A 57296-nucleotide genomic window follows, 5' to 3' on the forward strand; every position below is an offset into this window, starting at 1 on the left:
GCGACCCGACCTGAAGACCGATCCCCGGCCAACATACAAATTAGTGTCGTCAGAGATAACTCCACCAATATCTCGGAAGTTTAGAATATCTGGCAAAACATTATTCGGATTTTTCTGGAAATCTATTTGACGCATCATCCTGATCCGACGATATGGTCTGCATGAGACAGGATATATCCCTGATATGGTCGCAGGACATTCGCCGCCTGGTTGATCCCGTGCCGACGGCGCCGCTTGCCGCGCGCGGCGAAGGGCTGGATGGGCCCGCCGGGCGCATCTTCGGCGGGCAGGCGATCGCGCAGGCGCTGATGGCCGCGGCTCAAGCCGAAGGGCAAGGGCGGCTCGCCCATAGCCTCCACGCGTCCTTCCTGCGCGCGGGCGATGTCGGCAAGGCGGTGGACTATCAAGTGACCGAGCATTTTCTGGGGCGCAGCTTCGCCAATCGTCAGGTGATCGCCACGCAGGACGGCCAGCCCATTCTGGTCGTCCAGGTCAGCTTCCATGGCGCCGAGGACGGGCATGTTCATCAGGTCGACATGCGCACGCATCTGACGCCGCAGCAGTCCGCCGACCGCCTGCGCCAGTGGCGCACCCGCACTGACGAGCGCGGCCGCCATTTCGCCGATCGTCTGGACGGCCGGCCGATCGAGATCGTGCCGCTTGATCCCGACGCGCTGTTCGGCGCCGAACCGCAATCGCCGCGATCGGCCTGGTGGATGCGCCTGCGCCATCCGGCGGGCGCGGATCCGGCGGTGCAGCGCGCCCTGCTGGCCTACGCATCCGACATGATGCTGCTGCGCACCGCCATGTTGCCGCACGGCATTCGCCCGTTCAGCCGGGGCGTCCAGACCGCCAGCCTCGATCATGCCATCTGGTTCCACGACACGCCCGACATGGACGATTGGCTGCTGTTCGAAACCGACAGTCCCTGGGCCGGCCATGCGCGGGGCCTTAGCCATGGGCATTTTTTCACCGCGCAGGGCCGGCTGGTCGCCAGCGTCGCGCAGGAAAGCCTGATGCGGATGCGCCGGCCACCGACGCCGGACTAACGCCGGCGCGCGCGTCACGTCGTCGCCTCGCGGGGCAAGACCATCAGGCTTAGCCAGCGCGCGACCAGCGCCGGCCGCTCCTGCGCCTCCAGCAGCAAGGTCACGTCCAGTTCCTGCTGCCATTCGCCGGGACGTTTTTCGGTGAGCGACGCGACGGAAAAGCGCGCGCGCACCGCGCTGCCCACGCGAACGGGCGTGACGAAGCGAACCCGGTCGAACCCGTAATTGACCGCCATCGCCAGCGTCGGCAGCGCCGGTCGGTCGGACTGCGCATGCAATTGCGGCAGCAGCGACAGGAGCAGGAAGCCATGCGCGATGGTGCCGCCGAAGGGCGTCAGCGCCGCGCGTTCAGGATCGACATGAATATATTGATGGTCGCCTGTCAGTTGCGCGAAGGCATCCACCAGTTGCTGGTCGACGCGCAGGGCAGGCGAGCCATAGCTGCACCCGACCAGTCGCTGCAACGCGTCCGCTTGGCTCATATCGCATCGCGCTCCTCTCTCCCCCTGTCATGGAGCGGCGCGACGCAAGTTTCAACCACATATAGGAATTTAGACAGTTCTATATTTCTATCAAATAGTTACGACATACCTCAGGCGCTAAGTTCCTGCCGGTCGAGCGGCACGGCGGCCCATTGCATCGCCAGATCCGAATCGAACAGCCCGCCCAGCACCGTGGATGCATACAGGCCGATCGCCTCCGAACGGTTCAGCCGCGACGCCCAGCGTCGCAGGTCGAAGGCGGAATTGAGCGTCGCGATGATCATCTGGCTGGCGATCATCGGATCGACCAGCCGGATGCTGCCTTCGGCCGCTCCCTCGATCAGATTGCCGGCAAAGCGCACGGCGCTGCGATCCGAACGCTCCACCGCCTCGCCGCGCAGGTTGAGCGGCAACGCCTGCAGCGCGGATGTGCGCGTCAGCGGCCATTGCGCGTCGAACTGGATATCGAGCAGCGAGGCGATGACGCTGGAAAGCCGTTGCCATTCATTGCCGCCCAGCTGCCGCGCCTGCGCCTGCACCTGGGCGATGCGGCCGTAGCTGCGCCGAAAACATTCCAGCACCAGATCATCCTTGGCGTCGAGATGATGATAGAAGCTGCCCTTGGTGACCTTCAGCTCCTCGACGATGCGCAGCACCGAAGCCCCGCGATAGCCCATCTCGTTGATCAGGCGCGTGGCGACGCGCAGGAAATTTTCGGCGCTGCCCTCCTGCGCCGCGACCGCGTCATCCTCCGGGCCGGTGAGCAGCACGGGCGCCCAGACGGCGTCGGACCGGGCGATGCCATGGTCCAATATGTCGAACAGGCGGCGCGATACGCGATCGAACTCGTCCAGCGGATAATGGCTGATCCACACCGGTAGCCAGAAAATGGTTTCCAGCAGCATGTGTGCGCGCCCCGTCATCACCGTCTTGGACGCGGGCTCGGCCGGCGCCTCGAAAAAGGCTCTGACGTCGCGGAAAATCTCCTGGAAGCGGCGCTCCAGCGGCAGACGGATATTATCCTCCAGCGTGCGCAGGTCCGACAGGCTGGCCAGCGCCTTGCCGCGGCCGCGGATGACATCGGCGCGCAGGGCGACATGCTGGTCGACGAAGTGGCGCACCCGCGACCGCGGGTCGGGCTGCGCCCCCGACGCGCGCACCATGTCGTGCAGCCGCTCCATGCTCCGTTCGAACACGGCGGCGGCCAGAAACTCCTTGCGCTTGAAATAATAGGTGATGCTGGTGGTGTTGAGGTCCACCATCTTTGCCACCTCGCCCAGCGTCGTGCCCTTCACGCCCTGAGCATTGATGAAGTCGGTCGCCGCGGCGAGGATTTCCTCGCGCTTCATTTCAAACTTCTGCCGGCTGCGCGGCTTGCGCTTGGCTTGGACGGCCAATTCTGTTTCTTCTGCCATCCACCCCTTATGCCGGAGCGCCACGCGCCGGCCAACATCCTTGTTGCCCGCACCAGTTGAAATATTGGTATGGCTTTAGGCGTTGCTTTCCATTGTTTTTTGAAGATATGGTATCCGCAATCACATCGGGAGAGGATTGCGCAAGCCGTGACAGACAGTGAAAGCGCGCGCCAGCAGACGGATGACGCCGCGTCCCGCCAGCGACTCGAAACCTGGCTGCAGCAGCATGTCGAGGGATTTGGCGTGCTGCAGGACATGCGCAAATTTCCCGGCGGCCAGTCCAACCCCACCTACCGCCTGTCTGACGGCGCGCGCGCCTATGTGCTGCGCCGCAAGCCTTTTGGCGCCATACTGCCCTCCGCTCACGCCGTCGATCGCGAATATCGCGTAATCGCCGCCCTGCATCCGACCGGCTTTCCCGTCGCGCGGCCCCATGCCCTGTGCGACACGGACGCGATCATCGGCGCGCCCTTCTACGTTATGGAGATGGTCGAGGGGCGCACCTTCTGGGACGGCATCCTGCCCGATGCGGACCCATCCGACCGCCGCGCCATCTATCATGCGACCGTCGATGTGCTGGCCGACCTGCACAATCTTTCGCCCGATCGCCTGGGCCTGGGCGACTATGGCGCGCCGGGCAGCTATTTCGAGCGGCAGGTCAAGCGCTGGACCAAGCAATATCGCGCGTCCCAGACCGATGAGATTGAGGAGGTCGAGCGGCTGATCGAATGGCTGCCGCGCACCATGCCGGCGCAGGAGCGGACATCGATCATCCATGGCGATTATCGCATCGACAATCTCATCTTCGCGCCCGATGCGCCGCAGGTGCGGGCGGTGCTCGACTGGGAATTGTCCACGCTGGGCGATCCGCTGGCGGACTTCGCCTATCTGGCGATGAATTGGGCGATCCCGCGCGGCGACCGCCAGGCGCAGCTGGGCGGGGTGGATCTGGCGGCGCTCGGCATACCGGACCTTCAGGAGATGACCGACCGCTATTGCGCCCGCACCGGGCGCAGCGGCGTGCCCGATCTCAACTGGTATTTCGCCTATGGCCTGTTCCGCCTGGTGGGCATCGTGCAAGGCATCAAGAAGCGCGTGCTGGACGGCAACGCATCCAATGCGGAAGCCGAAAAGGCGGCCACACGCGTGCGCCCGCTGGCCGAGCAGGCGTGGCATTTCGCCCGGCAGGCGGGCGCCTGACATCTGACGAAGGGAGAGTGAAGCATGTCGCTGTTCGACGTGAGCGGCAAGGTGGCCGTGGTGACGGGCTCGTCGCGAGGCATTGGCCGCGCCATAGCCGAGGAACTGGCCGCGCAGGGCGCCAGGGTGGTGATTTCCAGCCGCAATCAGGATGCGTGCGATGACGTCGCCGCCGGCATCAATGCGCGCCATGGCGAGGGGCGTGCCATCGCGATCGCCGCCAGCATATCGTCCAAACAGGCGCTGGAGGAGATGTTCGCCGCCGCCCGCGCGCAGCTGGGGCCGATCGACATTCTGGTCTGCAATGCCGCCAGCAATCCCTATTACGGATCGATGGACGGGATCAGCGATGATCAGTTCCGCAAGATCCTGGACAATAATATCCTCGCCAATCACTGGCTGGTCCAGCTCGCCCTGCCCGACATGCGCGCGAAACGGGACGGCGCCATCGTCGTCATTTCCTCGATCGGCGGGCTCAAGGGGTCGGACACGATCGGCGGCTATAATATCTCCAAGGCGGCCGACTTCCAGCTGGTGCGCAACTATGCCGTCGAAAATGGCCGGCATGGCATCCGCGTCAATGCGATCGCGCCCGGCGTGGTGAAGACCGATTTCGCCCGCGCGCTGTGGGAGGATGAAAAGGTCCATGACGCGACCGCTGCCCGCACGCCGATGCGCCGGCTGGGCGATCCGCGCGACATCGCCGGCGCCGCCGTGTTCCTCGCGTCGCCCGCCGCAGCCTGGATGACGGGGCAGATGGTGGTGATCGACGGAGGCATCACCATATGACGCTCCCCCTGGCCGGCAAGGTCGCGATCGTCACCGGCGCGGCGTCCGGCATTGGCCGCGCAACCGCTCGCCGCTTCGCCGCGGCCGGCGCCAGGCTGATCGCCTTCGACCGCAGCGACGCCGTGCGCGACGTGGCGGCGCAGATCGAAGATGAGGGCCATAGCGCCATCGCGGTGACCGGCGACGCCGGGTCGGAAGCGGACATCGCCGCCCTTGTCGACATGGCCGAGCGGCAGCTGGGCCGGCTCGACATCTTTCATGCCAATGCCGGCATCAGCGGCCAGGCGGCGGGCGGCTTTTTCGACGCGACGCCCGACATCTGGATGGAAACGCTGCGCATCAACCTGATCGGCCCCTTCCTGGCGGTCAAGCATGGCGCGCCGGCGATCGCGCGCGCGGGCGGCGGCGCCATCCTGTGCACCGCATCGGTCGCCGGCCTGCGCTCGGGCGCGGGGCCGGCCCATTATTCCGCGTCCAAGGCCGGCGTCATCAATCTGGTGCAGACCGCCGCGCAGCAGCTTGCCGGGTCGGGCGTGCGGATCAACGCCATCTGCCCGGGCCTGATCGAAACCGGCATGACCAAATCCGCCTATGACCGCGCGCGTGCCGCCGGCAAGCTGGACAAGATCGGACAGCTCAATCCGCTGCTGCGCGGCGGCGAGCCCGAGGAGATTGCCGAAGTCGCCCTCTTCCTCGCCTCCGACGCGGCCAGTTATATCCACGGGCAGGCGATCGCCGTCGATGGCGGGCTGTCCAGCTCGCACCCGACGGCGCGCCGCCCGGGCGACCTGCGCGCCGGCGCCGCCTGGTAGGGCGGCGCCGGCGCCTACGGCCTAGCCGTCGAAGAAGGCGCGCAGCTCGACCTTGATGATCTTGCCATTGGCGTTGCGCGGCAGGGGCGTCGGGCAGACATGAATCCGCTCGGGCACCTTGAACGGCGCCAGCCGCGCGCGCACCCATGCCTGCAACACTGCTTCGCTGGCCTCCTGGCCCGGCGCCAGATGGACGATCGCGGCGGGAATCTCTCCCAAGGTGCGGTGCGGCAGGCCGATGAGCGCCGCGTCCGTCACCGCCGGATGGGCGTAGAGGCAGTTTTCGACCTCGATACTATAGATATTCTCGCCGCCCCGGATGACGATATCCTTGGCGCGATCGACGATGTAGCAAAATCCTTCCGCATCCACCCGCGCCAGATCGCCCGTGCGCACCCATCCATCGAAGAAGGTCGCGGCGGTCGCTTCGGGATTGCGCCAATAGCCCTTCACCACCTGGGGCCCGAACGCCCATAGTTCGCCCACTTCGCCGACCGGCATCTCGCGCGCGCCGTCCAGCGCCATGATGCGGATGTCCGACACCGGCAGCGCGGGGCCGCAACTGTCGGGACGATGGACATAATCCTCCCCCGCATGGGTCGTGACGGTCGCCGACGTCTCGGTCATGCCCCAGCCGCTGCTGGGCGAGACACGCATGTCGCTCTCGATCAGCCGCACCAGTTCGGGAGCGGCCGGCGCGCCGCCATAGGCGACCGATTCGAGAGAGGAGAGGTCATATTTGGAGCGATCGGGATGCTCGATCAGCTGCCAGGCGATGGTGGGCACGCCGCCCGTCACCGTGACTTTCTCCCGCTCGATCAGCGCCATCGCCTCGACCGCGTCCCATTTGCGCATCATCACCAGCTTGCTGCCGGTCATCATCGTGCTCATCAGCGAAGCGTTGCAGGCGGTGACGTGGAAGAGCGGGATCACCGTCAGCGCGATGCGCGGGCGCGACGGCGGCGGCTCTTCGCCCCGGCGCAGGCAGGTTCGGTGCGCGCTGAACGCGTTGGCGAGGCTGCCTGTCAGCGCGCTGCGATGGGTGCCGAGCGCGCCCTTGGGCGCGCCCGTGGTGCCGCTGGTGTAGAAGAGCGTCGCCTCGTCATCGGGCTCGATCTCCATTGCCGGCAGGTCCTGGTCCGGCAGGTCGGCATAGCCGCCGGGCGCCCCGATCAGCGCCTCCAGCGCTTCGGCCCCCACGAGCGGCGCCTTCGCTCGCGCCACCCAGATGGCGGCAAGATCGGGCAGCGCATCGCGCAGCGGCGCGATACGTTGATAGCGCTCGCCATCGCAGATCAGCAGCCGCGCGCCCGCATTGTCGAGCCCGTAGCGCAGCTCCTCCGCCTGCCACCAGGCGTTGAGCGGCACGGCGATCGCGCCGATGCTGGTGACGGCGAAGAAGGCGACCGGCCATTCGGGCAGGTTGCGCATCGCGATGGCGACGCGATCGCCCTTTCCCACGCCCTGCTGCTGCAACCGACGCGCCAGCGCGGCCACGGCGCGGAACCAGCCTTCATAGCTGACCCGGTCGCCTTCATAGACGATGAACTCATTGTCGGCGAAGGAGGCGCGCGCATGGCGCGCCAACGCAGCCAGGCTGGGCGGCTGGTTCTTCCACGTGCGCATTCGCACGCCCCGCACCGTCACCTCCTCCAGCTCGAACAGCGATCCCGGCGCGCACAAACGCTCCACCGCGTCGGCCAGGGACAGAGCGGGCCATGTCTGCACCCCGGGTTCAGCCAGCGTCGCGCTGGTCGGACTATCAGCATCCATCTCGCATATTCCTACTTAAGGTTTGTTTTCCCGTAGGCAGTTCCAGCGGAGGCTATGCGCAATTTCTGCGTTCTTCAACTCGGAAAATAAGAAATATCTTGATCTGCCACCTTATTTCCGAAGATATGGTATGCACATTCAGAGTCGGGCGGCCTGCCGCCGCGACGGGCAAAACGATCGATGCATATGGGGAGAGGTGATGAGCGTGATCAGCACGAAGCGCGACGGCGACATTCTGGTCGTCACGGCGGACAATCCGCCCGTGAACGCCCTGTCGGCGCAGGTGCGCGCCGGCCTGGCCGATGCGATGGCGCAGGCTTCGGCCGATGACGACATTCGCGCCGTCGTCATCCGCGCGGCCGGGCGCACCTTCTTCGCCGGAGCGGACATCACCGAATTCGGCAAGCCTCCTATGGAGCCCAGCCTTCCCGCCGTCATCGACGCCATCGAACAATGCGGCAAGCCAGTGGTCGCCGCGATCCATGGCACCGCGCTCGGCGGTGGGCTGGAGGTTGCGCTTGGCTGCCATTATCGCATCGCGGCGGCTTCGGCCAAGCTGGGCCTGCCCGAAGTAAAGCTTGGCCTGCTCCCCGGTGCGGGCGGCACGCAGCGTCTGCCGCGCGTCGTCGGCGTCGCCGAAGCGCTGCCGATGATCGTGACCGGCGCCCCCATCTCCGCCGCGAAAGCGCAGCAGATCGGCCTTGTCGACCGACTGGTGGATGACGCCGCGCTCGACCAGGATGCCATCGCCTTTGCGCGCTCCGTCATCGGCGACGACCATCCCGTGTCGAGCGCGCGGACCGACAAGCTGGCGGGGACGCCGGACGGCTTCTTCGACGCCTATCGCACCGCCAATGCGCGGCGGATCAAGGGGCAGGATGCGCCGCAGGCGTGCATCGCCGCGGTGGAGGCTGCCACCACCCTGCCCTTTGCCGAGGGTGTCGCAAAGGAGCGCAGCCTCTTCACATCGCTGGTCCAAGGCGACCAGTCGAAGGCGCTGCGCCATGTCTTCTTCGCCGAGCGCGCCGCCGCCCGGATCGACGGACTTCCCGAAGGCACGCAGCCCCTGCCGGTCGCCAAGGTCGGCATCATCGGCGCGGGCACGATGGGCGGCGGCATCGCCATGAATTTCCTGTCTGCCGGCATTCCCGTCGTCATGGTCGAGCGCGAGCAGGCGGCGCTTGACCGCGGCGTGGGCATCATTCGCAAAAATTACGACGCCACCGCGGCCAAGGGACGGATCAAGCCGGAGCAGGTGGATCGGGCCATGGGCTTGCTGTCGACCTCGCTCGACTATGGCGAATTTGCCGATTGCGACCTGGTGATCGAGGCAGTGTTCGAACTCATGGACATCAAGAAGGACGTGTTCGGCAAGCTTGACGCCATCTGCAAGCCGGGCGCGATCCTCGCCACCAATACCAGCTATCTCGATGTGGACGAGATTGCGGCGGCGACCTCTCGCCCCGAATGGGTCGTGGGCCTGCATTTCTTCTCGCCCGCCAATGTCATGCGGCTGCTGGAGGTCGTTCGCGGCGCCAGGACATCGCCGCAGGTCATGGCTACCGCCATGGCGCTCGCCCGGCGCATCGGCAAGGTCGCCGTGGTGTCGGGGGTCTGCCACGGCTTCATCGGCAACCGCATCCTGGCCGCCCGCACGCGCGAGGCCAATGCGCTGCTGATGGAAGGCGCACGGCCGGCGCAGGTGGATCAGGTCGTGCTCGACTTCGGTTTTCCCATGGGGCCCTTCCAGATGGGCGATCTCGCCGGGCTTGATCTGGGCTGGGACCCGGAAAAATCCTCCAGCGCGACGATCCGCGAAGTCTTGTGCGAGCGCGGGCGGCGCGGCCAGAAAACCGGCAAGGGCTTCTACGACTATGACGAGAAGCGCAATCGCACGCCATCGCCCGAAGTGGATGCGATCATCGCCGATTTCGCCGCAAAGTCGGGCAAGGAACAGCGCATGATCAGCGATCAGGAGATACGCGAGCGGCTCTTCTACCCCATGGTCAATGAAGCCGCGCTGATCCTGGAGGAAGGCATCGCCCAGCGCCCCTCGGACATCGATATCGTCTGGCTGAACGGCTATGGCTGGCCAGCCTGGACGGGCGGTCCGACCTTCTGGGCGGACCAGGTCGGCCTGGACGTGATCGTCGCTGGTCTCCAGGCCCATGCCGATCAGCTGACCGATGTCCGCCTGTCGACCCTGCTCCAGGACAAGGCCGCGCAGGGAGGCCGCTTCAATGGCTGAGGCGGCCACCCGCGCGCGCGACACGCTCGCCTTCTTCAAGATCGTCACTGCCGATGTCGAGCGGGCCGAGGCTTTCTTCACCGGCGCCTTCGCCATGGAGCGCACCAATCAGGTCGAAGGACCAACCTTTCGCGAGATCATGCTGACCGCGCCGGGCGGCGGCTTCACGCTGGTCCTGTTTCAGTGGCGCGACGGCCGCGCCTTGCAGAGCGGGTCGCTCCATGGCCCGATCGGCTTCATCACGCGCGATTTCGACACGTCGCTGGCGCAGGCGATTGCTCATGGCGCAACGCTGGACCAGGGGCCGTTCGACTATGGTGGCGGCCGGGTCGCCTTCTTGCTCGGCCCGGAGGGTCATGAGATCGAGCTGATGGCGCGCGCCGGAAAGGCGGCGGCATGAGCGAGGATCAGGCCGCGTTCCGCGCCGAAACCCGCGCCTGGCTGGAAGCCAATTGCCCGCCCGAAATGCGCGAGCCGGTGCGGTCCGACAAGGATGTCTGCTGGGGCGGGCGCAAGGCCCGGTTCAGCAGCGCCGCGCAAAAGCATTGGCTCGACATCATGGGCGCGCGGGGCTGGACCGTGCCCGACTGGCCGGCACGCTATGGCGGGGGCGGACTGTCGCCCGGCCAGGCCAAGATCGTGCGCCAGGAAATGGCCGATCTTGGCTGCCGCACGCCGCTGCACAGCTTCGGCATCTCGATGCTGGGCCCCGCGCTGCTGCGCTATGGCACGGAAGAACAGAAGCTGGAGCATCTGCCGCGGATCGCGCGTGGCGAGATACGCTGGTGCCAGGGCTATTCCGAACCCAATGCGGGATCGGACCTTGCCAGCCTTGCCACTCGCGCGGAGGACATGGGCGATCATTTCCTGGTCAACGGGCAGAAGGTGTGGACCAGCTATGCCGATCAGGCCGACTGGATCTTCTGCCTCGTCCGGACCGATCCGACGAACAAGCATCGCGGCATATCCTTCCTGCTGTTCGACATGGAGTCGCCAGGCGTATCGACCCGGCCGATCCTGCTGATCTCGGGCTATTCGCCCTTTTGCGAAACCTTCTTCGACAATGTGAAGGTGCCCAAGGACCAGCTGGTGGGCGAGATCAACCGTGGCTGGGACGTCGCCAAATATCTGCTCGGCCATGAGCGCGAGATGATTTCGGGCATGGGCACGCAGGGCGGCGCCATTTCCCTGTCCAGAATCGCGCTCGCCAATCTGGGCGCGGAGGCCGACGGCCGGCTGGCCGACCCGATCCTGCGCGCACGCATCGCCCAGTTCGACCTGCGGGCCGAAGCGTTCCGCGCGATGTCGGAGCGGTTCCTCGACGAGCTCAAGGCCGGCAAGGCGCATCCCGCCCAGCCCTCGATGATGAAATATACCGGCACGGAGCTGAACAAGCAGCGCTATGAACTCGCCATGGCGGCGGGGGGATCGACGGCGCTCGAGTGGGACAGCGAAGAATCGCGTCAGGGCGCCGCCGCGCGCGCCTGGCTGCGCACCAAGGCCAATTCGATCGAGGGCGGCACGTCCGAAATCCAGCTCAACATTATCGCCAAGCGCATTCTCACGCTGCCCGGAGCCTGACCCATGCCCATGTTCCTCACCGACGAGCAGGTGATGCTCGCCGACACCGCGCGCCCGTTCCTCGCCGACACCGCCCCGGTGGCGCACCGGCGGGCGCTGCGCGACGCGGATGACGAAAGGGGCTATGTCCCCGATCTGTGGCGGCGTTTCGCCGAAATGGGCTTTACCGGCATCGTCGCCGATGAGGCCGATGGCGGCCTGGGCCTGGGCCATGTCGAAGCCGGGATCGTGCTTGAGGAAATCGGCCGCAACCTCACGCCCTCGCCCTTCCTTTCGACCGCCGTGGGCGCGGTGACCGCGCTCAAGGGCGCGAGCGAGCCGCTGCGGCGCCGCCATCTGCCCGCGATCCTGGCGGGGGAGAGCATCGCCGCCATCGCGATCGACGAAGCCGCGCGCCATCGGCCCCGCCATATCGGCCTGCGGGCGGAGCGATCCGGCAACGGCTTCCGCCTCAGCGGCACGAAGCGCTTCGTGCCCTTCGGCCATGTCGCCGATCTGCTGATCGTCGCTGCGCGCACGAGCGGCGCGCCCGACGATGCGGACGGCATCACCCTCTTCGCCGTGCCGGGCGACGCCGCAACCGCGTCGCCGCGCCGCTTGGCCGACGCCAGCCTCGCCGCCCAGCTCGACTTTGCCGATGTTGCGATCGATGGCGACGCGGTGATCGGAGAGGTCGATGGCGGCCGCTGCCCGCTAGACGCGCTGCTCACCGTGCTGCGGACCGGCGCGGCGTCGGAAATGCTGGGGCTCGCCAATGGCGCCACCGACATGACGATGGCCTATCTGCGCGACCGCAAGCAGTTCGGCCAGGCGATCGGCAGCTTCCAGGCGCTGCAGCACCGCGCCGCCCATCTCTATTGCGAGCTGGAGGTCGCCCGCGCGGCGGTGCTCAAGGCGCAGCAGCTGCTCGACCAGGGCGCAGACGCGGCGGATCGCGCCGCGACGGTCGCCAAGGGCATGGTCGGCTTCGCCAGCCTGCTCGCGGTGCAGGAGGGGGTGCAGATGCATGGCGGCATCGGCATGACCGACGAATATGATATCGGCTTCTACATGAAGCGGCAGCGCGTGCTGGCCGAACTTTATGGCGACAGCGATTTCCACGCCGACCGTCTCGCCCGCCTGTCGGGCTATTGACCCGCCGCGCCCCTGCCGCCTCTCTGAACCGCCGGCAATACGAAGCGCCCCCCTCCCGCAAGCGAGAGGGGGGCGTCTTGCTTCATCCCTGCCGCATCGGCAGCGTCAGGACGCCGTTGCCAATGCGTCCTGGCCCAGCGCGATGAACCGTTCGAGATGCATGTCCTCGTCGCCCAGCTGATGGCCGATCATCACCAGCCGCTTGGCATAATGGGACAGCGGCAATTCCCAGGTCATGCCGATGCCGCCATGCATCTGGATCGCCTCTTCGGCGGCCAGGGAACCGACGCGGCCGACGGTGAACTTGGCGGCCGACACCGCCTTCTCCCGTTCCAGCCGCCCCTTGGCGAAGCGGTCGGCCGCGTTGATCGCGGACGATCGCGCCTGTTCGATTTCCAGCGCCAGCGTCGCCATGCGATGCTGCAGCGCCTGGAACTTGCCGATGGCGATGCCGAACTGCTTGCGGGTGCGCAGATATTCCAGCGTCTGGACCTTGAGCGCATCCATGATCGCCACCGCTTCCCAGCAGAGCGCGACCAGACCCGCGGCGACCGCTTCCTCGATGATGGCGCTCGCTTCGCCCGCTTGCCCCAGCAGCGTCGCGGCCGCGCCATCCAGCATCAGCTCGCCGGCCGCGCCGCCGTCGATCAGCGGATAATCGCGTATCTCGATCCCCGGCGCACCCTTCTCGATCAGAAACAGGGAAGGCCCCTCCCCTGTCCGCGCGGCGACGACGATGCGGTCGGCGCTCGCTGCGAAGGGCACGACGGGCTGCGTTCCCGTCAGTGCCCAGCCTTCCCCGTCCGCGACGCCCTGCGCGGCGTCGCTGTCCAGCGCGGCGGACAGGATCACTTCCCCGGCGATCGCCTGCTCCAGCAGCGCCGTCTCGCCCGTCGCGGCGAGCGCGCGGCCGGCCAGCAGCGTGCCCAGGAACGGCCCCACCGCCAGCGCCTTGCCGACCTCGGCAAACACGACGCCGATGTCGAAGGCCGATCCGCCGAAACCGCCGCTCGCCTCGTCGAACAGTGCGCCGATCACGCCCAGCTCGGCCAGCTGGGCCCAGACCGGCCGCGACCAGCCCTCGGCCGTTTCGATCACCGTCTCGCGAGTCTTCCAGTCAAAATTGCCGGCCAGGAACCGGCCCAAAGTATCGACCAGCATCTGCCGGTCCTCGCCCAGCGAAAAATCCATGGCTCAAAGCTCCAATATGGCCTTGCTGATGATCTCGCGCTGCACCTCGTTGGAGCCGCCGAAGATCGAAAGCTTGCGATAGTTGAAATAATGGGATGCGGCGGGCGCGGCGAAATCGGGACCGACGGCGGGGCCGTTGAACCCTTCCTCCAGCGCCTCGGTCACGAAAGGCTGGGCATGGACACCCGCGGCGCGGCGCATCAGGTCGGAAATCTGCTGGCGGATCTCGGTCCCCCGGATCTTGAGCATCGAGCTTTCCGCCGTCGGCGCATGCCCGGCCCCCGCTGCGGCCAGGACGCGCAAATTGGTCGTCTTCATATTTTCCAGGTCGATTTCCAGCCGGGCGAGACGCGCCGCGAACTGCGGGTCCTGCGCCAGGGGGCGGCCGTTTCGCCGCTGTGTCGCCGCCACCTGCTTCAGCCGTTCGAACGCCGCCATGGATGCACCCACGCCGGCGATGTTGGTCCGTTCATAGGTCAGCAGATATTTGGCGTAGGTCCACCCCTTATTCTCCTCCCCGACCAGATTTTCGACCGGCACGCGCACATCGGTGAAGAAGACCTCGTTCACCTCATAATCGCCGTCGAGCAGCTTGATCGGCCGCACCTCGATGCCGGGCGTCTTCATGTCGATCAGCAGGAAGGAAATGCCTTCCTGCTTCTTGCCCTTATTGTCGGTGCGCACCAGGCAGAAGATCATGTCGGCATATTGGCCCAGCGTGGTCCAGGTCTTCTGACCGTTCACGACATAATGATCGCCCTCGCGCACCGCGCTGGTCTTGAGCGCGGCAAGATCGGACCCGGCGCCCGGCTCCGAATAGCCCTGGCACCACCAGTCGGTCCCGTCGAGGATGCGGGGCAGCCAATGTTTCTTCTGCGCTTCCGACCCATATTTGATCAGCACCGGCGCCAGCATCGACAGGCCGAACGGCACGATCCGCGGCGCATGGGCCAGCGCGACCTCGGTTTCGAAGATGAAGCGCTGCATCACGCTCCAGCCCGTGCCGCCCCATTCGACCGGCCAGTGATTGGCCAGCCAACCGCGCGCGTTGAGGATGGCGTGCCATTCCTCCATGTCCGCCTTGGTCAGGCGCTGGCCCTTGCGCACCTTGTCCGACAGGCGGGCGGGCAGCTTGTCCTGAAGGAAGGCGCGCACCTCCGCGCGAAACGCCTCATCCTCTTGCGTGAAACTCAGGTCCATGATGATTTCCCCCATTGGTGCAGGGTCAGATGATTTCGAACAGGCCGGCCGCGCCCATGCCGCCCGCGACGCACATCGACACGACGATATGGCGCACGCCCCGGCGGCGCCCCTCGATCAGGGCATGGCCGACCAGGCGGCTGCCGGTCATGCCGAAAGGATGGCCGATGGCGATCGCGCCGCCATTGACGTTCAGCTTTTCCGGGTCGATGCCCAGCGTGTCGCGGCAGTACAGCGCCTGGCTGGCAAAAGCCTCGTTGATTTCCCACAGGCCGATATCTTCGACCTTCAGCCCCGCGCGATCGAGCAGCTTGGGAATGGCGAAGACCGGGCCGATGCCCATTTCGTCGGGGCGGCATCCCGCGACCTGAAACCCGCGGAACACGCCCAGGATCGGGCGGCCTTCCGCCTCGGCGATGGCGCGGTCCATCACGATCTGCGCGGACGCGCCGTCGGACAGCTGGCTGGCGTTACCGGCGGTCACGTTGCGCCCCTCCTTGATCGTCAGCCCGTCCTTCCAGACCGGCTTCAGCGCGGACAGGCCTTCATAGCTGGTGTCGGCGCGGACCCCCTCGTCCTGCGCCAGCGTCACCGTCTCCCGCCCCGCCTCGGTCCCGTCCTTGTTCCACAGGATTTTCTCCGCGGTCAGCGGCACGATCTCCGCGTCGAACCGGCCGGCGGCGATGCCCGCGGCAGCGCGGCGCTGGCTTTCGGCGGCGAAGCGATCCTGCGCCTCGCGCGACACGCCATAGCGCTCGGCGACGATCTCGGCCGTCTCGATCATCGCCATATAGGCGTCGGGTTCATTGTCGAGCACGGCCTGCGATCGCCAGTCGGGCTTCACCAGCCCCGGCTTCATCGTCATCGAAATGGATTCGCCCCCGCCCGCCAGCGCGACATCGGTGTCGTTCGCCATGATGGATCGCGCGGCCAACGCCACGGTGGTCAGCCCGGACGCGCATTTGCGGTCCAGCGTGAAGCCGGCCAGCGACTGCGGCAGCTTGCCGGCAAAGACGGCCAGGCGGCCGATATTGAAGAATTGCTGCCCATATTGGTTGCCGGTGCCATAGAAGACATCGTCGATGCGGGCGGGATCGATCCCCGCGCGCTCCACGGCGGCGGCCATGACATGAGCGGCCAGCATGGCGGGCTCGCAATTGTTGAACGCCCCGCGATTGGCGCGGCCGATCGGCGTGCGCGCGGTTGAAACGATGACGGCTTCCCGGCTCATATCTCTTCCTCTTCCTTGTCGATCCTTGGCGGCCGCCCGTCAGGCGCGCGGCGCCGGCGCGGCATATTTGCCGAATTCGGCCCGAGCGATGGCGCGGGCATGCACCTCGTCCGGCCCATCGGCGAAGCGCAGCGTGCGCAGCCCCGCCCAGGCATGGGCCAGGAAGAAATCCTGCGACACGCCGCCGCCGCCATGCGCCTGGATGGCGTCGTCCAGTATCTGCAGCGCCATCGCCGGCGCCTGCACCTTGATCATCGCGATTTCCAGCTGCGCCGCCTTGTTGCCCGCGCGGTCCATCATGTCGGCGGCCTTCAGGCACAGCAGGCGGCTCATCTCTATGTCGATGCGCGCGCGCGCGATGCGCTGCTCCCACACGCTATGGTCGGCGATGCGCTTGCCGAAGGCGACCCGGCTGGTCAGCCTGGCGGCCATGGCGGCAAGCGCTTCCTCGGCGACGCCGATGGTCCGCATGCAATGATGGATGCGGCCCGGCCCCAGGCGCCCCTGCGCGATCTCGAAACCGCGCCCTTCCCCCAGCAGCATGTTGGCGGCGGGCACGCGCACATTGTCCAGCAGGATTTCGCCATGGCCATGGGGCGCATGGTCATAGCCATAGACGGTCAGCATCCGCTCGATCCGCACGCCCGGTGCATCCATCGGCATCAGGATCATGCTCTGGCTGCCGTGGCGCGACCCGTGCGGATCGGACTTGCCCATGACGATGGCGACCTTGCAGCGCGGATCGCCCGTGCCCGACGACCACCATTTGCGGCCGTTGATCACATAGTCGTCGCCATCGCGCAGGATCGAACATTCGATGTTGGTCGCGTCGGACGACGCCACCGCCGGCTCGGTCATCAGGAAGGCGGAGCGAATCTCCCCCTGCATCAGCGGGGCGAGCCAGCGGTCCTTCTGCTCCCGCGTGCCATAGCGCAGCAGCACTTCCATATTGCCGGTGTCGGGCGCCGAGCAGTTGAAGACCTCGCTCGCCCAGTTCACCCGCCCCATTTCTTCGGCGCACAGCGCATATTCGAGGTTGGTCAGCTGCTCGCCTTCGAAGGTGAAGCTGTCGTCCACATGGCTGCGGCCCGACCGCGGCGGCATGAACAGGTTCCACAGGCCCGCGGCCCGCGCGCGCGGCTTCAATTCCTCGATCACCGGCACCGGCCGCCAGCGATCCGCGCCATGCGCCTGATCCGCATAGTCGCCGGCGCGGGGCCGTATCTCCGATTCGATGAAATCGCGGACGCGGTCGCGAAAATGGCGCTGCCGTTCGCTCAGTTCGAAATCCACCGGGCACCTTCTCCATCATCTTCTGGGCGCGACGGATCGCGCATCGCCATTGATGCGCAGGATCGGCGGCACTTGCAAGCCAAAAACATACGCACATTTCGAATTTAATTTTCTGCGGCTTGCTTTTTGATGTTGGAAAGCGTGCCGATTTTAGTAATCTGCCGCCATAGCGATAGGAGAGAGACGTGAAGGCCGCCATCTTGCGTTCCGTGGGAAGCCCGCTGTCGATCGAGGACGTGGCCATTTCCAAACCCGGCCCGCGCGAAGTGCTGATCCGCACCGCGGCCACCGGCGTCTGCCATTCCGATCTGCATTTCTACGAAGGCAGCTATCCCACGCGCCTGCCCACCATCCTCGGCCATGAAAGCGCGGGCGTCGTCGAAGCGGTCGGCAGCGAAGTGCGCTCGGTTCAGCCGGGCGACCATGTCGTCACGTGCCTCTCCGCCTTTTGCGGCCATTGCGACCATTGCGTGTCGGGGCATATCAGCCGCTGCGTCAGCCCGGAGACGCAGCGCGCCAAGACGGACGAGCCGCGCCTGGGCGACTCGGCCGCGCCCATGACGCAGTTCCTGCATCTCTCCGCCTTCGCCGAACAGATGCTGATCCACGAAAATGCCTGCGTACGCATCCGGCCGGACATGCCGCTCGACCGCGCCGCGCTGCTGGGCTGCGCCGTCATCACTGGCTATGGCGCGATCACCTACACCGCGCAGGTCCGCCCCGGCGAAACCGTCGCGGTGATCGGCTGCGGCGGCATCGGCCTGTGCGCCATCAACGCGGCCGCGCTGGCGGGCGCCGGCCGGATCATCGCCATCGACCGGATCGCAGAGAAGGAGGATCTGGCGCGGCGCTTCGGCGCGACCGACTTCATCGACGCCTCCGATGGCCAGGCGGTCGCGCGGATCATCGAAATGACGCGCGGCGGGGTGGATCATGCGATTGAGGCGATCGGCCTGGCGAAGACCGCCGAAGACGCCTTCACCATGCTGCGGCGGGGCGGCACCGCCACCATCGTCGGCATGATCCCGGTCGGGCAGAAGGTCAGCCTCAACGGCTATGAATTTCTCGCCGAAAAATCGCTCAAGGGCTCCAACATGGGGTCGAACCGCTTCCCGGTCGACATTCCCCGCCTGGTCGACTTCTACATGGCCGGCAGGCTGCGGCTGGACGAGCTGATTTCCCGCCGCATCGGCCTTCACCAGATCGAGGAGGCGTTCGCCGAGATGAAGTGTGGAAATATCGCCCGCTCGGTCATCACCTTCGCCTGATCCTGCTACCGGAGCTTCCCATGTCTGACCCCAAATTGCTGATCAACGGCGCGCTGCGCGACGGCGTGCGCACCATGGATGTCATCAACCCCGCGACCGGCGACGCCTTCGCCGCCTGCCCGCTGGCGGACGAAGCCCTGCTGGACGAAGCGGTCGCCGCCGCCCGGGCCGCCTTCCCGGCCTGGTCCGCTCGTCCGATCGACGAACGCGCTGCCCTGGTCACCGCGCTGGCCGACGCCCTGCAGGCGCGCGCCGGCGAATTCAGCCAGCTGCTGACCCGCGAACAGGGCAAGCCGCTCGACCAGGCCGGCATGGAAGTGATGGGCGCGGCCTTCACCCTGCGCGCCTTTGCCGCGATGCGCCTGGAGCCCGTGCTGCTCAAGGACGATGAAAAGGGCAAGATTGTCGAACTGCGCAAGCCGCTGGGCGTGGTGGGCGCGATCACGCCGTGGAATTTCCCGCTGATGCTGCTCATGAACAAGCTGGGCCCGGCGCTCATGGCGGGCAATACGGTCGTGGCGAAGCCGGCGCCCACCACCCCGCTCACCAGCCTGCTGTTCGGCGCCCTGTGCGCCGACATATTGCCGCCCGGGGTCGTCAACATCCTGTGCGACGACAATGATCTCGGCCCGGCAATGACCAGCCATCCCGATATCGCGAAGATTTCCTTCACCGGATCGACTGAGACGGGGAAGAAGGTGATGCAGGCGGCCGCCGCGACGCTCAAGCGCGTGACGCTGGAGCTGGGCGGCAATGACGCGGCGATCGTCCTGGACGATGCCGACCCGGTCGACACCGCGCGGCGCATTTTCCATGGCGCGATGGCCAATGCCGGCCAGGTCTGCGTCGCGATCAAGCGCGCCTATGTGCCCGAAGCCATGTACGAGATTTTCTGCGACGAACTGGCCAAGCTGGCGCGCGCGGCGATCGTGGACGATGGCGCGCGTCAGGGCGCGCAGATCGGCCCGATCCAGAATCGCGCCCAGTTCGACAAGCTCAAGGCGTTGCTCAAAAGCTGCGCCGAGGAAGGACAAGTCGTGGCCGGCGGCGATGTGATCGACCGGCCCGGCTATTTCCTGTCGCCGACCATCGTGCGCGACGTCGACGACGATGCGGCGATCGTGCGCGAGGAACAGTTCGGCCCCGTCCTCCCCGTGCTCAAATATCGCGATCTGGACGATGTCATCGCGCGCGCCAACGCCAGCGACTATGGATTGGGCGGTTCGATCTGGAGCGCGGACGAAGAGCGCGCGACGGCCGCCGCGGCGCGGATCCAGAGCGGCACTGTCTGGGTGAACCAGCATCTCGCGCTCAATCCCACCATCCCGTTTCGCGGCGCAAAATCCTCGGGCATCGGCGCCGAACTCGGGGCGGACGGGCTCAAGGAATATACCCAGGCCTCGATCATCAATATCAAGCGGTGAGCGCCGCCGGCGCAGCGCGCCATGCTATCAGCCTCAGCCGCACCTGCTATCGGTAGGCCAGCGCCGTCCTCTCGGCCAGGTGGCGGGCGGCATCGCCTACCTTCAGCCAGCGTGCCCGCTCCTCCTGCGCATCGGCAAGGGCGCGGTGCGCGGGCGGCTGCCCCGCCACGCGGATCTCGGTCAGCACCGGCATCTCCGACACCGTCTGCGCCAGCGTGTCGGCGGGCACCACCGGCGCCAGGATTTGCTCTGCGCAGGCGCGCATCGCCTCGTCGCTGTCGCGCAGCCGCAGACTGTGGCGCGGCAGCCCCGCCGCCCGCAGCAGCGCGCTCAGCCATTTGCCGTCCCAGGACGGCGCGCTCGCCAGCAGGTCATGGCCCTCCAGCGCCTCGACCATGCGCTGCGCGACCCCATCATGGGGCGTGCCCTCGCGCAGCAGCAGGTCGCGCGGAATATGGTGGACCGCCTCGGCCTGGGCGTCCCAGTCGGTCCACTCGGGCGCCGGGCGTATCAGATGCGCTTCGCTGCGTCCATCCTCGAACACCCAGCCCACCTCGATCGGATAGCTCCGCTTGCCGAGCGAGGAGGCTTCGAAATCGAGAAAGACCAGCATGGCGGACAGAACGTCCCAGCCGGCATTTGGCTTCCTTCGCCCCGCGGCCATCCCGCGCCGCTGCCGATCCGCGATCGCCGCCATTGTCGCGCGGACGCAAATAATCCATCCCTGCGCCAAGGAGACGATGCATGACTCATTTCGCCTGGGACGACCCGTTCGACCTCGACAGCCAGCTGAGCGAGGAGGAGCGGATGATCCGTGATTCCGCCCGTGCCTTCGCGCAGAGCCAATTGCAGCCCCGGGTGATCGAGGCCTTTCGCGAGGAGCGCGACGCGCCCGACCTGTTTCCCGCCATGGGCCGCGCCGGGCTGCTCGGCGTCACCCTGCCCGCAACCCATGGCGGCGCTGGCGCCAGCTATGTGGCTTATGGCCTGATCGCGCGGGAAATCGAGCGCGTCGATTCCGGCTATCGCTCCATGGCGTCGGTTCAGTCCAGCCTCGTCATTCATCCGATCCACGCCTATGGCTCGCCCGCGCAGAAGGGCCGCTATCTGCCCGGCCTCACCGCCGGCACGCTGATCGGCTGCTTCGGCCTCACCGAAGCGGACGCCGGCTCCGACCCGTCGGGCATGCGCACGGTCGCGCGGCGCGATGGCGATGGCTATATAGTGAGCGGCTCCAAGACCTGGATCAGCAACGCGCCCTTCGCCGACATCTTCATCATCTGGGCCAAATCTGAAGAGCATGGCGGCAAGATACGCGGCTTTGTGCTGGAACGGGGGGCTGAGGGCCTCTCGACTCCCCGGATCGAGGGCAAGCTGTCGCTGCGCGCATCCACCACGGGCATGATCCTGATGGACGATGTCCGGGTGAGGGCCGATGCCCTGCTGCCGGGCGCGGAGGGGTTGAAGGGGCCATTTGGCTGCCTCAACCGGGCGCGCTACGGCATCGCCTGGGGCGCGATGGGCGCGGCGGAATTCTGCCTCCATGCCGCTCGCCAATATGGCCTGGATCGCCGTCAGTTCGGCCGTCCGCTCGCCGCCACCCAGCTCTATCAGAAGAAGCTCGCCGACATGATGTGCGACATCGCCTTTGGCCTGCAGGGCGCGCTGCGCGTCGGGCGGCTGCTGGACGAAGGCCGCTTCCACCCTGACATGGTGTCCATGATCAAGCGCAACAATGTCGGCAAGGCGCTCGACATTGCCCGGCTCGCCCGCGACATGCATGGTGGCAACGGCATATCCGAGGACTACCAGGTGATGCGCCACATGATGAACCTGGAAACGGTCAACACCTATGAAGGCGCGCATGACGTCCACGCGCTGATCCTGGGCCGCGCCATCACCGGCATCGCCGCCTTCTGATCGGCCGGCGCCGCCGCGTTCGTCGCGCGTCGCCAACAATCTTGCTGATTTCCATCAGTCCGGGCGTTTTTGTCGGAAACCTCGACCGCGTCCGGTGGTTCGTGGCCCCGTAGTCGATCCAAATGGACAGGAGACAGGGTATATGGCCACGCACACAGGCAGCAACGCATCCCCGACCGGCGCCAACGGGAAGGATGCCAAGCCAGAACTGTCGGACAGCTTCCAGGAAAACCAGGGCAAGGGCGGCGAAACGCACCAGGTTGCGCAGGAAGACGGCGCCGTCCTCACCACCTCGCAGGGCGTGCCGGTCGCCGATGACCAGAACAGCCTGAAGCAGGGCGCGCGCGGCCCGACACTGCTGGAGGATTTCCATTTCCGCGAGAAGATCTTCCATTTCGATCATGAGCGCATTCCCGAGCGCGTCGTCCATGCCCGCGGCTATGGCGCCCATGGCTATTTCGAACTGACCGAAAGCCTTGCCGACATCACCCGCGCCGACATCTTCCAGCGCGTGGGCGAAAAGACCGAAGCCTTCGTGCGCTTCTCGACCGTCGCCGGGTCGAAGGGCTCGTCCGACGTGGCGCGCGACGTGCGCGGCTTCGCCGTCAAGCTCTACACCAAGGAAGGCAATTGGGACCTGGTCGGCAACAATATCCCGGTCTTCTTCATTCAGGACGCGATCAAGTTCCCCGACCTCATCCACGCCGCCAAGCCCGAGCCCGATCGCGGCTTCCCCCAGGCGCAGACCGCGCATGACAATTTCTGGGACTTCATCAGCCTCAGTCCCGAAAGCATGCACATGGTGATGTGGATCATGTCCGACCGGACGATCCCGCGCTCCTTCCGCATGATGGAGGGTTTTGGCGTCCACACTTTCCGCCTGGTCGACGCCGAAGGCAAATCCTCCTTCGTCAAATTCCATTGGAAGCCCAAGCTCGGCCTCCAGTCGGTGGTCTGGAACGAAGCGGTCAAGATCAACGGCGCCGATCCCGACTTCCACCGCCGCGACCTGTGGACCGCGATCGAATCCGGCGATTTCCCCGAATGGGAACTGGGCGTCCAGATCTTCGATCAGGAATTCGCCGACTCCTTCGACTTCGACGTGCTCGACGCGACCAAGATCATTCCGGAGGAGCTGGTGCCGGTGCGGATCGTCGGCCGCCTGGTGCTCGACCGGCTGGTCGACAATTTCTTCGCCACCACCGAACAGGTCGCCTTCTGCACGCAGAATATCGTGCCGGGCATCGACTTCACCAACGACCCGCTGCTCCAGGGCCGCAATTTCTCCTATCTCGACACGCAGTTGAAGCGCTTGGGCTCGCCCAACTTCACTCATCTGCCGGTCAATGCGCCGCGCTGCCCCTTCGCCCATTTCCAGCAGGACGGGCATATGGCGATGCACAACCCGGCCGGCCGCGCCAATTACGAACCCAATAGCTGGGGCCCCGCGCAAGGCGGCCCCCGTGAGGATCCGGTGCGCGGCTTCAAGAGCGTGATGACTCCGCCCGACGGCGACAAGCTGCGCATCCGCCCGGAAAGCTTCGCCGACCATTATAGCCAGGCGCGGCAATTCTACATCAGCCAGACCCCGATCGAGCAGAAGCATATCGGCGACGCGCTGGTGTTCGAACTGTCCAAGGTCGAACGGCCCGACATTCGCTCGCGCATGGTCTCGCACCTCATCCACATCGATGCCGATCTGGCGGACACGGTGGCGAAGGGCCTCGGCCTGCCGCTGCCCGAACCCGCCAAGGCTGCAGTCGCGCCCAGGACCGACCTGCCGCCGTCCGACGCGCTCAGCATCCTCAAGAACGGCCCGCAAAGCTTCGCCGGTCGCAAGCTGGGGCTGCTGGTCAGCGACGGCGCCGACGCGACCCTGGTCAAGGCGCTGATGAGCGCGGTCGAGGATGCCGGCGCCATGTGCGAAGTGGTCGCGCCCAAGATCGGCGGCGCGACGCTCAGCGACGGGACGATGCTGCCCGCCCAGCAGAAGATCGATGGCGGGCCGTCCGTCCTTTATGACGCGGTCGCGGTGATCCTGTCCGACGAAGGCGCCGCCATGCTGGCCAAGGACGCGCCGTCGAAGGATTTCGTCGCCGACGCCTTTGCCCATTGCAAGTTCCTGGGCCTCTCGCCTCAGGCCGAACCGCTGCTGGTCAAGGCTGGCATCGCCGAGGATCTGGACGATGGCTGCCTGGGGCTGGAGAGCGCGGACGATGCCAAGGCCTTCGTCGCGGCGCTGGCGCCGCTGCGCTTCTGGGACCGCGAAAGCCGCGTCGATCTCGACGCGATGAACGCCTGATCCGTCAACCGAGGAGGAACATCATGTCCATCATCGACAAGGTCGTTGCGGCGGTGACGCCGCCCGAAAGCGAGGAAGCCCGCGCCAAGGCGCGCGCCAAGGCCGAAGCCGCCGCCCGCCCGGGCGACTGGCTCTCGCAGATCCTCGATCATCATCGCCAGATCGAGGCGCTGTTCGCGGCGGTCAAATCCGCCACCACGGCGGAAGCGCGGCGCGAGGCGCAAAAGCGCCTCGCCGTCATCCTCACCGGCCATTCGGTGGCGGAGGAAGCGGCCATCTACCCCGCGCTCGCCGCCGACAAGCAGGTCGGCCATGCCGAACTCGCCTATCAGGAACAATCCGCCGCCAAGATGGAGATGGGCCTGCTGGAGCGGCTCGACCCGATGAGCCAGGATTATCTCGACAAGCTCGAACATATTCGCGGCGCCGTCGCGCATCATGTCTATTCCGAGGAAGGCACCTGGTTCCTGGAACTGGCCAAGGATGCGGGTCCCGAGGAACAGGCGATGATCACGCAGCGCTACAAGGAGGAATTCGAGCGCTACGCCATGGCCCCCGCCTGACGAAAGGCACGCGACCGTCTGTTTCCGACAGGGTCCCGCAGCACTGAAGACCGCAGGGCGGACTGGCAATGTCGGTCCGCCCTGCTTTTATGACGCGGCTGCCGCACGCTGCCGTCGATCCATCCCTATTTTGCGCGCTGGCGCCGGTGTGAAACCGCTCGCGCCTCTTGACCAAGTGAACGTTATCAAATAGGTGAACGTTCACAACAAACGCACCAGATGCCGATTCGCGGCACGGGGAGGGGATATATGCGCATTTCCAAGGCTTATCGGCTGTCGTCTCTCGTCTGCGGCGCTTCGGCGCTCGCGCTGGCCTGCGGCAGTCACGCGGCACTGGCGCAGGACGCCGCCGCCGATGAACAGGCGGCCGACATCGTCGTCACCGGCATCCGCGCCAGCCTTACCGCCGCGCGCGACATCAAGCGCGACGCGCAGGGCGTGGTCGACGCCATCTCGGCCGAGGATATCGGCAAATTCCCCGACACCAATCTCGCGGAATCGCTCCAGCGCATCACCGGCGTGTCGATCGACCGCTCCAACGGCGAAGGCTCGACCGTCACCGTCCGCGGCTTCGGCCCCGAATTCAACCTGGTGCTGCTGAACGGCCGCCAGATGCCGACCTCCAGCCTGGGCGACGGCGCCAGCGCGCCCGCGACTCGTTCCTTCGATTTCGCCAATCTGGCGTCCGAAGGTGTCGCCGGGGTGGAAGTCTACAAGTCCGGCCGCGCCACGCTGCCCAGCGGCGGCATCGGCTCCACCATCAACATCAAGACGCCCCGTCCGCTCGACCGACCGGGGCTGCGCGGCAGCTTCGCGGTGAAGGGCGTCTATGACAGCTCGCGCAACAACAGCGATCCGATCACGCCCGAACTGTCCGGCATCATTTCCGACACCTTTGCCGACGGCCTGTTCGGCATCGCCATCACCGGGTCGTGGCAGAAGCGCAAGGCCAGCGTGAACCAGGCCAATGTCGGCTGGCGCGACGGCTATCTGGGATCGGAAAATAATTGGGGCTCGCTGCCGCAGCCCGACGATCCACGCGCCGCCAATATCGAAAACCGGCCCGGCCCCAATGATGTCTATCAGGTGCAGCAGAACGCCAGCTACGACCTCAACGACATCAATCGCGAGCGCCTGAACGGCCAGGTCGTGCTCCAGGTCCGCCCCGCGGAAAACCTCACCGCGACGATCGACTATACCTATTCGCGCAACACCGTTCAGGTGCGCAATTCCAACGTCGGCATCTGGTTCAACTTCAACGACGTGTTGAGCAGCTGGACCGACGGCCCCGTCGCCGGCCCCAACTTCTACACCGAACGCTTCGGCGTCAATGAAGGCAAGGACCTGTCCTATTCGGGCTCGTTGACCGAAAATCGCTCGGAAAACAAGTCGCTGGGCGGCAACATCGCCTGGGACGGCCCGGGCGGCCTGCGGCTGGAGCTGGACGCACATCATTCGACCGCGGAGTCCGGCGCGAACAATCCCTACGGCACCAGCACCTCGGTCGGCACCGCCATCTTCGGCGTCGCCAGCCAGACGGTGGATTATACCAACGACCTGCCGGTCATCTCGGTCGACATGCATGACGGCATCGACCCACTCGACGCAGGTAATATCCAGGCGACAGGCAACGCTTTCCGCAACGCCTATTTCAAGGATCGCATCAACGAAGCCCAGCTGCGCGGCAGCTATGACTTCGACAATTCCATCCTCGACAGCCTTGACTTTGGCGTTACCTATATCGAAAACAAGGTGCGCTCGGCCTATGGCTATATCCAGAACGACACCTGGAGCGGCTCCACCACCAAGGACCAGATGCCCGACGACCTCTTCACGCTCGTCAGCCTCCCCGACAAGTTCAAGGGCCTGTCGGGCGCCGGCGATCCGGCGATGATCCAGCAATTCTACACCTTCAATTTCGAAAAGATGGTGGCGTTTCTCGATGATCTGAACGGCATCTGCGGCGGCGATGGCGACTGCCTCTCCAGCTTCACCGTCGACCGCCGCATCCGCGAACGCACCATCGCGCCCTATATCCAGGGCAATTTCGAATTGGACGTCGCCAACCGCCCGGCCCATTTCCGCGCCGGCCTGCGCTATGAAAAGACCAAGATCAAATCATCGGCGCTGGTGCCGATCCCGACCGCGACCCAGTGGGTGTCGATCAACGAATTCAACCTGGTCTTCGGCGGCGAAAGCGACTTCACCACCTTCCGCGGCGACTATGACAATTGGCTGCCGGCCTTCGACGTCGATTTCGAGCCGATCGACAATGTGAAGCTGCGCGCCAGCTACAGCCACACCATCACGCGGCCCGACTATGCCTCGATGCAGGGCGGGCAGACGCTCGACCAGCTGTTCCGCATCGGCGGCGGCACCGGATCGCGCGGCAATCCGGGCCTGCTGCCCTACAAGTCGAAGAATATCGACCTGTCGGCCGAATGGTATTACGCCCCGGCCAGCTACCTGTCGGTCGGCTTCTTCGACAAGCGGGTGCGCAACTTCATCTCCAGCACGCGGGTCGATACCGAAGCCTTCGGCCTCACCAATCCGGCGGACGGCCCGCGCTACCAGGCGGCGGTCGCGGCCCTGGGCGCCAATGCCAGCACCACCGACATCCGCAACTATATCTTCGCCAATTATCCCGCCTCGGTCGAAATCGACAGTTTCGATCCGGTGACGGGCAATTATACCGGCCGGATCCTCGGCCTGCCGGAGGATAATCCCGTCAATTTCCAGGTGACGACGCCGATCAACTCCGACCAGTCGGCGCATCTCTATGGCTTCGAATTCGCGATCCAGCATAATTTCTGGGAAACCGGCTTCGGCACCATCCTCAACTATACCATCGTCCGCGGCGACGCGACCTATGACAACAGCCAGCCGTCGAGCGTCGCCCAGTTCGCGCTCACCGGCCTGTCGGACAGCGCCAACGCCGTCCTCTTCTACGACAAGAACGGCATCCAGGCGCGCGTCGCCTATAATTGGCGCGACGAATTCCTGTCGGGCACCGGGCCCAACCCCTTCTATGTCGAAGCCTATGGCCAGGTCGATGCCAGCGCCAGCTGGGAGTTCCGGAAGGGCTACACCGCCTTCGTCGAGGCGATCAACCTCACCGGCACCAGCCGCCGCGGCCATTTGCGCAGCGACCAGAATGTCACCTTCGCCTCGCCCGGCTATGCCCGTTACGGGGCCGGCATCCGCGTCAATTTCTGACGCGGCTTGATCGTCCTTCCCGGGGGTGGGACAAGGCCGTGCCCGGCGCAAGCCAGGGCGCGGCCTTGCCACAGGGGCACAGGGCCAAGGAGTGGAGCGTCCCTTTCTTCATGAGCCAGCATCAGCTTCTCGATTCCCTCAACCATCGCGACCTGTGGGTGCGGACCGACAGCGCGGCCGAGCTGGGCGACGGCGTCATGGCCTGCCTGCTGATGCCGGCCGAATTCCGCCAGGCGCAGGCCCATTTCCCCATCCTCTTCCGCCGCGATCAGGCCAGCGGCGCGTTCAGCGCGATCGCCCTGTTCGGCTTCGACAATGGCGAAAATCTGTTCCTGGAGGGCGGCCATTGGGATGCTGGCTACAAGCCCTTGGCGCAGGCGGTCCAGCCCTTCCTCATCGGCCGCAGCGCCGACGGCCAGCCGGGCGGCCAGGTGCATGTCGATCTCGACAGCCCCCGCATCCTGCGCGGCGGCCCGGAAAATACGGATGGCGAAGCGCTGTTCGACGCGGCGGGCAAGCCCAGCCCCTATCTCGACCTCATCGCGCAGCGGCTGGGCGATCTCGACGCCGCCTATCGCGCCAGCGCCGATTTCTTCGCCGCGCTGGTCCGGCACGATCTGCTCGAACCCTTCACCATCGACGTGCCGCTGATCGACGGGTCGAACAACAGCCTCGTCGGCTTCCATATCGTCAATGAAGATCGGCTGCAGGCGCTGGATGCCGACGCGCTTGCCGACCTGCATGGCGCCGGCCATCTGATGCCACTGTTCATGGCGGTGGCTTCGGTCGCGCAATTCAGCGAGCTGGTCGCGCGCAAGAACCGCAGGATCGCCGGTGGCTGACGGCGCGCTCCCGGCGCTGCCCCCGGTGCGGGAGCTGGCGGTGGCGGACGCAGCGGCGCTCGACGCGCTGCTCGCGGGCGAGGAAACGCCCTTCATCCTGCGCGGCTTGGTCAGCGACTGGCCACTGGTGCGGGCGGCGCGGCAGGGCGACCGCGCGGTCCGGGCCTATCTCGCCGATCGCGCGCGCGCCCTGGACTTCACCGTGTCCATGGCCGGCCCCGACATTGGCGGTCGCCTCTTCTACGACGAGGCCATGGGCGTCAATTTCCGCATGGGCAAGGGCCGCCTGCCCGACATCTTCGCCGGCTTCGACAAGGCCGACGGCCTGCCCGCCGATCAGGTGCCGACCGTCTATCTGGGCTCGGTCGACGTCCATCAGTTTTTCGACGGCGTCGCGCAGGACAATGGCCTGGACCTCGGCGCGCGCCAGCCCCTGCTCTCGCTCTGGATCGGCAATGCGACGCGGATCGCGGCGCATAACGACTTTCCCGACAATCTCGCCTGTGTGGTGGCGGGGCGGCGGCGCTTCACCCTGTTCCCGCCCGACCAGTTCGCCAATCTCTATCTTGGCCCCATAGACATCACGCCGGCCGGCCGGCCCATCTCCATGGTCGATGGCGCCGCGCCCGATTTCGCCGCCCATCCCGCCTTTCGCGAAGCGCTCGCCCATGCGCAGGTCGCCGACCTGGAGCCGGGCGACGCGCTCTTCATCCCCTCGCTCTGGTATCATCAGGTCGAAGGACTGGCGCGCTTCAACATCCTGATGAACTATTGGTGGCGCGACACGCCGCGCTATCTGGGCCAGCCCAACAACGCCCTCCACCATGCGATCATGGCGATCCGCGACCTGCCCGACCATGAGCGCGCGGTCTGGCGCGCCATATTCGACCATTATGTCTTTTCGGGCGGCGCGGACGCGCGCGCCCATGTGCCTGCCCATGGCCAGGGCGTGCTCGCGCCGCTCGACGCGCAATCGGCCGCGCGCATGCACCAGTTTCTGCTGAGGAGCCTGTCGCAATGAAACAGCCTTCCCTCCCTCGCCGCATCGTCGTCGCCGGGGGCGGCACCGCCGGCTGGATGACCGCCGCCGCGCTGGCGCGGACGCTTGGCCCCGTGGCGCAGGTGACGCTGGTCGAAAGCGAACAGATCGGCACGATCGGCGTGGGCGAAAGCACCATCCCGCCGCTCGTCGCCTATAACCGCATCCTCGGCATCGACGAAGCCGACTTCATGCGCGCGACCCAGGCGACCTTCAAGCTGGGCATCAATTTCGAACATTGGCGCGTGCCGGGCGAAAGCTATTTCCACAGCTTCGGCGGCACCGGCAAGGATCATTGGTCGGCGGGCTTCCAGCATTTCTGGATGCATGGCCAGGCGCAGGGCCATGACGCGCCCTATGGCGACTATTGCCTGGAGCTGCAGGCGGCGCAGGCCGGCCGCTTCTCCCATTTGCCCGACCGGATGAATTACGCCTATCAGCTCGATTCCGGCCTCTACGCCAAATTTCTGCGCGCCATGGCGGAAGGCGACGGCACCACCCGGATCGAGGGGCGGATCGTCGCGGTCGACCTGTACGGGACGAGCGGCGACATCGCCGCCCTGCGGCTCGACGGCGACCGACGGATCGAGGGCGACCTGTTCATCGACTGCACCGGCTTTCGCGCGCTGCTGATCGAAGGTGCGCTGCATGCAGGCTATGACGACTGGACGCACTGGCTGCCCTGCGACGGCGCGGTCGCGGTCCAGACCGCCAGCGAGCGCCCGCCCGTCCCCTATACCCGCGCGATCGCGCATGACGCCGGCTGGCAGTGGCGCATCCCGCTCCAGCACCGGCAGGGCAACGGCATCGTCTATTGCAGCGCCTTCATGACGCCCGACGCCGCGCTCCAGATGCTGCTGGACAGCGTCGAGGGCGAAACGCTGGTGCAGCCCAATCCCATCCGCTTCCGCACCGGTGCGCGGCGGCGGCAATGGCATCGCAACTGCGTCGCCGTCGGCCTGTCGGGCGGCTTCATGGAGCCGCTCGAATCCACCTCCATCCACCTCATCCAGCGCGCCGTGCTGCGCATCCTGCGCATGCTGCCCGCCGGCGCGATCAGCCCGCGCGACATCGCCGAGTTCAACGACCAGCAAATGGCGGACATGGAGCAGATCCGCGACTTCCTGATCCTCCATTACAAGGCGACCGACCGGCGCGATACGCCTTTCTGGCGCCATTGCGCCTCCATGTCCGTGCCCGACAGCCTCACGCACCGCATCGAACTGTTCCGCGAAACCGGCCGCATTTTCCGCAAGAATGAGGAATTGTTCGCCGAAAACAGCTGGGTGCAGGTGATGATGGGACAGGGCGTGACGCCGCAAAGCTATCACCCCGTCGCCGCCAAGCTCCGCCCGCAGGAACTGGAGCATCTGCTCGCCACCCTGCGCGAACAGGTGTCCCGCACGGTCGCCGCCCTGCCCGACCATGGAGCCTATATCGCGCGTTATTGCGGCGCGCAGGACGTGGCGGCGGCATGAACATGCGCCCGCTCCTCCTCGCCGCCGCGCTCCTCGCCGCGCCCGCATCCGCCGCCGAGGCGCCCGGCAGCGATCCCGGCTGGTCTCTGGTCTGGTCCGACGAATTTGACGGCGCCTCGCTGGACGCGAGCAAATGGACGCTCGCCGACAATTGCTGGGGCGGCGGCAATGAAGAGCGGCAATGCTACACCCCCACGCCCGCCAATCACCACGTCGCCGGCGGCCTGCTCTCGATCATCGCCCGCCGCCAGAGCCATAGCGGCCCCGCATTCCCGCCCGACCAGCGCAACACGCCGGAAAAGCGCCAGGCGAGCCGCACGAAGCCCTTCACCTCCGCCCGTTTGTCGACCGACGGCAAGGCCAGCTGGCGCTATGGCAAGGTGCAGGTGCGCGCGAAGCTGCCGCAGGGACAGGGAACATGGCCCGCCATCTGGATGCTGCCCGAAGGCTGGGACTATGGCGCCTGGGCCGCCTCGGGCGAAATCGACATCATGGAAGCGGTCAATCTCGGCACGCCGTGCCCCGACTGCGCGGGCGGGGTCGAAAACCGCGTGCTCGGCACCATCCATTTCGGCGGGCAGCCGCCGCGCAACCGCTATATCGGCGATGAAACCGCCCTGCCCGGATCGCGCGAGGCATTCCATGTCTATGAACTGGAATGGGACGCGCAGGGCATGGTCTGGCGCGTCGATGGCGTCGCATTCGCGCGCCGCGCGCCGCATGAATGGCACAGCCTGGGCTCGGATGCGCCGGGCGCGCCGTTCGACCGTCCCTTCCACCTGATCCTCAACCTTGCCATTGGCGGTCACTTGCCCGAAGGACGCAATGACAAGGGCGTCGACGACAGCGGCTTCCCGAAAATGATGCAGGTCGACTGGGTGCGCGTCTGGCAAAAGGACGCGGCGCCCGCGGCCGAAAGCGGGGGACGGTAAACAGTCTATGGCGCGGCGGCGGCTGGCGGTCACGATCAAGCATGTTGCGGCGGACGCGGGCGTCTCGCTGCAGACGGTGAGCCGCGTCATCAACAATGAACCCAATGTCCGCCCGGAAATGCGCGAGCGGGTGCAGGCGTCGATCGACCGGCTGGGCTATGTCCCCTCGATCGCGGCCCAGCGGATGAGCGGGTCCAAATCCTATCTCATCCTCGCGCTCAACGACCGCGAACGCACCATCGCCGACTGGCGCGCGCGGCAGGGCACCGACTGGGTCGACCAGATGCTGCTGGGCGGCATGCTGGAATGCGCTGAACATGGCTATCGCCTGATCTTCGAACTGGTCGACACGCATGAGGATCATCTGGAGCGCGAACTGGGCGCTGCGCTCGCCGCGCTTCAGCCCGATGGCGCGATCCTCACCCCGCCGCACAGCGACAATCAGGAAATCCTGCGCATCCTCACCCGCCACCATGTGCCCTATGCCCGGATCGGCGCGCTGGGGGATGAGGATGGCGGTTCGCCCGCAGGCGTGCGCGTGTCGATGGACGATGAAGGCGGGGCGCGGCTGGCCACCCGGCATCTCATAGATCTCGGCCATCGCCGCATCGGCTTCATATCGGGACCGGCCGAATATCGGCTGGCGGGCTGGCGCGTCGATGGCTGGCGCGCGGAAATGGCGGCGGCGGGCCTGGACGGCGACGCATGGCTGGAGGCGGGCGACTTCAGCTATGCCTCGGGCGCGCGCGCCGCGCGCGCCCTGCTCGCTCGCGCCGCGCCGCCCAGCGCCATCATCGCCAGCAACGACCAGATGGCCCTCGCCACGATCGAGGCGGCGCGCGCCGCCGGGCTCGACATCCCCCGCGACCTGTCCATCGTCAGTTTCGACAACACGCCGCTGGTGCGCTTCACCACCCCGCCGCTAACCGCCGTGGACCAGCCGATCGCTGAAACCACCGCCACCGCCGTGCGGCTGCTGATCGAGGCGCAGCGCGAAGGCGCAACGCCGCCGCCCGCCACCCTGCTGCCCATGACGCTGGTGACGCGCGGCTCCACCGCCCCGCCGCCCGCCGCATGATCGACCGAACGGGACCGGACCGGGACCGCCGCTTCCTGCTGCTCTATGCGCTCGCCTGGGCCGGCGGGACGATCGCCTACACGCCCTTCCTCACCATCCTGCTGCCGGTCCGGATCGAACTGGTGGGCGGCGGCGAGAACGTCCAGTGGCTCGCCGTCACCACCTTTTGCGGCGCGATCATGGCCAGCGCCGCCAATATCCTCTTCGGCTGGCTCAGCGATCGCAGCGGCACGCGCCGTCCCTGGGTGCTGGCGGGGCTGCTGCTGTCGGGCGGGCTGCTGATGCTGGTGCCCCGCGCGCACAGCTTGGCCGCGCTCACCGCGCTGATCCTCGCCTGGCAGGGCGCGCTCAACATGATGCTGGGACCGCTCGCCGCCTGGGCGGCCGATGTCGTGCCCGACCGGCACAAGGGGCTGCTGGGCGGCCTGCTCGCCTTTGCGCCGGCGTCCGGCGCGCTGACCGGCGCGCTCGTGACCATTCCCGGCCTAGCCGGCCCGACGCTGCGCCTTGGCCTGGTCGCCGCGATCACCACCGCCTGCGTGCTGCCGATCATCCTCTTCGGCCGCACGGGCCGGGTCGAGGATGAACCCCCGCCCGAGCAGGCGACCCCGGTGCCGCTGCTCCGCGCCATGGCCACGCGCATGTGGTTCGCGCGCCTGATGATCCAGGTGTCGGAGGCCGCGCTCTTCGCCTATCTCTACGTCTGGCTGCGCGGCGTCGATAACGGCTTCGGCGACGCGACCATCGCCCGATTGCTGGCGGTCGTGCTGCTGCTCGCCGCGCCGGCGGCGCTGGCGGCGGGCTATGCGGCCGACCGTCGGAGCCGTCCGGTCAGCCCGCTGCGGATCGCCGCCGTCGTCGCCGCCATCGGCCTTTTCGCCATGGCGCTTGCGGACGACGGGGTGGAGGCTACCATCGGCTTCCTGATCTTCGGCCTCGCCACCAACATCTTCCTTGCCCTGCACAGCGCGCAGACGCTGCGCGTGCTGCCTGACAGCCGCTCGCGCGGCCGCGACCTTGGCCTCTTCAACCTCACCAACACCGTGCCCTCGCTGGTGATGCCCTCGCTCACCATCGGCCTCGTGCCGCTGCTCGGCTTCCCTGCTTTGTTCGCGGTGATGGCGCTGTTGTCGCTGGGCGCGGCGGCGCTGCTGCGCGGACTGGCGCTGGGCGAGCGACGCGCCGGCCGCTGAGGCCAGACTTGATTTCTCCTGCCGGACATGACAGGACCTTTGATGAGAACGTTCACAATAATCTTGTCAGGAAGGATGCCCATGCGCCACGCCGCCATGTTCCTCACCAGCGCGCTGGCGCTTGCCAGCGCCGCGCCCGCGCAACAGGCGCCGACCGTAGCGCCTGCCGCCCGCGCCCATCCCGCCGCCTGGCCCGCAGCCCGCAGCCCCGCCGCCATCACCGACGCCGCGACCGAACAGGCGATCACCGCCCTGCTCGCCCGCATGACCGTCGAACAGAAGGTCGGCCAGGTAGTGCAGGGCGACATCAGTTCCGTGACCCCCGCCGACCTCGCCCGTTATCCGCTCGGCTCCATCCTCGCGGGCGGCAATAGCGGCCCCTATGGCGACGAGCGCGCGGATGCGGCCACCTGGGCGAAGCTCGTGCAGGACTATCGCGCCGCCTCGCTCAAGGCGGGGGCGGGCGTTCCCATCCTTTTCGGCGTTGACGCCGTGCACGGGCACAGCAATGTGCCGGGCGCCACCATCTTTCCGCACAATATCGGCCTTGGCGCGGCTCATGATCCCGACCTCATCCGCCGCATCGGCGGGGCGACGGCGGCGGAAATCGCCGGATCGGGCATCGAATGGACCTTCGCCCCGACGCTCGCCGTGCCGCAGGACCTGCGCTGGGGCCGCAGCTATGAAGGCTATGCCGCCGATCCCGCGCTGGTGAAATCCTATTCCGCCGCAATGGTCGAAGGGCTGCAGGGCCGCCTGCAAGCCGGCAAGCCGCTCGGCCCCCTCCATGTCGCCGCCTCCGCCAAGCATTTCCTCGCCGACGGCGGCACCAGCAACGGCAAGGATCAGGGCGACGCGCAGATTTCCGAGGCCGAACTGGTCCGCACCCATGCGCAGGGCTATCCCGCCGCGATCGACGCCGGCGCGCTCACCGTCATGGCCAGCTTCTCCAGTTGGAACGGCGTCAAGAATCACGGCAATCCGACGCTGCTGACCGATGTGCTCAAGGGGCGCATGGGCTTTGAAGGCCTGGTGGTGGGCGATTGGAACGGCCATGGGCAAGTGCCCGGCTGCACCGTCACCGACTGCGCCGCCGCGCTCAATGCCGGGCTCGACCTCTATATGGCGCCCGACAGCTGGAAGGGGCTGTTCGACAGCCTGGTCCGCGATGTCCGCGCCGGCAAGATCAGCGGGCAGCGGCTCGACGACGCGGTGCGCCGCAACCTGCGCGTCAAATATAAGCTCGGCCTGATGGGCCCGTCTCCGGTGGAGCGCGGCGACCCGGACAGGCTGGGCGCGCCCGATCATCTCGCCATCGCCCGCGAAGCGGTCGCCAAATCGCTCGTGCTGCTCAAGAATGAAGGGTCGGTCCTGCCGATCAAGCCGGGCGCCAGGGTGCTGGTCGCTGGCCCGGGCGCCGACAATATGGCGATGCAGGCGGGCGGCTGGACCGTCACCTGGCAGGGGACCGACACGACCGCCGCTGATTTCCCGCGCGGCCAGACCATCGGCCGCGCGATCGCGGACGCCGTCACCGCTGCGGGCGGCACCGCCCGGATCGACCCCACCGGCGCCGTCGAGCAAAAGCCCGATGTCGCCATCATCCTCTTTGGCGAACAACCCTATGCCGAATTTCAGGGGGACGCCGAAAATCTCCTGTTCCGCGACAGCGCGGACGCGGTTGCGCTGCTCAAAAGGCTGAAAGGCCAGGGCATTCCGACGGTCGCGGTCTTCCTTTCGGGCAGGCCGCTCTTCACCGGCCCCGAATTGAACGCCGCCGCCGCCTTCGTCGCGGCCTGGCTGCCGGGGTCGCAGGGGCAGGGCGTCGCCGATGTGCTGGTCGCCGGCAAGGACGGGAAAAGCCTGCGCGACTTCACCGGCCGCCTGCCCTTCGCCTGGCCCGCCGACGCGCGCTCGCCGGTCACCGCCCCGCTCTTCCCGACGGGCTATGGCCTCGATTACGCCCATCCCCGTGCCCAGGGGCCGGTCAATGAGGATCCCCGCGTCGAAAAAGGCCCCGCCGCCAGCGACAGCCAGTTTCTGCGCACCGGCAAGGTGGTCGATCCCTGGCGGCTCGGCATCGACAGCAGCGTATCCGCGCGCGCGATCGACGTCGCCGCGCAGGAGGATGCGCGCCAGTTCGTCTGGACCGCCCCCGGCGCGATCGCGATCGACGGCCCCCCGGTCGACATGCGCCGCCAGCTGAACGGCGCCTTCGCGCTGCGCATCGACTGGCGCGTCGACGCGGCGAAGAGCACGCCGGTGGTCCTCAGCTTCGGCGGCGCTCGGCTCGACATCAGCGGCAAGATCGCGGAACTGCCAGTGGGCGCCCCCTCGACCCTGCGCGTCCCGCTGCGCTGCTTCGCCGATGCGGGCGCCGATGTCACCGCCGTCGGCACGCCGCTGCGCCTCTCGGCCGGCGCGGGCCTGTCGGTGAGCATCCGCAACATCCTGACCGAAGGCGTCGGCGAAACCCCCAGCTGCCCGCCCCCGGCGAAATAGGAGACCGCGGCTAGAGTCGCTCGCGCATGGCGTGGGCGACCGTCTCCAGCCAGTCGACGACCGCGCGCACGCGCGGCAGCCGCTGCAGGTCGGCATGCATGACCAGCCAGTAGCTGCGCCACACTTCCGCCTCGCCCGGCATCAGCCGGACGAGCCGGTCGTCGGCATCCGCCGCGAACAAGTGCAGCACGCCCAGCCCCAGCCCGGCGGCGACCGCCGCCTGCTGCGCCGCGCTGGAGCTGGCGCGGAAGACGATGTTCGCGCCTGACACGATCTGGTCGAGCGCCATCATCTCGGGAAAGCCCGCTAGCTCCTCGATATAGGACACGAAGACATGCCGGCCGAGCGCGGCCCGGCTCTCGGGCAGGCCATGGCGCGCCGCATAGTCGCGCGCGGCATAGAGCCCCAGCCGATAATCGGTCAGCTTGCGCGCCACCAGCCGGCCGCGCGGCGGCGGTTTCAGCATCACCGCAATGTCCGCCTCCCGCTTGGACAGACTCGCCGCCCGGCTTTCCGACGCCAGTTCCAGCGTCAGCCGGGGGTGCGCCTGGCGCAGCGCGTCGATATGCGGCGCGGCGAAATGCGCAGCAAAGGCTTCGGGCGTCGCCAACCGCACCACCCCCTCGACATCGCGGTCCCGCCCCGCGACGCTCGCCGCCGCCGCCAGCAATTCGCTTTCCACGCGCTCGGCATGGGGCGCCAGCGCAAAGGCGGCGGGCGTGGGGGTGACGCCGCGCGGCGACCGGTCGAACAGCCGCGCCGCCAGCGCCGCTTCCAGCGCGCTGATCCGCCGCGCCACGGTGCTGTGGTCGATCCCCGCCCGCCGCGCCGCCGCCAGCATGTTGCCCTCGCGCATCACCGCCAGGAACAGGCGCAGGTCATCCGAATTCAGCATGGGCATTTCCGCACAACCAATGTGTCGCCCTGGCTGTATCACCGCCAAACAGAAATGCCTATGCTGCCCCGACAAGCAAGGAGAGGAATTCGCCCATGCGCTCCATCACTCATTTCATCCATGGCGCCGCCCAGTCGCGCGATGGCGGCCGCAGCGCCGATGTTCTCGATCCCTCCACCGGCGCCGTCCAGGCGCAGGTGCTGCTGGGCGACGCCGCTCTGCTGGAGGACGCCGTCGCGTCCGCGCGCCAGGCGCAGCCCGCATGGGCGGCCTTCAACCCGCAGCGCCGCGCTCGCGTCATGTTCCGCTTCAAGGAACTGATCGAAGCCAATATGGACGACCTCGCGGCGCTGCTCTCGTCCGAACATGGCAAGGTGATCGCCGACGCGAAGGGCGATGTGCAGCGCGGGCTGGAAGTCGTCGAATTCGCCTGCGGCATCCCCCATCTGCTCAAGGGCGACTATACTGGGGGCGCAGGCCCCGGCATCGACGTCTATTCGCTGCGCCAGCCGCTCGGCATCGTCGCGGGCATCACGCCGTTCAACTTCCCCGCGATGATCCCGCTGTGGATGGGCGCCGTCGCGATCGCCTGCGGCAACGCCTTCATCCTCGAGCCCTCGGAACGCGATCCCTCGGCTCCCGTGCGCCTCGCCGAACTGGCGCTGGAGGCGGGCCTGCCCGAAGGCATTTTCAACGTCGTCCATGGCGACAAGGAAATGGTCGACGCGATCCTCGACCATCCCGACATCAAGGCGGTCAGCTTCGTCGGCTCGTCCGACATCGCCAACTATGTCTATGCCCGCGCCGCGCAGAACGGCAAGCGCGCCCAGTGCATGGGCGGCGCGAAGAATCACGGCATCATCCTGCCCGACGCGGACATGGACCAGGCGGTGGCCGACATTGTGGGCGCGGCTTATGGCTCGGCCGGCGAGCGCTGCATGGCGCTGCCCGTGGTGACGCCGGTCGGCGAAGCAACCGCGCAGGCTTTCCGCGAAAAGCTGGTCGCCGCCATCGAAACGCTGCGCCCCGGCATTCCCAGCGACCCGCAGGCCCAATATGGCCCGCTCGTCACTGGCCAGCACAAGGCGCGCGTCGAAAGCTATATCCAGATGGCGGCCGATGAAGGCGCGGAAATCGTCGTCGACGGGCGCGGCTTCTCGCTCCAGGGCTATGAGGAAGGCTTCTATCTCGCGCCGACGCTGATCGACCGGGTCACGCCGCAGATGAAAAGCTATCAGGACGAAATCTTCGGCCCCGTGCTCCAGATCCTGCGCGCCGAAAGCTTCGAGGAAGCGCTCAGCTATCCCTCGCAGCATCAATATGGCAATGGCGTCGCCATCTTCACCCGCAATGGCGACTATGCCCGCCGCTTCGCCGCCGATGTCGAAGTCGGCATGGTCGGCATCAACGTGCCGATCCCGGTGCCGGTCGCCTATCACAGCTTCGGCGGCTGGAAGCGGTCGGGCTTCGGCGACCTCGATCAATATGGCGAGGATGGCGTGCGCTTCTACACCCGCACCAAGAAGATCACGCAGCGCTGGCCCTCGGGCGGCGTCGTGGTCGACCAGAGCTTCGTCATCCCGACGATGAAATGAGGACCGTGCGAAGGGCGCGCGCCAATCGGCCGCGCGCCCTTCGATCCGTTTGACGCGGCACGCGGCCCGGCTTAACCCGCCCGCCATGATCGCTCTTCTCTCGCCCGCCAAGACGCTCGATTTCGAGCGCACCCTGCCCCCGCTTGACCCGACCACGCCGCATTTCGCGGACGAAGCGCAGAGCCTCGCCCGCTCGGCCGCGCGGCTCAGCCAGAAGCGGCTTGCCGAACTGATGCATATTTCGCCCAAGCTCGCCAAGCTCAATGCCGACCGCTTCGCCGGCTTCCCCGACCTGCCGCAGCGCCCCGCGCTCTTCGCCTTCGCCGGCGACGTCTACACCGGCTTTGAAGTCGACACGCTAGAGGACGCCGGCGTCGCCTTCGCCCAGGATCATGTCCGCATCCTCTCGGGCCTCTATGGCCTGCTGCGCCCGCTCGACGCCATCCGCCCCTATCGCCTAGAAATGGGCACGCGCTGGGCGCCCCGGCACAAGGCGCTGACCGACTGGTGGGGCGACCGGATCGCCGCCTATCTGCGCGACGAACTGGCGGCCGAAGGCTCGAACGCCATCCTCAACCTCGCCAGCCAGGAATATTTCGCCGCGGTGAAGGGCCGGCTGGACGGCGTGCGCATCATCGACGTCGATTTCCGCGAGCCCGGTCCCGACGGCCCCCGCTTCGTGAGCTTCCATGCCAAGAAGGCGCGCGGCATGATGGCGCGCTGGATGTGCGAACATCATGTCACCGACATCGACGCCATGCGCGGCTTCGACAGCGACGGCTATCGCTTCGACGCGGCGGAAAGCGACGCCGACATGTGGCGCTTCACCCGCGCATGAGCGGCGCGGCCGTCATCATCGGCGCGTCGGGCGGCATCGGCAGCGCGTTCCGGACGCTGCTGGAGGAGGAAGGCGCCTTCGCGCCCGTGCACGGCTTTGCCCGATCCTTCAGCGGCGCGAACCATATCGACCTGCTGGACGAAACCAGCATCGCCGCCGCCGCCGCTCATGTCGCGCGCGGCCCCGCGCCCGCTCTCGTCCTCGTCGCGACGGGCCTGCTGCACGACGGCGATCGCGGCCCGGAAAAGGCGCTGCGCGACATCGATCCCGACTGGCTGGCGCGCAGCTATGCCGTCAACGCAATCGGCCCGCTGCTCGTCGCCAAACATTTCCTGCCGCTGATGCCGCGCACCGGCCGCGCCGTCTTCGCCGCCCTGTCGGCGCGGGTCGGGTCGATCAGCGACAATCGCCTGGGCGGCTGGCACGGCTATCGCGCGTCCAAGGCCGCGCTCAACATGCTGGTGCGCACGCTCGCCATCGAGGAAAAGCGCCGCAACGACCGGTCGATCCTCGTCACCCTCCACCCCGGCACGGTCGACACTGCCCTCTCCCGCCCGTTCCAGGCCAATGTCCCCGACGGCCGCCTGTTCGACCCCGAACGCGCAGCAATGCAGTTGCTCGACGTGATCGAAGCGCTCAAACCTACCGACAGCGGCAAGCTGCTCGACTATCAGGGCGAGGAAATCCCCTTCTGACGGCATCGCCGCCGCTGGACGCACCGTCCAACGCGCGATAGGGCATGGAACCAGCATCGCCGCTGTTCATTGGGCGAGCGATCGGCCTTTCGGGAAGCAGGCATGGAACAATCGGAATTGCTGCGGCGCATGTGGGGGCGCGTGGACCTGTGCCGCCGCCTCGCCATCACCACCACCGATCCGCATACCGCCAATGCCCTCATACAGATGGCCAATGAAGGCGACGCCGACATCCGCCGCCTCATGGCGGACCGGGACATGAGCGCCTCGCTGATCCCGCCGACCCCCGGTGCGCGCCGGGTCCGTCAGGCCAGCCGGTAGCCCACACCCGGTTCGTTGTGGATGATCGCCGGGCGCGACGGGTCATCGCAGAATTTCTCGCAGCAAAGCGACGATCGGCCTGAGATTGCGAGGCGAGGCCGGTAACCATGCACAAATGCTTGTGAGGACAACCGAACGACTGGCAGGAAAAGCCCGCATGTTGGACTCATGTTGCACATGATGGCAGCATCGATTAGCCTCATTGCGAAAGCGCGCCGCCATGGCGGTTCGACGCATCGGGAGGGGTTGGATCATGCCAATATGCGGCACCATCGGCGCGCGCCATGCGCCATTCTGGCGGCGCTTTCGCCTGGCCTTCTTCCTGCTTCTGGCCTGCGCGCTGGGACCCGGCGCCGCCTTTGCGGACAAGGCGCAGGCGGCGCCTCGCGCGGTCACGCCCCTGCCCGATGGCTGGCGCTTCTATCAGGGCGACCCGCAGGGCGCGGAAAGCCCCACGCTTGACGACAGCGGCTGGCGGCCGGTGTCGGTGTCCCATGACTGGGCGATCGCCGGCCCCTTCGACAAGGATGCGAAGGCGGCGGGTGAAAATGGCTTCCTGCCCAGCGGCGTCGCTTGGTATCGGCGCGCCCTGCCGCTCGCGCCAAAGCCGGGGCGGCGCTATTTCCTCGACTTTGACGGCATCATGGAACGCAGCGGCGTCTGGGTGAACGGCCATCATGTCGGCTATCGCCCGATGGGCTATGTCAGCCTGCGCTACGACATCACCCGCCATCTGCGCGCGGACGGGCGCAACATCATCGCCGTGCGCGCCGACACCTCCGCCGCTCCGTCCTCGCGCTGGTATAGCGGCGCAGGCATCTACCGGCATGTCCGCCTGATCGAAACCGGCGACGTCCACATCCCGCAGGGCGGCGCCTTCGTCCATGCCAGCGCGATCGACGGCGACCGCGCGACCATCGCCGTCGCCACCGACATCAGCAACGCCGCCGCGACGGCGGCGGAGGTGACGGTCGATCTGGTGCTGACCGATCCGCACGGGCGGCAGGTCGCGCACCGCGCCGCGCCCGCCGCCCTGGTCGACGCCGGCCGCACTCGCACCGTGGCGCTGGACGTGCCGCTGACGCAGTTGCGCCGCTGGGACTTGGACGATCCCGCCCTGTACCGCGCGACGATCCGCCTGCTCGCGGCCGACGGCGCGGTGCTGGATGATCGGCAGGTGCGCTTTGGCGTGCGCGACGCGCGGTTCGAGGCCGCGACCGGCTTCTGGCTCAATGGCCGCAACATCAAGCTGAAGGGCGTGGCGCTCCATCATGATGGCGGCGCGGTCGGCGCGGCGGTGCCGCTCGACGTCTGGCGCCAGCGCTTCACCGCGTTGAAGGCGCTGGGCGTCAACGCCATCCGCACCGCCCATAATGTCCCCAGCCCCGAATTTCTCGACCTCGCCGACGAACTCGGCCTCCTCGTCATGGACGAATTGTTCGACCAGTGGAACGTCGCCAAGACGCCGGAGGATTATCATCTCTTCTTCGGCGACTGGCACAAGCGCGACACGCTCGACATGGTGCGGCGCGACCGCAACCATCCCAGCATCATCCTGTGGAGCGCGGGCAACGAGATTCACGATACCGCCTATCCGGTCCAGGCCAAGGCGGCGCTGCGCAGCATCCTCGACATCATCCACGCCGCCGATCCCTCGCGGCCGGTGACGATGGCGCTGTTCCGCCCCAATGTGACCAAGGATTATGACAATGGCCTGGCCGACATGCTCGACGTCATCGGCCAGAACTACCGCGAGAATGAACTGATCGCCGCCAGCCGGCAAAAGCCCGACCGCAAGATCATCGGCACCGAAAACGGCCATAACCGCAGCAACTGGGTGCCGGTGCGCGACTATGCCCCCTATGCCGGCATGTTCCTGTGGACCGGCATTGATTATCTCGGCGAGGCGAACCGTTCGGGCTGGCCCAATATCCAGAGCCCCGCCGGGCTGCTCGACCGCACCGGCCGGCGGAAGATCATCGGCATGCAGCGCGAAAGCTGGTGGTCGGACAAGCCCGTCCTCCATGTCGTGCGCAATGCCGATCCCGATACCGCCGGCCCGGCGACTGACGGCGCGGGCGGGCCCAACCAGCCCGCCCTGCCCACCATGATCGCCGTTGCCACGCCCCGGCCCAAGGTCGCCCTGTTCGACGATTGGACGCCGCAGGACAGCAGCCCGCATGACGAAGTGATCGAAGTCTACAGCAATTGCGACCGGGTGGAGGCCTTTCTCAACGGCCGCTCGCTTGGCGCGCAGCCGATCCATGCCGATGCGTCGCCGCGCCGCTGGACCGTGCGCTATGCCCCGGGCGAGGTGCGCGCCCAATGCCTCGACGCGGGCCGGACGCAGGTCTCCGACAGTCTGCGCACTGCCGGCCCGCCGGTCGCCATTGAACTGGAGGCGGACGCGCCGACCGTGGGCTCGACCTTCGACGATCTCGTCTATGTCCGGGCGCGCGTCGTCGATGCCCATGGCGTGACCGTGCCGTCCGCCAGCCACCGCCTGCATTTCTCCGTCGCTGGCGCAGGAACGCTGGTCGCCACCGACAATGGCTCCTCGGTCGATCACACGCCCTTCGCTTCGCCGGATCGCGCGGCGCTCGACGGGCATGCCGTGGCGCTGGTGCGCGGCGCGGGCGCCGGCCGCCTGACCGTCAGCGCGACCGCCGATGGGCTGGCCCGCGGCGCCGTGACGCTTCAGGCCCGGCGCTGACCGACGCTCAGGGCTCGATCGCCGCCGGGTGCAGTTGCTGCCGGCGAAAGGCGGTCGGCGGCATCGACGCCAGCTTCGCGAAGAAGCGCGAGAAATAGGCCGCGTCGCTAAAGCCCAGCCGATGCGCGATCTCGCTGACGCTCATCGGCGTATAGGCCAGGCATCTCTTCGCCTCGGCCAGCAGATGGTCGTGCAGCAATTCGATCGGCGACATGCCGGTCACGCTCTTGCACGCCAGGCGCAGCTGCGACACGCTGACGCATAGCTGCGCCGCCAGGTCCGACACCGGCGGCTGGCGGAGATACTGCGCCTCAACCAGCAGGCGAAAACGCCGCACCAGTTCGGCTCGTCCGGTCAGCACCGCGTCAGGCCGGTCCTGCACCGGCCAGTGCCGCAGGAACAGCAGCAGCACCGACATCAGCTGGATTTCCGCCCCCAGCGCGCCGCCCCGGCGCCCCGCCTGCAATTCCTCGGTCAGGGCCGCCATTGCCGGCTCCACCTGCGCGTCGCAGCGCGCGGCCAGCGGAAAGACGCCGCCGCTCTCCAGCACATGACGCAATTCGGGCGCACGGATAAGCAGGTCGTCGAGATAATGAGTCTCGATCGTGATCACCCATCCCTGAGCGGCGCCGGCATAGTGGAACCCATGGATGCGGTGCGGCGGCACGACCATGACGCAGCCCGGCGCGAAGGCCTGATTGTCGCCGTCGATCATCATATGCCCCTGACCCTGCTGGCAATAGACGATCTGCGTCATGCGCGGATGGGTGTGCGGCTTGATGATCCAGCCCCGCTCACGGCATCTCTTGTCCAGCGGCTCGACATTGACGAACCAGTCGGGCCGGTCGCGGGCATCGCCATAGAGGATATAGCGCGGCACGGCGGCGGCGCTGACGCTGTTCCCCCCCGGCATCTTTGGCGAAAAGTCCAAATGATTTTCCGTTACCGCCATGGACTCGCTCTACCCCAAAGCAGAAGATCACGCAATTGATCGGGCGGGTTTTGGCCTGGCGGATCGACGTTTTTTAGGAGACGATGCTTGGTCAGGTCAGCCGCATCGCGCGCCCTCTCGCGCGCAGCCGCCATCCTGCCGGGCTGTCCATACGCAGGACGTTGACGTGGCTACCCTTATCGGCGCGATTGCCAGTTCCCATACCCCCACCATCGGTTTCGCGCTCGACGCCCGCAAGCAGGACGATCCGGCCTGGAAGCCGATCTTCGACGCCTATGGGCCGATCCGCCACTGGCTTGAGGACAAGCGGCCCGACGTGCTGCTGATGATTTACAATGATCATATCACTTCCTTCTTCTTCGATCATTATTCCGCCTTCTGCCTGGGCGTGGACGATCGCTATGCCGTCGCCGACGAAGGCGGCGGCGCGCGGCCGATGCCGCCGGTCGCGGGCGACGCCGCGCTCTCGCGCCACATCCTCCAGTCGCTGATGACCGACGAATTCGACATGAGCAGCTTTCGCGACAAGCCGCTCGACCATGGCATCTTCTCGCCGCTCTCGGTGCTGATGCCCCATGACGCACAGGGCTGGCCGACGCGGATCGTGCCGCTGCAGGTGGGCGTGCTGCAATTCCCCATCCCCACGGCCGGGCGCTGCTATCGCCTGGGCCAGGCGCTGCGCCGCGCGATCGAAAGCTATCCGCCGGACATCAAGGTCGCGATCGTCGCCACCGGCGGCCTGTCGCATCAGGTTCATGGCGAACGCTGCGGCTTCAACAATACCGACTGGGACATGCGCTTCCTCGACCTGCTCGAAAAGGATCCCGAAGCGCTCACCCGCATGACTCATGCCGACTATGCGCGCCTGGGCGGCATGGAAGGCTCGGAAGTCATCATGTGGCTGATCATGCGCGGCGCGCTGTCGGCGCGGATCAACCGCGTGCACCAAAGCTATTATCTGCCGTCGATGACCGCGATCGCGACCGCCATCTACGAAAACGAAGCCGCGCCCATGGACGAAGGCGACGCCGCCCGACACCGCGATCGCATGGCCGATCAGCTGCGCGGCGCCGACGCGCTGGAGGGCACCTATCCCTATACGCAGGAACGCAGCGCCCAGGGTTGGCGCGTCAATCGCTTCCTCCATCGCCTGGTCGATCCCGACCACCGCGCCCGCTTCCTCGCCGACGAGGCGAGCGAACTGGCCGCCGCCGACCTCAGCGACGAAGAGCGCGACCTCATCCGCCGGCGCGACTGGCGCGGGCTGATCCACCATGGCGCCATCTTCTTCCTGCTGGAAAAGCTCGGCGCCGTCAGTGGCGTTTCCAACCTCCACATCTACGCCGCCATGCGCGGCGAAACGCTGGAGGACTTCCAAAAGACCCGCAACCAGCAGGTCATCTATTCGGTCGCCGCGCCCGTCGACCAGGACTGATCGTCCCCGCGGGCATGTTCAAGGAAAGTAGGTAGAGGATATGAGTGAACTGGACCCGCGGGCGATCATCGCGCGCGAACCCATGCATTTTCGCCAGGTGATCGCCATCGGCATCGCCACGGCGCTGAACGCGCTCGACGGCTTCGACGTGCTGTCGATCAGCTTCGCCGCGCCCGGCATCGCCCGGGACTGGGGCATTGATCGCGCCGCGCTCGGCCTCGTCCTGTCGATGGAGCTGATCGGCATGGGCATCGGCGCCCTCATCCTGGGCGCCATGGCCGACCGGATCGGCCGCCGCCCGACCATCCTCTCCTGCCTCGTCATCATGGCGGCGGGCATGTTCCTCGCCTCGACGGCGCAGAATGTCACCATCCTCTCTGCCTACCGGCTCTTCACGGGTCTCGGCATCGGCGGCATGCTGGCGGCGACCAACGCGATCGTCGCCGAATGTTCCAATGCGCGCCGCCGCAACCTGGCCGTGGCGATCATGGCGGGCGGCTATCCCGTCGGCGCGATCATCGGCGGGTCGATCGCCTCGCTGCTGCTCGCCTCGACCGGCCGCTGGCAGACCGTGTTCGAATTCGGCGCAATCCTGACCGCCTGCTTCATCCCCATCGTGCTGTGGCTGGTGCCCGAAACCATCGCCTTCCTGCTGCACAAGCGGCCCGCCGGCGCGCTGGAGAAGATCAACCGCACCATGGTGCGCCAGGGTCGCGCCCCGCTCGACGCCCTGCCGCCCCGCGACGAAGCGCCGCAACGCTTCAGCTTCGGCCAGTTCTTCGCGCCCGGCATGGCCAGCGTCACCCTGCTGCTGATCCTCGCCTATTTCGCGCACATGATGACCTTCTACTTCCTGGTGAAGTGGATTCCCAAGATCGTCACCGACATGGGCTACCCGCCCGCGCTGGCGGGCAGCGTGCTGGTCTGGGCCAATGTCGGCAGCGCCACCGGCTGCCTGGTGCTTAGCCTGATGACGCAGAAGGTCGGCGTACGTCCGCTGGTGATCGGCGCGATGATCTGCGGCGCCGTCGCGGTCGCGGTGTTCGGCCAGGGCTTCAGCACGCTCGCCAGCCTGGGCGTCATCGCCTGCATCGGCGGCTTCTTCACCAATGCCGCCACCGCCGGTCTCTACGCCGTCATCGCCCAGTCCTTCCCGGCCGCGCTGCGCGCCGGCGGCACGGGCCTGGTGATCGGCGTCGGCCGCGCGGGCGCCGCGCTTGGGCCAATCGTCGCCGGCCTGCTCTTCGCCAGCGGCACCCCGCTCTCGCTCGTCGCCCTCCTCATGGCGGGCGGCACGCTGGTCGGCGGCATCGCCCTGGCGCTGGTGCGCTACCGCGAAAACGCCATCGCCTGATGCGCTGGGCGGGCTGAGGCCCGCCCGCTTGCCCGTTCGCCTGCGATTGATTAGGAGAAGATATATGTCGCGCCGTTTTTCGCGGCTTGCGGGCCTTGCCTGCGCCGCGCCCCTCTCGCTGGCTCTGGCGTCCGTCGCCTCGGCCCAGTCCGTCGCCCCCGATGATGACGCCAAGGACAGTTCCGGCGGCCCGCAGGCCTCCGCCTCGCCACCGGGCATCCGGCCCGCCCGGTCGCAGCCCGCCCCCGCAGAAGCGCTGCCCGGCGGGCGCAAGGGCCCGCCCGGCGTGCCGCAGGCGATCCGCTGGACCGAAGACTGGTCGAAGAAGCCGGCTGACGACGCCCCCTTCCTGGAGAAGATCCGCCACATCTCGCTCGATGCGGACGATAACGTCTATCTCTCCATCGGCGGGGAGGCGCGGGTCTATTACACCAACTGGAAGCACTCGACCCTTGGCCTGCGCGCCAATGACGACAATGATCCGGTGCAGACCCGGCTGCGGCTGGTCGGCGACTTGCATGTCGGCCCCTATGTCCGCGCCTATGTCGAACTGGGCGACAATCGCGAGCATGGCGAACAATTCGCCACGGCGCCCAATGAAGACCATATCGACCTTTATCAGGCGTTCATGGACGTCACCGTGCCGCTGGGCGACGCCGGCAAGCTGACCGTCCGCCCCGGGCGTTTCGAAATGCCGCTGGGCAATGGCAAGCTCGTGGGCATCCGCGAAGGGCTCAACATGCGCTTCACCTATCAGGGACTGCGCACCACCTATATCCTTCCCGGCAAGCTGTCGGTGGATGCCTTCGCTCTGCGCCCGGTCGCGATCTCGGCCGACAGCTTCGATGATACGGGCGACGCCGGCAAGGCGTTCAAGGGCATCTACGTCAGCGCACCCAAGGCGATCGCCGGCTTCGGCACCGACGCCTATTGGTATCGCTATGACCGCAGCAACGCGACCCTGCGCGAAGGCATGGGCGAGGACCAGCGCACCAACTGGGGCGCGCGCCTGTGGAAGCGCACGCCGCGATTCGACTTCGACCTGGAGGGCACGATCCAGCGCGGCAGCTTTGCCGATCAGGATATTCGCGCCTGGGGCGTCATGCTGGAAGCCGGCTATAGCTGGCCGTCCATACCGATGAAGCCGCGGCTCGGCCTGCGCGCCAACGCCTTCAGCGGCGATGATGACCTCAGCGACGGCAAGGCCGGCACGTTCGTTGCGGCCGCGCCCCGCCTGCCGCTCTACAGCGAAGCCGCCTTCTTCAACTTTTCCAACATGATGGATCTCTATCCCTCGCTGACGCTCAAGCCGGTCGACAATGTCACGCTGATGGCAGGCCCGGACTTCCTCTGGCGCCAGGACAAGGCGGACGGCGTCTATATCGGCCCGGCTGGCGCGTCCTTCGCGCCCTATGACGGATCGCGCTATGTCGGCACGGCGCTCAATCTCGAAGCCTCCTGGTAGACGACCCGGCGGCTGAGCTTCCGCCTGTTCGAAACCTATTTTTCCGCGGGCGACGGTTTCGCGCGCAATGGTGGGCGCAACGGCAATTATTTCGGGCTGCTGTCCAGCTACCGTTTCTGATCGTTACCCATGGGGCAGTGGCGCATCGGCGTCACTGTCCTCATCGACAGATTTGCTCCTCATGCAGTGCGACCCGCACCGTGTCGCGCTGCTTTTCCGGACGGAAATAAATGGAATGAGCTGGGCCATCCCCGGCTTCAGTTCCGCCTCGATGTCCTCGATCAGCGCTTCGCCCCCGCCTATGGACAGGCCATCGGCGAAATCCGCGCTGATCGCCAAGAACGCGACCCGAGCGGTCTCGCGACCTCGAAACCCGGGTAATTTCACAGATTGTTAGTTAGCTAACGAACTATTATTTGCTGGCTCCGCGCTTGTGTCGCCTTCGCTGTCCGACTTGCTGCTATCGCTTCAGGGGATCGAAAGCCTCGCCCTCTGGTTTGACCCTTGATGGACATCGCGATCAATCCCGAATGGCAGCGCCTTCTTCCCTCTGCGCTGGGCGGCGCGCTGCTGTTGTTCCTGTTCTTCAGCATCCCCTTCATCGGCCGCATCCTGCGCGCCTTGCTGTCGATCGGGCTGCTGGCGATCGGGCTGCTGGTGCTCGCCCAGCGCGTCCCGTTCGATCCTGCCCTCTCGCAGATCCAGTCGCGCCTTGGCCTTGGCGAACAGGCAGCGGTCGGCGACACGGTGCGCATCCGCATGTCGCCCGACGGCCATTTTTGGGCTCGCGCCACGGTCAATGGCGTGCCGCGCCGGATGCTGATCGACAGCGGCGCCACCGTCACCGCCCTTTCGCAAGACACTGCCCGCGCTGCATCGGTGACGGTGCAGGATGGCTTGGTCCCCGTCCTTATGCGGACCGCCAACGGCACTGTCCGGGTCCAGACCGGCACCGTGGATCGGCTGGCCCTCGATGGCCTGGAAGCCCGCGATCTCAGCGTCGTCGTCTCGCCTGCGCTGGGCGATGTCGACATATTGGGCATGAACTTCCTGACCCAGCTTGCCTCCTGGCGGGTCGAGGGCCGCACCCTCATCCTGGAACCCGCGCCGCCGGCCTAGGCCAGCGTCACAGCAGCTTGTCGAGCGTGATCGGCAGGTCGCGCACGCGCTTGCCCGTCGCGTTGTAGATCGCGTTGGCGACCGCCGCGCCCGTGCCGGTGATGCCGATCTCGCCGATGCCGCGCGCACCCATCGGCGTATGCGGATCGGGAATGTCGGTCCACATCACGTCTATTTCCGGCACGTCCATATGCACCGGCACATGATATTCGGCCAGGCTCGGGTTCATGATCCGGCCGCTGCGCTCGTCGAACTGCGTCTCCTCCATCAGCGCCAGGCCCAGCCCCATGATGATGCCGCCCCGGAACTGGCTCGCCGCCGTCTTGGGGTTGAGGATGCGGCCGCAGTCGAAGGAGCCGAGGAAGCGCGTGACGCGCGGTTCGCCGGTCACGACATTCACTCGCGCCTCGCAGAACATCGCGCCATGGCTGTGCATCGACCAGTGCATCGTCTCCAGCGGCTGGGGCGGCTCGGCCTCGACGCTGATCGTCGTGCGCTGCGCCCGGTTCAGGATGGAGGCATAGCTTTCATGCCGGCTCGGATCGTCCAGCTTGGCAAGGCCGCCATCCTGGCTTCCGACCTCATCGGGCTTCAGCCCCGCCAGCGGCGAGTCATTGCCCGCCAGCGCCAGCAGTTCCGCCACCAGCTTGTTATAGGCCGCGATCACCGCCGCGCCGATCGACGCGGTCTGCTGCGATCCGCCCGCCAGCACCAGGCCAGGCAGGGTCGAATCCCCATAGTTGAAGCGAATGCGCTCCATCGGCAGGCCCAGCCGCTCGGCCGCGACCTGCGTCTGCGCGGTGGACGTTCCCATCCCCATCTCGTGCGCGGCAATGTCGATCGTCGCTTCGCCCTCGCGCGACAGGGTGATGCGGGCCGCGCCCCCGGGCATGCGATAATAGGGGTAGGTCGCGGTCGCGCAGCCAACGCCCACCAGCCACTCGCCCTCACGCCGGGCGGCGGGCACGGCGCTGCGCGCGTCCCAGCCGAACCGCGCCGCCCCGTCGCGCCAGGCCTGAGCGATATGACGGGAGGAAAAGGGCAGGCCGGAAATCGGGTCCTTCTCCGGCTCGTTGCGCAGCCGCAGGTCGATCGGGTCCATGCCCAGCTTCTCGGCCAGCTCGTCCATCGCGCATTCCAGCGCGAAGGTGCCGACCGCCTCGCCGGGCGCGCGCATGAAGGTGTTGCTGATCATGTCCAGCTCCACCTGCTGCACGTCCAGCAACATGGTCCGCGCCGCATAGGCGCTGCGCGTCGGCAGGATGAAGGGTTCGGGCATGACGTTATGCGCCGTCTTGGCGGTGACGCCGCGATGGATCAGCGCGGTCAGCGTCCCATCCTTCTCCGCGCCGAGCGCCACATGCTGCTGGGTCAGCGACCGGCCGCCCACCGTGCGATAGACGCCTTCGCGCGTCAGCATCAGCCGCACCGGCCGCTGGGCCAGCCTGGCCGCCGCCGCCGCGATGATATGATGCTGCCACAGCGTCTTGCTGCCAAAGCCGCCGCCGACATAGGGGGAGGTGATCAGGATCTGCTCGGGCTGCAGCTCGAACACCTGCGCCAGCGTCCAGGCCGAATGGGCGACCGCCTGCTGCGCGTCATGGATGCGCAGCGTATCGCCGTCCCAGGCGAGCGTCACGGCATGCAGCTCGATCGGATTATGATTGTGGCGCGGCGTGCGGTAGTCCGCCTCGATGCTGACCGGCGCCTTTGCCAATGCCTTTTCCGCGTCGCCCAGCTTGTCGTGCAGCGGCTGGCCCATGAATTGGGACGGCTTGGTGCCGGCCGCGATCGCCGCTTCGAAATCCGTGTCCGCCGCCTCCGCCTCATAGGTGACGCGGATCAGCGACTTGGCATGGTCCGCCTGTTCCTGCGTCGCCGCCAGCACCACCGCGATCGGCTGGCCGTTCCAGCAAATGGCGTCGTCCTGCATCACCGGGATGCTGTCGCCCGCCGCGGCCTTGGGATCGCTCATGAACAGCGGCGCGGGCTTGAGCCGCGGGGCATTATGGTGCGACATGACCAGCACCACGCCCGACGCCGCCTCCGCCGCCGCGACGTCCAGCGACGCGATGCGGCCGCGCGCCACGCTGCTATAGGCGATCGCCGCATAGACCATGTCCGCCATGGGGAATTCGGCGGCGAAGGGCGCCGCGCCCGCGACCTTGAGCGGCCCGTCGATACGCGACACGGGCTTGCCGATCGATCCATGCTGGTGGCGGATCAGCGGGTCAGGTTCGCCGCCCGGTATCCAGCTGTCGGGGGCGAGCGCCACCGCCTTGGCCATCGCGCCCTGCATCAGGCCTTGCGCCAGCGCCTTGCCGCTTTCGATCAGGCTCATGCTTCCTCCATCAGCTGGGTCAGGACCGCAACGATGGTCCGCTGCGCCAGTTCGACCTTGAAGCCATTGTCCCGCAGCGGCCGCGCATCGGCCAGTTCGGCGCGGGCGGCGTCTAGAAACAGCGCCGCGCTGGCCGGCTGCCCGCGCAGCGCCGCTTCGGCGCGGGTCGCCCGCCAGGGCTTGTGCGCGACGCCGCCCAGCGCCAGCCGCACGTCCGCGATCCGCCCATCCTCCATGTCCAGAGCTGCCGCCACCGACACCAGCGCGAAGGCGTAGCTCGCCCGGTCGCGCACCTTGCGGTAGGTCGATCGCCGCGCGAAGGCCAAGGGCGGCAAGGCGATGCCGGTGATTAATTCTCTGGGTCGAAGCAGCGTCTCCACGTCCGGCCGATCTTCGGGCAGGCGATGGAAATCCACAAAGGCAATGGCGCGCGCGCCATCCGCCCCCTGCACATGGACCACCGCATCCAGCGCCGCGAGCGCCACGCACATGTCGGACGGATGAGTCGCGATGCAGGCGTCGGACGCGCCCAATATGGCGTGGTTGCGGTTCAGTCCACCGATCGCGTCGCAGCCTTCGCCCGGTGCCCGCTTGTTGCAGCGCGCGCCGTCGACATCGTAGAAATAGAGGCAACGAGTCCGCTGGAGCAAGTTGCCGCCCACCGTCGCCATGTTGCGGATCTGCGCGCTCGCCCCGGCGACGATCGCGCGCGCGAGCAGCGGGTAGCGGTCCCGCACCAGCCGATGCTCCGCCACCGCCGTGTTGCGCGCCGCCGCGCCGATCAGCAGGCCGCCATCGGGCTGCTCGGCGATCGCGCTGTCCAGTCCGGTGACGTCGATCAGGGACGCCGGCCGCTCGATCGTCTCGCGCATCAGATCGACCAGGTTGGTCCCGCCGCCCAGATATTTGCCCGCAGCGCCGGCCTGCTGCCCGGCCTCGCTCGTCGTCGCTGCGCGATGATAGGTGAAAGGTGTCATTGCGCCACCTCCGCGACGCTTTCGGTGATCGCGTCGATAATCCCGTTATAGGCGCCGCACCGGCAGAGATTGCCGCTCATCCGCTCGCGCACCTCCTCCTGACTGAATGCGATCGCCTCGTCGCCCAGGTCCTCGGTGACATGGCTCGGCACGCCCCGTTGCAGTTCGGCGATCATGCCGACGGCGGAGCATATCTGCCCCGGCGTGCAATAGCCGCACTGGAACCCGTCATGCTGGACGAAGGCGCGCTGGATCGGATGCAGGTCGTCGGCGCTGCCCAGGCCCTCGATCGTGGTGATCTCCTGCCCGTCATATTGCACCGCCAGCGCCAGGCAGGACAGGATGCGCTCGCCATTGACCAGGATGGTGCAGGCGCCGCAGGCGCCCTGGTTGCAGCCCTTCTTGGTCCCGCTCAGATGCTCCTGCTCGCGCAGCAGATCGAGCAGCGACATGCGCGGGTCCTGGGGAAGCGCGACCGGCGCGCCGTTGACGTTGATGCTCATGCCTGTCTCCCTGTTGCGCACGCCTTCACGACGGCGGGCGAGGCGATCATGTCACTGGCCGGTCGCGCGCATGATGGTGCTGGACGGGCAAGGGCGGCAGCCAGCTTTCCCGCCGGATCGTCCAGCTTTCATACTCGGGCGTGAAAATATCCGGGGCGTCCAGCGTGCCCAGATGCACCTCGACCTCACCGGCGCTGGCCGCAAAGACCGACGAACCGCAGACGTCGCAAAAATTCCGGCTGCCAAAGCGGCGCGGCGTTCCCGTCACGGACACCGCGCCTTCCGGGAAGATCGCCGCCGCGTAGAACACTGCGCCATGATGCTTGCGGCAATCCATGCAGTGGCAGATCGCCACCCGTTCGGGCGCGCCCGTCATGGCGATCCGCACTGCTCCGCACAGACAGCCGCCTTCAACCATGGGCCAATCTCCTCCGGACCGCGGCTCAGTCGAGCGCCTTCATCTTGCGATCCGCCCATGCCTTGCCGGCGTCGCCGCCCCACAGAAGCCAGGCGATGAAGCCGGCGGACGGATCGCTGTCCGAATCCCACGCATGCGCCTTGCCCTGTTTGTCGACGGCGTGGCGGGCGAAGAAACTGTGCATCGACTTCACATCCTTCTCATCCACCTCGCGCCGCTCGGCCAGTTGCTGTGCGCGGCGCACGCCAACGTCCGTGCCGCCACGGCCGAATTTCTCCGGCAGGCGAAGGCCGCGTCGTGCTGCCGCGGCCATCTTCTGGGTGGGGATGAAACTCTGGGCCATGCGCGTCTTCGTCGATCGGATGCCTCAGGCGTCGTCGTCCATGATGGCGCCGCCGCTTTCCTCTTCCTCCAGCAGCACGGCCGACGCGCCATTGGCCGAGAGGCGCACGGTATCGCCCTCGACCTCGGCGACCAGCCCACCCGATATATAATGGTGATGATCGTCGTGCGATCCGCTGTCGGCCTTGATCAGCTTGATGCGGTCGCCTTCCACCTTGTCGACCGTGCCGACATGCACGCCGTCGGCGCCGATGATGTTCATATGCTCACGGATTGCGCTTAGATCAGCCATGGTCATCTCCTCGGGGAAAATAGGGGAACGCGTCATGCGCGGATTGGATGCGGCCACTCGGCGCGCGGATGCCACCGTTACACGCACCACGCTCAGAGATGGGCCGACGACACCCAATGCCGTGACAGCGGCCCGTCCAGCCCCGCGACCGGGTCCGTGGCGGGAAAGGGCAGGTCCAGCATGCGCCGCCAATCCTCCGGCGTGGGCGCGTCGCGCCGGATGTCCCACGCCTGTCCTTCAGGATAGCCGCCGACCACCAGGAAATCATCGCTGCTCTGGCAGGCGCAATGACCCGTGCCCGTCGGCAGCAGCAGCGCATCGCCCCCTGTCACCTCGATCTCTCGTCCATCCGGCCCGCCGATCATCAGCGTTGCCGACCCGGCCGCGACGCCCAGCACCTCATGCGCGGTCGAATGATAATGATGATAGTCATAGATGCCGTCGCGCCACTGGGCGGGCCAGCCATGCTGCTGGAAGCGCGCTTCGAACGCGGCGGCCGCGTCTTCGCGCGATGCAGGCGTCATCGCCTGGCGGTAAAGAATGACCGGCAGCTTCGCATTATTGGGCACCCAGCCATGTTCCGCCAGAAGATAGGTTTCGATCCGCATGCACGCCTCCTGTCCTCGCCCAATAACCGGTCAGATGGCGCAAGCGATCCATCGCGGTGGCACGGAACAAGGAGGGGAGCCCTCCTGACAATATTGCGCGAGGTTAAGGCAATTTCGATGCTGCTTTTTCCCTTGGGCTGATAATGGTGCGCCATGACCATCGACGCCTCGCGCAGACCATCCCCACTCTCGCCTGTTTGGAGCGAGGCAGAACGCATCGCGGCACTGGAAAGCTACGCCATCCTCGACACGCCTGCGGAGGCCGATTTCGACGACATCGCGCTGCTTGCGGCGCAGGCGCTCGACGCGCCGATCGCGGTCATCAACCTGATCGCCAGCGACCGGCAGTGGTTCAAGGCGCAGGTGGGCCTTGGCGTGCGCGAAATGCCGCTGGACGTGTCGATCTGCGCGCAGGCGCTGTTGCAGGATGATTTCATGGTCGTGCCGGACACGCGGCAGGACTCTCGCTTCATCGACAATCCGCTCGTGACCGCGGACAATGGCCTGCGCTTCTACGCAGGCGCGCTGCTGCGGGCGCCCAGCGGCGTGCCGATCGGCACGCTCTGCGTCCTGGACCACAAGCCGCGCGCCGCGGGCGTCACGGATCAGGAGCGCCGCGTGCTGGAAGTGCTGGCGCGGCAGGTCATGACCCAGCTGGAGCTGCGCAAGATCATCGCGCTGACCGACGGCCGCGCCGACGACCTTCGCGCGGAGATCGGCCAGCGCGCCGAGGCCGAATCCGCGCTCCGCAGCGTTGAGGAACGCTATCGCCTGGCCAGCCGCGCGACCAACGACGCGATCTGGGACTGGGATTTCTCGACCGACCATGTCCTCTGGAACGAGGCGATCGAGCGGACCTACGGCTACAGCCCCGCCGATGTCGGCCCGACGGGCGACTGGTGGATTGGCCACATCCATCCCGACGACCGCGAGCGGGTCGCCCACGGCATTCATGAGGCGATCGACGGTAAAGCCGTCAACTGGTCGGACGAATATCGCTTCGCCCGCGCCGACGGCGGCTATGCGCCGGTGCTCGACCGCGGCTTCATCATCCGCGATGCCTCCGGCAAGGCGACCCGGATGATCGGCGCGATGCTCGACCTCACCGAACGGCGGGAGCGCGAACTGGCGCTTACCGCCAGCAATGAACGGTTCGAGGCCGCCGTCGCGGCGATCGACGGCTATCTGTGGACCAACAGCGCGGACGGGGAAATGCGCGGCCACCAGCCAGGCTGGGCCGCGCTTACCGGTCAGAGCGAGAAGGAATATCAGGGCTAT

The 57296-nt window shown here is 67.0% G+C and carries 50 protein-coding genes (2 of these 50 cut by a window edge); 31 read left to right on the forward strand and 19 right to left on the reverse strand.

The window, feature by feature from the left end:
• Window positions 1-138 carry the 5' end (the start) of a tyrosine-protein phosphatase gene (locus ACGGKE_RS15895; RefSeq protein ID WP_394442956.1) on the reverse strand. 675 nt of this gene lie to the left of the window's left edge, so the window shows 138 of its 813 coding nt (coding positions 1-138); the start codon lies at window positions 136-138; the stop codon falls past the left edge of the window.
• Window positions 139-161: 23 nt separating this feature from the next.
• Between ACGGKE_RS15895 and ACGGKE_RS15900 the strand changes: the two genes are divergently transcribed.
• A complete protein-coding gene (locus ACGGKE_RS15900) occupies window positions 162-1049 on the forward strand; it encodes an acyl-CoA thioesterase (RefSeq protein WP_394442958.1) in 888 nt (295 codons plus the stop codon).
• A 14-nt stretch (window positions 1050-1063) separates the two neighbouring features.
• Here the strand turns inward: ACGGKE_RS15900 and ACGGKE_RS15905 are convergent, their stop codons facing one another.
• Window positions 1064-1531 carry a MaoC family dehydratase gene (locus ACGGKE_RS15905; protein WP_394442960.1) on the reverse strand — a complete coding sequence of 156 codons (468 nt, stop codon included), beginning with the start codon at window positions 1529-1531 and terminating at the stop codon, window positions 1064-1066.
• Between the two features lie 110 nt (window positions 1532-1641).
• Entirely contained in the window at window positions 1642-2946 is a 1305-nt protein-coding gene (locus ACGGKE_RS15910; RefSeq protein ID WP_394442962.1) for a TetR/AcrR family transcriptional regulator, read from the reverse strand.
• 147 nt (window positions 2947-3093) lie between these two features.
• On the opposite strand from ACGGKE_RS15910, the gene ACGGKE_RS15915 reads away from it, so the two are divergent.
• From ACGGKE_RS15915 to ACGGKE_RS15925, 3 genes are read left to right on the forward strand one after another with little or no spacing between them, the layout of a single operon-like run.
• Window positions 3094-4146 carry a phosphotransferase family protein gene (locus tag ACGGKE_RS15915; protein ID WP_394442964.1) on the forward strand — a complete coding sequence of 351 codons (1053 nt, stop codon included), beginning with the start codon at window positions 3094-3096 and terminating at the stop codon, window positions 4144-4146.
• Between the two features lie 24 nt (window positions 4147-4170).
• Window positions 4171-4935 carry an SDR family NAD(P)-dependent oxidoreductase gene (locus ACGGKE_RS15920; RefSeq protein WP_394442966.1) on the forward strand — a complete coding sequence of 255 codons (765 nt, stop codon included), beginning with the start codon at window positions 4171-4173 and terminating at the stop codon, window positions 4933-4935.
• Window positions 4932-5747: an SDR family NAD(P)-dependent oxidoreductase gene (locus ACGGKE_RS15925; protein WP_394442968.1), complete on the forward strand. Its 816-nt coding sequence runs from the start codon at window positions 4932-4934 to the stop codon at window positions 5745-5747. Before ACGGKE_RS15920 ends, ACGGKE_RS15925 begins: the two co-directional genes overlap by 4 nt.
• A gap of 21 nt (window positions 5748-5768) precedes the next feature.
• On the opposite strand, the gene ACGGKE_RS15930 is transcribed toward ACGGKE_RS15925, so the two are convergent.
• Window positions 5769-7520 (reverse strand): class I adenylate-forming enzyme family protein, encoded by a 1752-nt coding sequence (locus tag ACGGKE_RS15930; protein ID WP_394442971.1) that lies wholly within the window; start codon window positions 7518-7520, stop codon window positions 5769-5771.
• Window positions 7521-7719: 199 nt separating this feature from the next.
• Between ACGGKE_RS15930 and ACGGKE_RS15935 the strand changes: the two genes are divergently transcribed.
• Genes ACGGKE_RS15935 through ACGGKE_RS15950 form a run of 4 tightly spaced genes read left to right on the forward strand, consistent with a single transcriptional unit; the run spans window position 7720 to window position 12483 of the window.
• Complete coding sequence (locus tag ACGGKE_RS15935) at window positions 7720-9768, forward strand: 3-hydroxyacyl-CoA dehydrogenase NAD-binding domain-containing protein (RefSeq protein ID WP_394442973.1); 2049 nt, start codon at window positions 7720-7722, stop codon at window positions 9766-9768.
• Window positions 9761-10168, forward strand: a complete 408-nt coding sequence (locus tag ACGGKE_RS15940) for a VOC family protein (RefSeq protein WP_394442975.1) — start codon at window positions 9761-9763, stop codon at window positions 10166-10168. Before ACGGKE_RS15935 ends, ACGGKE_RS15940 begins: the two co-directional genes overlap by 8 nt.
• The gene (locus ACGGKE_RS15945; RefSeq protein WP_394442977.1) at window positions 10165-11349 is read left to right on the forward strand and encodes an acyl-CoA dehydrogenase family protein; all 1185 of its coding nucleotides are present in this window, start codon (window positions 10165-10167) and stop codon (window positions 11347-11349) included. Before ACGGKE_RS15940 ends, ACGGKE_RS15945 begins: the two co-directional genes overlap by 4 nt.
• Before the next feature lie 3 nt (window positions 11350-11352).
• Window positions 11353-12483: an acyl-CoA dehydrogenase family protein gene (locus ACGGKE_RS15950; RefSeq protein WP_394442979.1), complete on the forward strand. Its 1131-nt coding sequence runs from the start codon at window positions 11353-11355 to the stop codon at window positions 12481-12483.
• 105 nt (window positions 12484-12588) lie between these two features.
• On the opposite strand, the gene ACGGKE_RS15955 is transcribed toward ACGGKE_RS15950, so the two are convergent.
• Genes ACGGKE_RS15955 through ACGGKE_RS15970 form a run of 4 tightly spaced genes read right to left on the reverse strand, consistent with a single transcriptional unit; the run spans window position 12589 to window position 17398 of the window.
• Entirely contained in the window at window positions 12589-13674 is a 1086-nt protein-coding gene (locus ACGGKE_RS15955; protein ID WP_394442981.1) for an acyl-CoA dehydrogenase family protein, read from the reverse strand.
• A 3-nt stretch (window positions 13675-13677) separates the two neighbouring features.
• The gene (locus ACGGKE_RS15960; RefSeq protein WP_394442983.1) at window positions 13678-14874 is read right to left on the reverse strand and encodes an acyl-CoA dehydrogenase family protein; all 1197 of its coding nucleotides are present in this window, start codon (window positions 14872-14874) and stop codon (window positions 13678-13680) included.
• Window positions 14875-14899: 25 nt separating this feature from the next.
• Complete coding sequence (locus ACGGKE_RS15965; RefSeq protein WP_394442985.1) at window positions 14900-16105, reverse strand: acetyl-CoA C-acyltransferase; 1206 nt, start codon at window positions 16103-16105, stop codon at window positions 14900-14902.
• A 39-nt stretch (window positions 16106-16144) separates the two neighbouring features.
• A complete protein-coding gene (locus ACGGKE_RS15970; protein ID WP_228165339.1) occupies window positions 16145-17398 on the reverse strand; it encodes an acyl-CoA dehydrogenase family protein in 1254 nt (417 codons plus the stop codon).
• Window positions 17399-17583: 185 nt separating this feature from the next.
• Here ACGGKE_RS15970 and ACGGKE_RS15975 point away from each other — a divergent pair, with 185 nt between their 5' ends.
• Window positions 17584-18666: a Zn-dependent alcohol dehydrogenase gene (locus ACGGKE_RS15975; RefSeq protein WP_394442988.1), complete on the forward strand. Its 1083-nt coding sequence runs from the start codon at window positions 17584-17586 to the stop codon at window positions 18664-18666.
• Window positions 18667-18686: 20 nt separating this feature from the next.
• Window positions 18687-20090: an aldehyde dehydrogenase family protein gene (locus ACGGKE_RS15980; RefSeq protein WP_394442990.1), complete on the forward strand. Its 1404-nt coding sequence runs from the start codon at window positions 18687-18689 to the stop codon at window positions 20088-20090.
• A gap of 46 nt (window positions 20091-20136) precedes the next feature.
• On the opposite strand, the gene ACGGKE_RS15985 is transcribed toward ACGGKE_RS15980, so the two are convergent.
• Complete coding sequence (locus ACGGKE_RS15985; RefSeq protein WP_394442992.1) at window positions 20137-20703, reverse strand: transcriptional regulator; 567 nt, start codon at window positions 20701-20703, stop codon at window positions 20137-20139.
• Window positions 20704-20834: 131 nt separating this feature from the next.
• Between ACGGKE_RS15985 and ACGGKE_RS15990 the strand changes: the two genes are divergently transcribed.
• The 11 genes from ACGGKE_RS15990 (at window position 20835) to ACGGKE_RS16040 (ending at window position 37155) form a co-directional block, all read left to right on the forward strand.
• Complete coding sequence (locus tag ACGGKE_RS15990) at window positions 20835-22010, forward strand: acyl-CoA dehydrogenase (RefSeq protein ID WP_394442994.1); 1176 nt, start codon at window positions 20835-20837, stop codon at window positions 22008-22010.
• A gap of 142 nt (window positions 22011-22152) precedes the next feature.
• On the forward strand, window positions 22153-24312 hold the full coding sequence (locus tag ACGGKE_RS15995; RefSeq protein ID WP_394442995.1) for a catalase: 2160 nt from the start codon (window positions 22153-22155) through the stop codon (window positions 24310-24312).
• A gap of 23 nt (window positions 24313-24335) precedes the next feature.
• Complete coding sequence (locus ACGGKE_RS16000; protein WP_394442998.1) at window positions 24336-24875, forward strand: hemerythrin domain-containing protein; 540 nt, start codon at window positions 24336-24338, stop codon at window positions 24873-24875.
• Window positions 24876-25124: 249 nt separating this feature from the next.
• Window positions 25125-28091: a TonB-dependent receptor gene (locus tag ACGGKE_RS16005; protein WP_394443000.1), complete on the forward strand. Its 2967-nt coding sequence runs from the start codon at window positions 25125-25127 to the stop codon at window positions 28089-28091.
• A 110-nt stretch (window positions 28092-28201) separates the two neighbouring features.
• A complete protein-coding gene (locus ACGGKE_RS16010) occupies window positions 28202-28933 on the forward strand; it encodes a SapC family protein (protein ID WP_394443002.1) in 732 nt (243 codons plus the stop codon).
• Window positions 28926-29954, forward strand: coding sequence for a cupin-like domain-containing protein (locus ACGGKE_RS16015; protein ID WP_394443004.1), 1029 nt, complete (start codon window positions 28926-28928; stop codon window positions 29952-29954). The genes ACGGKE_RS16010 and ACGGKE_RS16015 overlap by 8 nt, the downstream gene beginning before the upstream one ends.
• On the forward strand, window positions 29951-31450 hold the full coding sequence (locus tag ACGGKE_RS16020) for a tryptophan halogenase family protein (RefSeq protein WP_394443006.1): 1500 nt from the start codon (window positions 29951-29953) through the stop codon (window positions 31448-31450). The genes ACGGKE_RS16015 and ACGGKE_RS16020 overlap by 4 nt, the downstream gene beginning before the upstream one ends.
• On the forward strand, window positions 31447-32382 hold the full coding sequence (locus tag ACGGKE_RS16025) for a family 16 glycosylhydrolase (protein WP_394443008.1): 936 nt from the start codon (window positions 31447-31449) through the stop codon (window positions 32380-32382). Before ACGGKE_RS16020 ends, ACGGKE_RS16025 begins: the two co-directional genes overlap by 4 nt.
• Window positions 32383-32389: 7 nt before the next feature.
• Window positions 32390-33460 (forward strand): LacI family DNA-binding transcriptional regulator, encoded by a 1071-nt coding sequence (locus ACGGKE_RS16030; protein ID WP_394443010.1) that lies wholly within the window; start codon window positions 32390-32392, stop codon window positions 33458-33460.
• Complete coding sequence (locus tag ACGGKE_RS16035) at window positions 33457-34653, forward strand: MFS transporter (RefSeq protein ID WP_394443012.1); 1197 nt, start codon at window positions 33457-33459, stop codon at window positions 34651-34653. Before ACGGKE_RS16030 ends, ACGGKE_RS16035 begins: the two co-directional genes overlap by 4 nt.
• Before the next feature lie 75 nt (window positions 34654-34728).
• Window positions 34729-37155, forward strand: coding sequence for a glycoside hydrolase family 3 N-terminal domain-containing protein (locus ACGGKE_RS16040; protein ID WP_394443014.1), 2427 nt, complete (start codon window positions 34729-34731; stop codon window positions 37153-37155).
• Window positions 37156-37165: 10 nt separating this feature from the next.
• Here the strand turns inward: ACGGKE_RS16040 and ACGGKE_RS16045 are convergent, their stop codons facing one another.
• Window positions 37166-38050 (reverse strand): LysR family transcriptional regulator, encoded by an 885-nt coding sequence (locus tag ACGGKE_RS16045; RefSeq protein WP_228165354.1) that lies wholly within the window; start codon window positions 38048-38050, stop codon window positions 37166-37168.
• A gap of 95 nt (window positions 38051-38145) precedes the next feature.
• Between ACGGKE_RS16045 and ACGGKE_RS16050 the strand changes: the two genes are divergently transcribed.
• The 5 genes from ACGGKE_RS16050 to ACGGKE_RS16070 all read left to right on the forward strand — a co-directional run bounded on the left by ACGGKE_RS16050 (window position 38146) and on the right by ACGGKE_RS16070 (window position 44212).
• Entirely contained in the window at window positions 38146-39645 is a 1500-nt protein-coding gene (locus ACGGKE_RS16050) for a CoA-acylating methylmalonate-semialdehyde dehydrogenase (protein ID WP_394443017.1), read from the forward strand.
• An 85-nt stretch (window positions 39646-39730) separates the two neighbouring features.
• On the forward strand, window positions 39731-40483 hold the full coding sequence (yaaA, locus tag ACGGKE_RS16055; RefSeq protein WP_394443019.1) for a peroxide stress protein YaaA: 753 nt from the start codon (window positions 39731-39733) through the stop codon (window positions 40481-40483).
• Window positions 40480-41178, forward strand: a complete 699-nt coding sequence (locus tag ACGGKE_RS16060; protein WP_394443021.1) for an SDR family NAD(P)-dependent oxidoreductase — start codon at window positions 40480-40482, stop codon at window positions 41176-41178. The genes yaaA and ACGGKE_RS16060 overlap by 4 nt, the downstream gene beginning before the upstream one ends.
• Window positions 41179-41280: 102 nt before the next feature.
• The gene (locus tag ACGGKE_RS16065; protein WP_394443023.1) at window positions 41281-41499 is read left to right on the forward strand and encodes a hypothetical protein; all 219 of its coding nucleotides are present in this window, start codon (window positions 41281-41283) and stop codon (window positions 41497-41499) included.
• 253 nt (window positions 41500-41752) lie between these two features.
• Window positions 41753-44212, forward strand: a complete 2460-nt coding sequence (locus ACGGKE_RS16070; protein WP_394443025.1) for a glycoside hydrolase family 2 TIM barrel-domain containing protein — start codon at window positions 41753-41755, stop codon at window positions 44210-44212.
• Window positions 44213-44219: 7 nt separating this feature from the next.
• Here the strand turns inward: ACGGKE_RS16070 and ACGGKE_RS16075 are convergent, their stop codons facing one another.
• Window positions 44220-45125 (reverse strand): helix-turn-helix domain-containing protein, encoded by a 906-nt coding sequence (locus ACGGKE_RS16075; RefSeq protein WP_394443027.1) that lies wholly within the window; start codon window positions 45123-45125, stop codon window positions 44220-44222.
• Between the two features lie 205 nt (window positions 45126-45330).
• Here ACGGKE_RS16075 and ACGGKE_RS16080 point away from each other — a divergent pair, with 205 nt between their 5' ends.
• The 3 genes from ACGGKE_RS16080 (at window position 45331) to ACGGKE_RS16090 (ending at window position 49418) form a co-directional block, all read left to right on the forward strand.
• Complete coding sequence (locus ACGGKE_RS16080) at window positions 45331-46599, forward strand: gallate dioxygenase (protein ID WP_394443029.1); 1269 nt, start codon at window positions 45331-45333, stop codon at window positions 46597-46599.
• Between the two features lie 40 nt (window positions 46600-46639).
• Window positions 46640-47953: an MFS transporter gene (locus ACGGKE_RS16085; RefSeq protein ID WP_394443031.1), complete on the forward strand. Its 1314-nt coding sequence runs from the start codon at window positions 46640-46642 to the stop codon at window positions 47951-47953.
• 64 nt (window positions 47954-48017) lie between these two features.
• Window positions 48018-49418: an alginate export family protein gene (locus tag ACGGKE_RS16090; protein WP_394443033.1), complete on the forward strand. Its 1401-nt coding sequence runs from the start codon at window positions 48018-48020 to the stop codon at window positions 49416-49418.
• 123 nt (window positions 49419-49541) lie between these two features.
• On the opposite strand, the gene ACGGKE_RS16095 is transcribed toward ACGGKE_RS16090, so the two are convergent.
• Window positions 49542-49757 (reverse strand): hypothetical protein, encoded by a 216-nt coding sequence (locus tag ACGGKE_RS16095; RefSeq protein WP_394443035.1) that lies wholly within the window; start codon window positions 49755-49757, stop codon window positions 49542-49544.
• Between the two features lie 168 nt (window positions 49758-49925).
• Here ACGGKE_RS16095 and ACGGKE_RS16100 point away from each other — a divergent pair, with 168 nt between their 5' ends.
• Window positions 49926-50537, forward strand: a complete 612-nt coding sequence (locus ACGGKE_RS16100; RefSeq protein ID WP_394443134.1) for a TIGR02281 family clan AA aspartic protease — start codon at window positions 49926-49928, stop codon at window positions 50535-50537.
• A gap of 7 nt (window positions 50538-50544) precedes the next feature.
• Here ACGGKE_RS16100 and ACGGKE_RS16105 read toward each other — a convergent pair whose 3' ends face one another.
• The 7 genes from ACGGKE_RS16105 to ACGGKE_RS16135 all read right to left on the reverse strand — a co-directional run bounded on the left by ACGGKE_RS16105 (window position 50545) and on the right by ACGGKE_RS16135 (window position 56018).
• Entirely contained in the window at window positions 50545-52878 is a 2334-nt protein-coding gene (locus ACGGKE_RS16105; protein ID WP_394443037.1) for a xanthine dehydrogenase family protein molybdopterin-binding subunit, read from the reverse strand.
• On the reverse strand, window positions 52875-53855 hold the full coding sequence (locus ACGGKE_RS16110) for an FAD binding domain-containing protein (protein WP_394443039.1): 981 nt from the start codon (window positions 53853-53855) through the stop codon (window positions 52875-52877). The genes ACGGKE_RS16105 and ACGGKE_RS16110 overlap by 4 nt, the downstream gene beginning before the upstream one ends.
• Window positions 53852-54358 (reverse strand): 2Fe-2S iron-sulfur cluster-binding protein, encoded by a 507-nt coding sequence (locus ACGGKE_RS16115; protein ID WP_394443041.1) that lies wholly within the window; start codon window positions 54356-54358, stop codon window positions 53852-53854. Before ACGGKE_RS16115 ends, ACGGKE_RS16110 begins: the two co-directional genes overlap by 4 nt.
• A 46-nt stretch (window positions 54359-54404) precedes the next feature.
• On the reverse strand, window positions 54405-54776 hold the full coding sequence (locus ACGGKE_RS16120; protein ID WP_394443043.1) for a GFA family protein: 372 nt from the start codon (window positions 54774-54776) through the stop codon (window positions 54405-54407).
• A 25-nt stretch (window positions 54777-54801) separates the two neighbouring features.
• The gene (locus tag ACGGKE_RS16125) at window positions 54802-55119 is read right to left on the reverse strand and encodes a hypothetical protein (protein ID WP_394443045.1); all 318 of its coding nucleotides are present in this window, start codon (window positions 55117-55119) and stop codon (window positions 54802-54804) included.
• Between the two features lie 24 nt (window positions 55120-55143).
• Entirely contained in the window at window positions 55144-55410 is a 267-nt protein-coding gene (locus tag ACGGKE_RS16130; protein ID WP_394443047.1) for a DUF2171 domain-containing protein, read from the reverse strand.
• 92 nt (window positions 55411-55502) lie between these two features.
• Window positions 55503-56018: a cupin gene (locus tag ACGGKE_RS16135; protein WP_394443049.1), complete on the reverse strand. Its 516-nt coding sequence runs from the start codon at window positions 56016-56018 to the stop codon at window positions 55503-55505.
• 153 nt (window positions 56019-56171) lie between these two features.
• Between ACGGKE_RS16135 and ACGGKE_RS16140 the strand changes: the two genes are divergently transcribed.
• Window positions 56172-57296, forward strand: partial view of a PAS domain-containing protein gene (locus tag ACGGKE_RS16140; protein WP_394443051.1) — the 5' portion only. It continues 1971 nt past the right edge of the window; 1125 of the gene's 3096 nt are visible here — the first part of the coding sequence; its start codon is at window positions 56172-56174; its stop codon lies beyond the right edge, outside the window.

It is taken from the genome of Sphingobium naphthae, from assembly GCF_043589935.1.
Classification (GTDB): domain Bacteria; phylum Pseudomonadota; class Alphaproteobacteria; order Sphingomonadales; family Sphingomonadaceae; genus Sphingobium; species Sphingobium naphthae_A.

Bases quoted from the DNA above. Each gene is read 5' to 3' on its own strand.
- ACGGKE_RS15900 (WP_394442958.1), top strand. From the start codon at position 162: ATGAGACAGGATATATCCCTGATATGGTCGCAGGACATTCGCCGCCTG.
- ACGGKE_RS15905 (WP_394442960.1), bottom strand. From the start codon at position 1,531: ATGAGCCAAGCGGACGCGTTGCAGCGACTGGTCGGGTGCAGCTATGGC.
- ACGGKE_RS15910 (WP_394442962.1), bottom strand. From the start codon at position 2,946: ATGGCAGAAGAAACAGAATTGGCCGTCCAAGCCAAGCGCAAGCCGCGC.
- ACGGKE_RS15920 (WP_394442966.1), top strand. From the start codon at position 4,171: ATGTCGCTGTTCGACGTGAGCGGCAAGGTGGCCGTGGTGACGGGCTCG.
- ACGGKE_RS15925 (WP_394442968.1), top strand. From the start codon at position 4,932: ATGACGCTCCCCCTGGCCGGCAAGGTCGCGATCGTCACCGGCGCGGCG.
- ACGGKE_RS15930 (WP_394442971.1), bottom strand. From the start codon at position 7,520: ATGGATGCTGATAGTCCGACCAGCGCGACGCTGGCTGAACCCGGGGTG.
- ACGGKE_RS15935 (WP_394442973.1), top strand. From the start codon at position 7,720: ATGAGCGTGATCAGCACGAAGCGCGACGGCGACATTCTGGTCGTCACG.
- ACGGKE_RS15940 (WP_394442975.1), top strand. From the start codon at position 9,761: ATGGCTGAGGCGGCCACCCGCGCGCGCGACACGCTCGCCTTCTTCAAG.
- ACGGKE_RS15945 (WP_394442977.1), top strand. From the start codon at position 10,165: ATGAGCGAGGATCAGGCCGCGTTCCGCGCCGAAACCCGCGCCTGGCTG.
- ACGGKE_RS15950 (WP_394442979.1), top strand. From the start codon at position 11,353: ATGCCCATGTTCCTCACCGACGAGCAGGTGATGCTCGCCGACACCGCG.
- ACGGKE_RS15955 (WP_394442981.1), bottom strand. From the start codon at position 13,674: ATGGATTTTTCGCTGGGCGAGGACCGGCAGATGCTGGTCGATACTTTG.
- ACGGKE_RS15960 (WP_394442983.1), bottom strand. From the start codon at position 14,874: ATGGACCTGAGTTTCACGCAAGAGGATGAGGCGTTTCGCGCGGAGGTG.
- ACGGKE_RS15965 (WP_394442985.1), bottom strand. From the start codon at position 16,105: ATGAGCCGGGAAGCCGTCATCGTTTCAACCGCGCGCACGCCGATCGGC.
- ACGGKE_RS15980 (WP_394442990.1), top strand. From the start codon at position 18,687: ATGTCTGACCCCAAATTGCTGATCAACGGCGCGCTGCGCGACGGCGTG.
- ACGGKE_RS15985 (WP_394442992.1), bottom strand. From the start codon at position 20,703: ATGCTGGTCTTTCTCGATTTCGAAGCCTCCTCGCTCGGCAAGCGGAGC.
- ACGGKE_RS15990 (WP_394442994.1), top strand. From the start codon at position 20,835: ATGACTCATTTCGCCTGGGACGACCCGTTCGACCTCGACAGCCAGCTG.
- ACGGKE_RS15995 (WP_394442995.1), top strand. From the start codon at position 22,153: ATGGCCACGCACACAGGCAGCAACGCATCCCCGACCGGCGCCAACGGG.
- ACGGKE_RS16000 (WP_394442998.1), top strand. From the start codon at position 24,336: ATGTCCATCATCGACAAGGTCGTTGCGGCGGTGACGCCGCCCGAAAGC.
- ACGGKE_RS16005 (WP_394443000.1), top strand. From the start codon at position 25,125: ATGCGCATTTCCAAGGCTTATCGGCTGTCGTCTCTCGTCTGCGGCGCT.
- ACGGKE_RS16010 (WP_394443002.1), top strand. From the start codon at position 28,202: ATGAGCCAGCATCAGCTTCTCGATTCCCTCAACCATCGCGACCTGTGG.
- ACGGKE_RS16020 (WP_394443006.1), top strand. From the start codon at position 29,951: ATGAAACAGCCTTCCCTCCCTCGCCGCATCGTCGTCGCCGGGGGCGGC.
- ACGGKE_RS16025 (WP_394443008.1), top strand. From the start codon at position 31,447: ATGAACATGCGCCCGCTCCTCCTCGCCGCCGCGCTCCTCGCCGCGCCC.
- ACGGKE_RS16030 (WP_394443010.1), top strand. From the start codon at position 32,390: ATGGCGCGGCGGCGGCTGGCGGTCACGATCAAGCATGTTGCGGCGGAC.
- ACGGKE_RS16035 (WP_394443012.1), top strand. From the start codon at position 33,457: ATGATCGACCGAACGGGACCGGACCGGGACCGCCGCTTCCTGCTGCTC.
- ACGGKE_RS16040 (WP_394443014.1), top strand. From the start codon at position 34,729: ATGCCCATGCGCCACGCCGCCATGTTCCTCACCAGCGCGCTGGCGCTT.
- ACGGKE_RS16045 (WP_228165354.1), bottom strand. From the start codon at position 38,050: ATGCTGAATTCGGATGACCTGCGCCTGTTCCTGGCGGTGATGCGCGAG.
- ACGGKE_RS16050 (WP_394443017.1), top strand. From the start codon at position 38,146: ATGCGCTCCATCACTCATTTCATCCATGGCGCCGCCCAGTCGCGCGAT.
- yaaA (WP_394443019.1), top strand. From the start codon at position 39,731: ATGATCGCTCTTCTCTCGCCCGCCAAGACGCTCGATTTCGAGCGCACC.
- ACGGKE_RS16060 (WP_394443021.1), top strand. From the start codon at position 40,480: ATGAGCGGCGCGGCCGTCATCATCGGCGCGTCGGGCGGCATCGGCAGC.
- ACGGKE_RS16065 (WP_394443023.1), top strand. From the start codon at position 41,281: ATGGAACAATCGGAATTGCTGCGGCGCATGTGGGGGCGCGTGGACCTG.
- ACGGKE_RS16070 (WP_394443025.1), top strand. From the start codon at position 41,753: ATGCCAATATGCGGCACCATCGGCGCGCGCCATGCGCCATTCTGGCGG.
- ACGGKE_RS16075 (WP_394443027.1), bottom strand. From the start codon at position 45,125: ATGCCGGGGGGGAACAGCGTCAGCGCCGCCGCCGTGCCGCGCTATATC.
- ACGGKE_RS16085 (WP_394443031.1), top strand. From the start codon at position 46,640: ATGAGTGAACTGGACCCGCGGGCGATCATCGCGCGCGAACCCATGCAT.
- ACGGKE_RS16090 (WP_394443033.1), top strand. From the start codon at position 48,018: ATGTCGCGCCGTTTTTCGCGGCTTGCGGGCCTTGCCTGCGCCGCGCCC.
- ACGGKE_RS16100 (WP_394443134.1), top strand. From the start codon at position 49,926: ATGGACATCGCGATCAATCCCGAATGGCAGCGCCTTCTTCCCTCTGCG.
- ACGGKE_RS16105 (WP_394443037.1), bottom strand. From the start codon at position 52,878: ATGAGCCTGATCGAAAGCGGCAAGGCGCTGGCGCAAGGCCTGATGCAG.
- ACGGKE_RS16110 (WP_394443039.1), bottom strand. From the start codon at position 53,855: ATGACACCTTTCACCTATCATCGCGCAGCGACGACGAGCGAGGCCGGG.
- ACGGKE_RS16115 (WP_394443041.1), bottom strand. From the start codon at position 54,358: ATGAGCATCAACGTCAACGGCGCGCCGGTCGCGCTTCCCCAGGACCCG.
- ACGGKE_RS16120 (WP_394443043.1), bottom strand. From the start codon at position 54,776: ATGGTTGAAGGCGGCTGTCTGTGCGGAGCAGTGCGGATCGCCATGACG.
- ACGGKE_RS16125 (WP_394443045.1), bottom strand. From the start codon at position 55,119: ATGGCCCAGAGTTTCATCCCCACCCAGAAGATGGCCGCGGCAGCACGA.
- ACGGKE_RS16130 (WP_394443047.1), bottom strand. From the start codon at position 55,410: ATGGCTGATCTAAGCGCAATCCGTGAGCATATGAACATCATCGGCGCC.
- ACGGKE_RS16135 (WP_394443049.1), bottom strand. From the start codon at position 56,018: ATGCGGATCGAAACCTATCTTCTGGCGGAACATGGCTGGGTGCCCAAT.